Genomic DNA, 57,671 nt, shown 5'->3' with positions numbered 1-57,671 from the left:
AATGACGAAGATTTTCTTCGGCAGTTCCCTCGTAGTTTTAAATATGCTTTTCACATATTTACTAGCATTACTATGTTGGGGGCTTCGCTATGGGTAAGCTTGAGCATTGCATACGGTTTATACAATGTAGCTATTATCCCTGCGGGCTTTATGGTAACTACATTGCTTAGCATGTGGTACTTGTACGCTTCGCAAAACTTTAAGATAGTACGTTTTATTCAAATCCTTACCAGCATGACGCTGCCTTTTGTGTACCAGTGGACATTGGGTGGGTACATGGCTACAGGTGCGGTGATGTTGTGGTCGTTTATACCACTGTTTGGGCTTTTATCATTTACTCATATAGAGCGCGCCAATTACTGGATCGTCTGGTTTATACTATTACTGGTAGCCAGTGCTTTTATTGATCATCAGGTACAGGTACGCACCCCACAAATATTACAGAGCAACATCAACCAGAAATTTTTCTTTACGATCAATGCAGGTATTATAGGAGTCATTACTTTTTTTATGATCCGTGCCTACATTGTAGTAAATATCAAACGCCGAAAGGTCAACCGCTTGTTGAAAAACCAAAGATCAGAGTTGATTGCCAAGAATCATGAGATTAAGCAAAAAAACGAAGCCATACGCTTACAGCAAGCAGAACTTTCTGACCTGAGCCATTTCAAAGACAAGTTGTTGTCTATCATTTCGCACGACCTCAAAAGTCCACTCAACACACTACAAGGCACGCTTACCTTATTGGGAGCTGGCGCCATTACTCCTGAAGAACTTCAGGTGCTTACTCTGGAATTACGCGATAAAATGCAAGCCACCCGCTACCTCATGGAAAACATTTTGCAATGGGCTATGATGCAAATGGAAAAGGTAAAGTTTACTCCCGAATTACTTAATTTACACGATATAACCGCAGATACCCTTAAGGTACTGACTGCTACACAAAATAAAAATATTGAATTGTATAACGATGTTCCTGCCGAAACAAAGGTGTTTGCTGATGCACACATGGTAGCATTGGTGATCAGAAACCTGAGTGCTAATGCTATTAAGTTTACCCAACAAGATGGTGAGGTGAGGGTAACTGCTCAAGCAATGGATAAAGGCTATGTTGAGGTGGCCATTCAAGACAATGGTGTAGGTATACCACCTGATGTATTGCCCTATTTGTTTGACAGTACCCATACTTATACTACTGAGGGCACTGACGACGAAAAAGGTACAGGGTTGGGGTTGTTGCTTTGCCAGGAGTTTGTAGAGAAGAACCAGGGGAAAATATGGGCAGAAAGTACTCAAGGCGAAGGCACTACTTTTAAATTTACCCTGCCACGCAAAGCACCTGTTTTGGAGAGTCAAAAATAGGCTTCAGTTTGGAGGTGACCTTTCCATCATTTATTCCTGAGAAGCTGAAAAAGACGATTTAAATAATAAATGATCCCTCACCCATGTTCCCCCTTTAAACACCCGCTACTTGCCTCAGGTTATACAAATCATAAGTTGTAGTTTTAACAACATAACAAGTATAACAGACTTATTATAAACAATGTAATTTTACTTGTAGTCTTGGGTATGCATTGACATACCAGTACTTATGACTACTTATACACCAAACCTTTTACATATATAACATGAGAAAATTTTACCTAGTAGCTTGCTTCCTGTGGGGGTTAGCCAGTGTTATTCAGGCACAAACTCAACCTATATTTGCTACTCAGCCCGCCATTAGTCCGGACGGCAATCAAGTAGCGTTTTCGTTTCAGGGAGATATATGGGTAATGGCTGCTAATGGTGGAGTTGCCCGCCGCCTCACGATTCACCAGGGGTACGATGCCAACCCTATATGGAGCTCCGATGGCAAACACATTGCTTTTAGTAGCAACCGGGCGAGCAATTACGATGTTTTTACCATTCCAGCCAACGGAGGAGCGACCAAACGCCTTACTTACCACAGCAGTGGCGACCAAGCCACTTGCTGGACAGCTCAAAACGAGGTTTTGTTTACTTCACGGGTTAGGGCTTATCGCCAAATTGCTTATGAACGTGAAATACACAAAGTAAGTGCTGAGGGGGGGACTCCGCAAAGAATGCTGGATGCCCAAGGGTACATGCCTACCCAATCGCCCAATGGCAAACTCATTGCCTTTGTACGTGGCACTTGTGGCGTCGTACGTGAAGCCTACCAGGGTCCTGCCAACAGAAATATATGGATATATAATAACGAGACGAAACAGTATACCCAACTGACCAACGACCCATCGAATGAGTTTCAACCGATTTGGAGCGATGATAATGCTTTGTATTATATAAGCGCCAAAAGTGGTAAGTATAATATTTATCAACAAAAACTCAACACAGATGGCACTGCTAACGGCAATGCACGCCAAATTACCCGGTATACCGACGATGGCATACGCTATTTTGGCGTAAGCCGTAACAATCAATTGGTATTTGAGCGCCAGATAAGCTTGTATACAATGAACGCCAACGAAGGAAAGGCTAAAAAACTGACCATACAGGCAACCAATGACTATCGGTTTGACCAGGTGACCCACCAAACTTACCGCAATGGGGTGGCTGATTATAAGGTAGCACCCAATGGCAAATATGTGGCAGTAGAGATTAGAGGTGAAATATTTATAAAACCTATAGCCAAAGACAAGCGCAAAGCGATGAACTTGTCTGACCATGCTTTTCGTGATGAATCACCTGAATGGCTCAATGACTCTACCCTTGTTTTTATTTCTGACCGTAATGGGCAGCGCGACTTATACCTGGTGCGATCAATAGACAAAAAACAAAGTAACCTGTATAAAACACTTAAAACCAAAGTGATACAACTTACCCAAACCAAGGCAGAGGAGTTTGCACCTACACTATCGCCCAATGGCAAAAAAATAGCTTATCGACGAGGCAGAGGCGAGCTGGTGGTAGCTAGTATATCGGCAACAGGCAAGCTTAGCAATGAAAAAGTATTGGTAAAAGGTTGGGCAACTCCAGGAGGAGTCGCCTGGAGCCCTGATAGTCGTTGGCTGTCTTACTCACTTACTAACCTTAACTTTAACCGAGAAGTATACATTCAGGCTGCCAACAACAGCCAGCCAGGGGTAAATGTAAGCATGCATCCTCGTGGCGATTACGGTGCAGTATGGAGTCCGGATGGGTCGAAACTGGCATTTATGTCTAACCGTATCAATGACTACGACGTATGGTTTGTGTGGTTGAACCGGGCAGATTGGGAAAAATCAAAATCAGACCACGAAGAAGGTGGGTACTATGATGACCCTGACAAGAAAAAGAGTAAGCCCAAAAAGAATGCGCTGGTAAACATAGATTTTGAAAATATCCATCATCGGGTAGCCAGGGTTACTTCGCTGCCTGGCAATGAAGGTGGCTTGGCTATTGGCAATAAAGGGCAAACTTTTTATTTTACAGCTACCAATCCCACCGCCCGTCACCATCGATATGATTTGTATCAGGTAAAATGGGATGGCTCCCAAACAAAAATGCTTACCAAAAGGGGCAAAAACCCCCGAAGATTATTGCTATCGCCGAAAGGCAAAAAACTGCACTTTTTGGCAAGTGGTGTATTGCAACAAATGTTGCTCAAGGCAAAAAAAACAACTCCTCTCCCTCATGAAGCCAAAATGGTGATTGACCATCACCAAGAAAGAATACAAATGTTTGAAGAAGGTTGGCGTGCGCTCCAGGCAGGTTTTTATGACCCTAATTTTCACGGGCAAAACTTTGTTGCTTTGCGCAAAAAATACAAACCTTGGGCTTTGGCAGCTTCTACTACGCAAGACTTTCGGATGATATATAACCGTATGCTGGGACAGCTCAACGCCAGCCACATGGGGTTGTATGGCCCTAACCCTGAAACCATTCAGCGAGAACAGACTGGTTTGTTAGGTGCAGAGGTGGTGCCAGTAACCACAGGAGTAAAAATAGTGCACGTGATCAGGCATGCCCCTGCTGACAGAACCCGCAGCAAACTCAATGAAGGTGATGTCATTACCAAAGTAAACGGGCAGGAAGTCAATGACAAGGTTAACTTTTACTCATTACTCACCAACACCCACAATGAACGGGTGATGTTGACAGTACAAGGTAAAGGTGGGACTCGTGAGGTCATTATTCGTCCAATAAAAAGCTTGTCTAACCTTTTATATGAAGAGTGGATAAGTGACCAGAAAGCTTTGGTAAAAAAGTACTCTGGAGGACGCTTAGGCTATATCCACATCCGGGGAATGAATATGCCAAGTTTTGAGCGGTTTGAACGCGAACTGATGGCAAGTGGTTATGGCAAAGAAGGCATTGTGATTGATGTACGTTTTAATGGGGGAGGTTGGACTACCGACTATTTAATGGCAGTGCTCAACGTACGTCAACACGCCTATACCATTCCACGTGGGGCAGTAAAAAGCCTACAAAAAGAACATAAAAAGTACCGTAACTATTACCCGTTTAGCGAGCGCTTGCCTTTGTCGTCCTGGGTAAAGCCTTCGGTAGCCTTGTGCAACGAAAACAGCTACTCAAACGCTGAGATATTTTCACATGCTTACAAACATCTGGGCATAGGCAAGCTGGTGGGTAAGCCTACTTTTGGGGCGGTAATTTCTACTGGTAGCCGTCGTTTGATAGATGGCTCGCGAGTGCGCATGCCATTTAGAGCCTGGTATGTAAAAGCTACCGAAAAAAACATGGAGCTGGGGCCTGCCGTGCCTGACTTTGTGTTAGACAATGTACCAGATAACCGGGCTAAAAAAGAAGATGCTCAGCTGAAAAAAGCGGTAGAGGTATTGCTCAAGCAAATAGACACAAAAAAATAAAGTGTGCAAAACCGCTCAGATTAAGAACTTGGGCGGTTTTTATTTTGTTCACTGCTTTGAGATATTCAACCCATCCGAAACTTGGGCGTTCTTTGATGTATCGATGTGGGCTGTTTTGTGCTTTGCCTCTGGCAAATGGGTGGAGTGTGAGTGGATATCGAAAAATATATACCCAATGACTAATAACACCACGATAAAATTGGCAATGACTGCCACGTTTTGTTGTGTTTGGTGCTGTACACCTGCCCAAAAACCCATAGTTGGGGCGGTGGTGCGGTGGTAGTATACTTTCTTTATTTTTTTGCGTTGTTTTTGGTTTCTTCGCCTAAAAAACTCTTGCAAAGTAATGGGCGCGTGATGAGTACACTCTGATGGGTGGGTTTTGTGCTGGTTACATAACCCAGCGTACCAGATCAAATCATTGTTTTTTGGGTTCAGGGCTCTGATCTCTTTCTTGCTTTTTACCTTTACCCAGTCATCATAGTTGTTGGCTGTTTTCATTAGGTCAAGTCTTAATAATTACCTCAAATGTTGATTTATTGGGCACAAAAACTTTGCCTTGGCTACCAAAAATAATTCTAAGTTTTCGGGCAATTGTTCAAATAATTGTAATCACTGGCTTTGGATGGTTATTTAGAAAAAATAAAAGTAATGCCTAATACAACCAGAAGTTGTATAGGCTTTGGCAAATGGATAACTTAGCTTGAGTAAAAGCTTTGTACAAACTCTACATAACACCTCAATACCTATATGTACTTATTCGAATTTGGTGCCTGGCACGATTTACCTTTTGACTCCAAAAAAATCACCCGGCTTAAGGCGTATTTAAATACTGTATGGCAAAACCGCCACTTATTTTACAATGCCTCTTTGCCCAATACAGTCCAACAGCGTATGTTTGATTTTGACGGGCACCAGATCAAGGCACGCAACTATGTGGGTTTTGTAAGGTTTGAAGGTCACGATATATATGTCTTGCCCAAGGTTTTCAACTGTTTGACGCCTCCCCCACCTAAGGTATGTTTTGACCACGTGTTGTATTATTTAAGCTACAGCCAACGAGTACGTTTTCCTTTTGCGCTGGCACGTACCCACACCAGTCCGTCATTATTTTTACCCGAAATATGCATCTTTCTGTTTGCTTCTTATGCCGAACAATTGCTCATCGAACAACCATTGCATTTGTACCAGGAACGCACTGAAGAGTTAGATTTCCTGAAAGGACAGCTTGACATTGACCAATACCTCAAAGAAAATATAGCCACTGGCAACTGGCAAAAACTACATAGCCGCCACACACCTTTGCTTTACAATAACCGGTTTAACCAGTTGGTAAAGTACACTGCACGCCAGTTGCTTCTCATGACCCAATACGCACCTTCGCTGGAACACCTGCAGCACATGATTGCACTCTTGCAAAATGTAAGCGATGTACCCATGACTTATAAAGATTGCATGAAAATACGCCTGCCAGAGCAACAAATAGCCCTACAGACAGTGGTAGATATGTGTGCTATGTTTTTGGGCAACGAAATGATCAATTATGAGGTGGGGCAAAAGTACAACTTTGCATTTTTGTTGCCAATGGAGTTGGTGTATGAGGACTTCATTGGCCAATTTGTACAAACTCACTTTGCCCAATGGCAACCCCGACTGCAACCCAAGAAATACCTTGGTCGGAACCCAACAGGTAAGCCTGTCTTTAGTGTCCAACCGGATATGTTGCTGGGGAGCCCTCAGGTAATTGCCGATACTAAATATAAAATAAGAGAAGTACCTTTGCGACATAGCCAAACTGCTATAGAAGAAAGTGATATTTATCAAATGATTGCGTATGCCCTGGGGTATCGCTGCTCTGAAATGGTACTGTTGTACCCGGCAAGTTACAGGCAGCCCAAAACGCTGAGTTTCTCTGAGTCTTTCAACATACAAAGCGATTTATTGACCACCCCTTTGCGCATAAGGGCAGAGAGTCTTGACATTACCACTACTGCCCAAACAAAGTTTGCTGAAGCGCTTGAGCAAAAGTTAAAAAAACAACTGCAACGTATTTTTGAGTCTCATTAGAAAACCCTTTTTTGAGTGTATTACTTGGTCAATTCCACCCTATATTCCAATGTTTGTGACCTATATGTACCTTTTCTGCCTGTGTTGTAATTGTTGCTTTGTGAATTTTTATTATATTTAAGATACCTCTAGGTAAAACCTCCGTAGATTATAGCGAATATGTTTTTTTAGAACCCATGAATAAAGCACTTCATTGTGTCCTTTTAGTTTTACTCATCATTGATACTGTACAGGGGCAGACAACCCGAACCAAAGCAGGCAAGCCTTTAATAGAGGTATACAATACTAAAACCTATGGTGGAGACCGCCAGGTATGGGCAATAGCTCAAGACAAGAGAGGGGTGATGTATTTTGGGCACAACAAGGGTTTGATTGAGTATGATGGGGTATCGTGGAGAAAAATAGCTACTCCTCATAACAAAAGAGTACGATCGCTTGCTGTAGACAAACAAGGTACTGTATATGTGGCTTCAGTAGGAGACTTTGGTTACCTCAAACCCGACTCAAGAGGTTTTTTACAATATCAGTCGTTGCTGCCTGAACTCCCCAAAAACAGTCGTGACTTTGGCGATGTATGGCGAGTGAGTATTGTAAAAAATAAGGTCAACTTTATTACTTTTCCACATTTGTATTGTTTCCAAAACAAAAAATTACTGCGCATATACCACTCGCCCAAACCCTACCGCTTTCATTATAGCTTTAATATTGCTGGTATGCTTTACCAACCTCGCCAAGCCAATGGTATAACCACCTATGACGCTGACTCGCTTAAAACCATTGCTGGGGCTGCTAACATAGGAGAATCACGTGTATTTGCTATGTTACCCTATCCGGGGCAAAAAATATTACTTTGCGAAGCCACTACCAAGTTTTGGTTGTATGACACAAATACACAGCAAGCAAAACGTTTTCGTTCTGACTTAGACAACACTTGGGAAAAACAAGCCATTTACTGCGGAGTGAATCTACCCAATGGTTTATTTGCATTTGGCTCCAGATTGCGAGGGGTGATCATTATGAACAGACAAGGTAAAGTAATAGACTTGATTGATAAAACTAAAGGTTTGCCCGACAATACCGTGTGGAGTCTCTATTATGAACCAAACACCCAAAACCTATGGGTGGGCACCGACCAAGGCATTGCCCGAATAGACGTAAGCTCACCTCTGGAACAGTTTGATGATATACATGGGCTTGAGGGTTCTATAGATGATATACTTCGTTTTAAGAATACTTTGTATGTATCGAGCGGTGTGGGAGTATTTCGCCTCAAAAACAATCGTTTTCAACGTATAAAAGGCATCAAACGACAAACTTGGGGGCTTTGGTCATACCAAGCCCCTAATGTGAAAGAGGAACATTTAATGATAAGCAACAACCTAGGCATATATACACTAAAAGACACTATTGCTCAATTGATTTTACCCGAAAAAAGCGTGTTCCGGACGCATACCGACCATACTAACCCACGCCGAATGTACATAGGTTTTATAGACGGATTGGGGTCAGTTGTCTATAAAAATCGCCAATGGCAGATCGAAGTAGAACGCTACGAAGGGCTCACTGAGCCGGTTCGGCAGGTGTTGCAAGACAAGCAAAACCGGGTTTGGGTAAGCACACGCTACAAGGGGGTAGGCTTGTTGGAAGGCAAAAAAATCACTATGTTTGATTCTACTGCTGGGTTACCACCTGGCAGAGTAAACATAGTGTTTCAAGGTGGCCAACTCTATCATCTTACCCAAAAAGGGGAATATGTTTTTGATGAGGCTAAAAGACGCTTTCATAAATCACATGTTTTAAGTAAACCACTGGGTGATACACCCCTCAGTTTTTTATCGTTTGACTCTACCCAAGCTTATTGTATTGCTAAACAGCTTCCTAAAAAACAGTATGTACCTTATGTCAAACGAGGACAGCACTACCGGGCAGATACATCAGTGTTTAAACCCATTTATGACAAAATGCTTGATCGGGTAGAGGTAGAAACTAATGGAATATTTTGGTTGTCGTCTGACGAAGGTTTTTTCAGGTATGATGCCAAAGCACCTTTTCTGTTGCAAAAGAAATTCACCACACTTATTCGTCGGGTGCAAGCCCACCCCGACTCGCTTCTATATGCAGGCTACCAACCCCCCCCCTCTCCTACCCTATCCTATAGTCATAACTCACTTACTTTTGCCTACGCTGCCTTATATTTTGGCTTTGCCCACAAAAACCAATACAGTTACCAATTGGTAGGCTATGACAAAGAGTGGTCGGAATGGAGTAGTGACAATAAAAAAGGGTATACCAACCTCAATGAGGGCAAATATACTTTTCGGGTAAAATCCCGCAACCTTTACGGTATCGAGAGCAACATTGCCACCTATAGCTTTATTATACTTCCCCCCTGGTATCGCACCTGGTGGGCGTTTGTAGTATATGTATTGCTATTGCTCGTGATCATAGCAGGCAGTATTCGCTGGTACACGGCGCGTTTGCAACGACAAAAAGTAATGCTAGAGAAAAAGGTACAAAGACGTACAAGGGAGATTTTAAAGCAAAAAGAAGAAATTCAGGCACAAAACGAGGAGTTATGGCAACAAAGCGAAGAAATTGCCAGTCAACGAGATGCTATAGAAGAAGCCCGTGATGCCTTGAACCTAAAAAATCTACATATGAAGCAGAGCATCAAATCAGCCGAAACCATTCAGTCGGCCATATTGCCTCTGATAGAAGACCTGCAACAGGCCCTACACGAACACTTTGTTATTTTTATGCCTCGCGATATTGTATCAGGTGACTTTTACTATTTAGAAACCGTAGGCAACAAAACCATTGTGGCTGCCATTGACTGTACCGGGCACGGGGTACCAGGGGCATTTATGAGCCTGATTGGGTATACCTTGCTCAATGATATTGTGAATGTACAGCAAAAAACCAATCCTGGCAACATATTGGAGACCCTCAGAGTAGAACTAAAAGTAGCATTAAAACAAGAAAAAACGGGCAGGCATAATGGCATGGATGTAGCTATGGTGACCTTGGAACACCTCCCTGAAGCGCAAGTAAAAGTACTTTTTGCCGGAGCACGGCGTCCCCTTTGGTATATTGAACCCAACCACCCAGAGGTACAACAAATAAGTGGAAGTAAAATATCGGTCGGGTTTAACTATGAGCACAAGCGTACTATTGCCACACATGAGCTATTGCTCGCCACAGGAACAAAACTTTACCTGGGATCAGACGGCTTTGCTGACCAAAATAATGACTGTAGGCAAAAGTTTGGCTCAGTCCAACTCATAAAGCTACTCGCGAGCACCAGTCATTTACCACTTACCAAACAAAGGCATTGCCTTGAGAAAGTATTGAAAGAGTTTATGGCAGGTACCGAACAACGTGACGATATTTTGCTGATGGGCATAAAATTATAACCAATCGGGTTTTGCCTGATGCTTGTCCAATAAAATTTATTATATTTAATACTTCATAAATAAGTATTAGTACAATAGGCAATCAACTATAGGCAGGGTTCCGGGCTAATGATGCTTACTTATCAGTTGAATTTAATTACGAACGTACCTGAAATATAATGGAAGTTCAGGGTTTACAGGAATGGTTGATCAAACAAAATACATTTTTAATTCACTGTCACAGTGCTTGACCTGAGGGTCTGTAGTTACGAATTTTTCAATTACTTACTTTCTGCCACAACTCACAAACCTACTATACCTTATCAGCTGTCTTTAATTTATTACCCTACTCAATAATTCTATGTAAAATAAAAAAAATAAAGTAATCTAAAGGAAAGTAGTACCTGTTTTTTGAAGAAAGACAAAGACTAGAGACGAAGTTCAGTAGATGAGCTACACAATGCTTGAACTCCGTTTTGTGGTTAGGTAAGTTTTGTAGATTTACTATAGGGATTTTTTGAGGGAGTATTTTATGCTGAGAACTATGAAAAAAGCATTGACTTACACATGGTGGTTATTATTCATCGCAGGTTTTGCACAAGGGCAAATCACTCCTCAAAAGCAAGGAAAACTTTTGCTAGACAACTACCCACCCAAAATATACAAAGGCGACCGACAAGTATGGGCAATAGCACAGGACCAAAGGGGAGTGATGTACTTTGGACACGACAAAGGGCTGGTACAATATGATGGGGTAAACTGGCGCCACTCACTTATGCCTAAAAACACAAGGGTAAGGTCGATGGGGTTGACCAAAGATGGGACACTATACATTGGTTCGGCGGGTGATTTTGGCTACCTGGCTCCCAACTCGAAAGGCTTTTTAAAGTTTGTATCTCTGCTGCCTACTGTTCCCAAAAACCAACGAAACTTTAGCGATGTATGGAAAACAATCATTGCCCAAGACAAAGTGTACTTTGTAACCTTGACCCAAATATTTTGTTATCAAAACAACCAACTATATAAGATATACAAAACCAGCCCCAAACATTTTTTTCACTTGAGCTTTGGGGTATACGATCAACTTTGGCAACCCCAAAGCCAACAAGGAATTGCTCGATTAAAAGCAGACTCTCTACAGGTGATTAAGGGGACCTTGAAAGCCAACAGGGGTCATGTATATACCATGATGCCTTACCCTGGCAACAAAATATTGATAGTAGATGCTTTAGCGGAGTTTTGGTTGTATGACCTCAAATCTGGTCAGGTAGCTCCATTTGCCCGCCACTTAAGCAAAATATTTAGTCGCGACGAAGTATACAGTGGTACTGCTTTGCCCAACGGACAGTTTGCCTTGGGCACCCGTACTAAAGGTTTAGTCATTATTGACCAACAGGGGCAGGTCGTGAGTATAATTGATCAGTCGCAAGGGTTAATCGACAATACTGTTTGGGAAGTATACTACCAAACAGGCACTCAAAACTTATGGGTAGGCACTGATAAAGGCCTTACCAGAATAACTATAGGCTTGCCCTGGGAACTGTACGATGCTAGTCACGGACTAGAGGGGTCGGTAGAGGATGTACACCATTTTAAAGGTAAAACCTATGTAGCTACCAGTGTGGGGGCTTTTCTGTTAGACAAAGGTCAGTTTAAACAAGTGAAAGGCTTGAGTAGTCAAACCTGGGATTTTTTCACCTACCAAGTACCTAACTCCACCGAACAACGCTTGTTGGTTGCCAATAGCCGAGGAATATACACCCTACAGGACTCTGTATTTAAACAAGTGATACCAGAACAAAGCGCTTATAGTTTTTGTGTAGATAAAAATAACCCCAAGCGATTGTATGTAGGTTTTTTAAATGGTCTGGGCACTTGGTTATATCAGAATGGACGATGGGAAACAGAAAAACGTCGATTAAAAGGAGTGGTAGACCCTCCCTGGCAAATCATGCAGAGCGCCCAAGGGAAAATCTGGCTTGCTACTCGTTATAAGGGAGTAGGCTTATTAGAGCACAACCAGGTCACCTTGTTTGATTCGCTGGCGGGGCTTCCGCCCAAAATGGTAAACATGCTCATGTACCAAAACAAGTTGTATTATTGTGCCCAGGATGGCATATACACTTTTGATGAGGCAAGCCGTCGTTTTAAGCCAGACCTCACCTTTGATAAACTACTGAACAACCCTAAAACTACACAAGTAGAGTGCGATACTACCCAAACTTATTGGATCGCCCAAAATGCCCGCTCCAAACGCTGGGTGCCTTATTATAAAACAACCAAAGGCTATAACCCTGACAGCCTGATACTGAAGCCGATATACAGCAAAAAAATCAACACGATTGACATTGACCCCAATGGGGTGTATTGGATTTCTACCAACGAAGGGCTGGTAAAGTACAATGCACGTAACACACTCAATATTCAACAGCAATTTAAAGTACTGCTGCGTAAGGTGCAAATCGGGCAAGACTCGGTGCTCTTTGCGGGAAATAAAATCACTGAACCACCTACACTCCTCTATACCAACAACTCGCTTACCTTTGACTATGCTGCTTTGTATTTTAACTCTACTGATAAAAATGAATATAGCTATCAATTGGTAGGCTATGACAAACATTGGGCAAAATGGACTAGTAAAACCCAAAAAGAGTACACCAACCTAGACGAAGGTACTTACACATTTAAGATAAAAGCACGTAATCTCTATGGCATAGAAAGTCACGTAGCTACTTATCAGTTTACAATACTTCCCCCTTGGCACCGTACCTGGTGGGCGTATGTATTGTTTGCAGTATTGTTTGCCTTGAGCTTATTTGGTGGGGTAAAACTATATACCAACCGCTTGCACAAGCAAAAGGTGGTACTGGAGCACAAAGTAAGCCTGCGTACTCAGGAAGTGGTGAAGCAAAAAGAAGAGATTTACGAACAAAACAAGGAGCTTTTACAGCAAAGCGAAGAACTACAGCAACAAAGTGAAGAAATTATGGCGCAACGTGACGCCATAGAAGAGTCTCATAAAACGCTCAATGAACGTAATTACCAGATTACCCAAAGTATTAAATCGGCAGAGACTATTCAGGCGGCTATCTTGCCATTTGCCGATCGGCTACAGGCTTTGATCGGAGAGCACTTTGTGATTTTTCGTCCGCGAGATGTAGTATCGGGTGATTTTTATTATATAGAACAGGTAGGCAATGTTACTATAGCGGCAGCCATTGACTGTACTGGGCACGGCGTGCCAGGAGCTTTTATGAGTCTAATTGGTTATGCACTGCTCAATGACATTATTTATGCCCAACAAAAAACCAACCCCGCCCAAATATTAGAAACCCTGCGTCAAGAACTACGCAATGCGCTCAAACAAGAACAAACCGGCAAACAACACGGCATGGATGTGGCAATGGTTACTATAGAACCCCAAAACAACACCAGTATACAAGTACATTTTGCCGGAGCCAAACGCCCACTTTGGTATACTACCCCTGAAGACGATAAAATACAGGTAATAAAAGGCAGTAATGTATCTATAGGGATTGACTACGTGGAAGGCAGAGCAATTACCAGCCAGCAACTATTGTTAGAAAAAGGTTCGATACTGTACCTAAGTTCTGACGGCTTTGCTGACCAAAACAATCAAGACCGAAAAAAGTTTGGGACAAGGTCGCTTAAAACACTGTTAGCCCAAAACAAATCACTTGCCTTACCTCAGCAACAATCGTTACTTGAACAAGCCTTAGATGAGTTTATGCAAGGCACCGAACAAAGAGACGATATTTTGTTGATAGGCATAAAACTATAATACATAAGCAAGACCGTTAAAAAACCGTTAAATAATAAGCATAAACACCAAACAACAAAATAATATTTCACGTTGCATCATTATTGCTAATCAGTTACAGTTAAGTATCTGTTGATAGTTGTTTTTTTGCCAACTATATAGTGTTTCTTTCCTCAACCGCTAAGTTATTACTTCCTTTCCTATACGCCTTATTAAGTAAGCTCTAGTTACCCTCCAACAATATGATTGATTGGGTATATTATTACATACCTGTTTCAATGATTTGACAGATGAACTATGATAAAAAAACAAAACGTTATGCTGCTATGGTGGATATGTATAGGCCACTTGTCCACGGCTCAGGTAAACACCCAACAACAAGGCAAACCTGTAATACAAAACTACAGCGCTAAAGAGTACAACAGTCACCAACAGATTTGGTCTATGGTGCAAGACAAGCGAGGTTTTATGTATTTTGGAACCGATGAAGGTTTGGTTGAGTATGATGGGGTAACCTGGCGACAAATTGCTACCCCCAGCAATAAAAGGGTGAGGTCGCTTGCAGCAGATAAAAATGGGGGGGTGTACCTTGGGTTACCTGGCGACTTTGGCTACTTGGCTCCTAACAAACAAGGGTACTTGGCCTATCAATCTTTACTACCTGCTTTGCCCAAAGACAAACGCCGTTTTAGTGATGTATGGACCACAGTGGCTGCTCAAGGCTGGGTACATTTTATTACTATGACCAAAGTGTACTCTTACCAGAATAACAAATTTGTAAAAAGACATGAGTTTCCTGAAAAAACCACGCTTTTTCCAGGATTTAACATAAACGGTACTTGGTACCAGCCACATACGAATGTGGGTATTGATGTGTTAAAAGGGGAAGTTCTAAACACTATCAGAGGGTCTGAAAAAATAGGGAAAGGGCAGGTATTTTCTATGTTGCCTTACCCAGGGCAAAAGGTGTTGATTCAAGAGGCAAATACGGGCTTTTGGTTGTATGACAAGCGCTCTGCTACATTTACCAAGTTTGACTCAGAGATCAACCACAAAAAGTACCTTATTTACTGTAGCACCGCGTTGCCCAATGGTTGGTTTGCGTTTGGTACCCGAACCCATGGAGTGTTACTGATGGATAAAGCGGGAAAGTTACTAAGTGTGATTAACCGAGATAGAGGTTTGTGTAACAATACCATCTGGAGCATTTACCACCAAAAGGGTACTCAAAACCTATGGGTGGGCACTGACAATGGCATTGCCAAGGTGATGTATGATGTTCCAATGTTACAATTTGACGCATCTACTGGATTGGAAGGAGCCGTTATTGCTTCATGTCGATTTCAGCAAAAGCTGTATGTGTCTACTACAGTAGGGGTTTTTCGGTTAGACCCAGAGGGTTTTACCAGGATCAAGGGAATCAAAGGGCAAAGCATTAATTTTACAATTCATCATCATCCCAACACTGGACAACAACAATTGTTGGTGGGGAGTTCACAAGGCTTGTTTGCCATCAAAGGCAATATAGCTCAGCTATTATTTGAAGAACAAGTGGTCGTTAAGTTTTTGCCTGACCGACAACAACCTACCAAGGCTTATTTAGCTCTATTGAACGGGATAGGTACCAGGGTATACAAGCAAGGTAAGTGGCAAGTAGAACAGGCACTCATGGAAGGTTTGAAAGATCCACCATTGCAGATGAGGCAAGATAAAAAACAGCAGCTTTGGTTTGTTACCCACTACAAAGGTGCAGGGTTGGTAGAGGGTAATAAGGTAACCCTGTTTGACTCAACGGCTGGCCTGCCCACTCAAAAGCTAAATATCGTCTCTTATAATGGAGATTTGTACTATACTACCCCAAAAGGCATTTACTCGTTTGATGCCAACAAGCGTTGTTTTGTACGCGATTATGGCATCAACCAACACTTGGGCTACCACAAAAAACAAGCGGTTGCGTTTGCCGAAAACGATTCTACCCAAACCTATTGGTTGGCACAGGACGCGCAATCAAAAACTAACTTGGTTTGTAAGAAAAAAGGCAGTGTCTTTATACGAGATACCCTGACGCTAAAAGCATTGTACGAAAAAGAGGTGACAGGGGTAAATATAGAACCTAATGGTATTTTTTGGATTTCGACTGATGAGGGTTTAGTACGCTATGATGGAAACCGTCGGTCAAACATACAACAAAGTTTTAAAGTAAATATACGCAAGGTAGTTACCAATAACGATTCGGTATTGTATGCGGGCTATCAAACTGCTACTGCCCCCACATTGCCTTATACCCACAACTCACTCACCTTTGACTATGCTGCCTTGTATTTTAGTTTTACCGACAAAACCCAGTATAGTTATCAATTGGCAGGCTATAAAAGCGATTGGTCTAAGTGGACCAGTAAAACCCAGAAAGAATATACCAACTTACCGGAAGGCAATTATGTATTTAGGGTAAAATCACGCAATATTTATGGCGTAGAAAGCGTAGTGGCCACTTATAGTTTTAAAGTATTGCCGCCTTGGTACCGTACCTGGTGGGCAAGGGTATTATATGTAGCAGCAGCCTTGCTTGTGTTATATGGGGGAATCAAAATATATACGATGCGTTTGCGCCAACAAAAAACAATGCTGGAGCAAAAAGTAGTCGAGCGTACCCAAGAGGTAGTAAAACAAAAAGAAAAGATAGAAGCACAACACGAAGTGTTACAACAAAAAAGTGAAGAAATCACTGCTCAAAATGAAGCCTTACAGCAAAAGAGTAATGAAATCACCGCTCAAAATGAAGAACTGTTTCAACAAAGTGAAGAAATTATGGCGCAACGTGATGCCATAGAGATGTCAAATAAGGCACTTAATAAACAAAACTACCATATTACCCAAAGTATTAAATCAGCTGAAACTATTCAGGCAGCGATTTTGCCTTTTGCCGATCGTCTACAGGCGTTAATTGGAGAGCACTTTGTGCTTTTCCGTCCACGAGATGTGGTATCGGGTGATTTTTATTATATCGAGCAGGTGGGCAATGTTACTATAGCAGCTGCCATTGACTGTACTGGGCACGGAGTACCAGGAGCATTTATGAGTTTGATTGGCTATGCATTGCTCAATGACATTATTTATGCCCAACAAAAAACCAACCCTGTCCAAATATTGGAAACCCTGCGCCAAGAACTACGCAACGCGCTCAAACAAGAACAAACCGGCAAACAACACGGCATGGATGTGGCAATGATAAATATCACGCCCTCTAACAACCACCAAGTAACTGTACACTTTGCTGGAGCCAAGCGCCCACTATGGTATGCTCCCCCCGAAAATGACCAGCTCCAGGTTGTCAAGGGTAGCAATGTCTCTATAGGCATTGATTATGTAGAAGGCAGAACCATTACCAGTCAACAATTATTACTGGACAAAGGAACCGTGTTATACCTTAGCTCTGATGGTTTTGCTGACCAAAATAATGCGCAACGCAAAAAGTTTAGTGGCAGACGTTTGCGACAACTACTTGCCCAAAATAGTACCCTTCCCTTGGTTGAACAACAACAATTGCTTGAGCAAGCATTGGATGAGTTTATGGTAGATACTGAACAACGTGACGATATTTTACTCATGGGCATCAAGTTGTAATTTGTACTTGAAAGTTTGACAATACAGGGCTGTACTGTCAGGGAGTTTGATACCTGCCAGGTTCTGAAAATCTGGCAGGTAAGGTGGCTTAGGCCTTTCAAACTTTATCAAGTAGCATTCGTTTTTTCGCTCTTCACTACTACATCGTGAGCGCCACCTTCTATAATGCTGGTAGACGATACCAACGTGATTTTGGCGTTGCGTTTCATTTCGTCCAGATTGGCACAACCACAGCTACACATGGTAGACTTGATTTTGGCAATGGTGCGATCCATATTATCTTTTAGTTTTCCGGCATAAGGCACGTAGCTGTCTACCCCCTCCTCAAACTTGAGTGAACTATTGCCCCCCGAATCGTAACGTTGCCAGTTACGCGCCCGGTTAGAGCCTTCTCCCCAATACTCTTTGAAGTAATTGCCTTCAATTTTCACCTTTTTGGTAGGGCTTTCGTCAAAACGAGCAAAGTATCTTCCCATCATAATAAAATCGGCACCCATAGCCATTGCCAATACCATGTGGTAGTCTTGCACGGTGCCCCCATCGGTACAAATAGGAATATATATGCCCGTTTTTTCAAAATATTCATCGCGTGCCTTCGCTACTTCAATCACTGATGTAGCCTGCCCACGTCCAATCCCTTTTTGCTCACGGGTAATACAAATAGACCCTCCGCCAATGCCCACCTTGATAAAGTCGGCTCCGGCATCTGCCAGGTAGTTAAACCCTTCTTTGTCTACAATATTTCCAGCACCTATTTTTACTGAGTCGCCAAAAGTATCTTTTACATAGCGAATGGTGTCATATTGCCATTCAGAGTACCCATCCGACGAGTCGATACACAATACATCGGCTCCAGCTTCGAGCAACTTAGGTACTCTTTCTTTGTAGTCTCTGGTATTGATACCAGCACCTACCAAAAACTTCTTATGGTCATCGAGCAACTCATAAGGGTGCAACTTGTGTGAGTCATAGTCTTTGCGAAACACAAAACTGTCCAGGTTGCCTTCTTTGTCGATAATAGGTAAGCTGTTCAGTTTTTTGTCCCAAATAATTTCGTTGGCTTCGGTAAGCGATACGCCCACTTGCCCCACAATCAATTTGTCAATAGGAGTCATGTAGTCGGCTATTTTGCCCTCACGTGGGGTTCTTTCCGGATGAAAGTCACGTCCAGTCACTACTCCCAACAGTTTGCCGTTAGAGCTTCCATCGATAGTGACACCAAAGGTTGAAAAACCGCTTTTTTCTTTCAAATCTACGGCATCCTGAATGGTAGAGTCAGGGGTAAGGTTGGCGCGGCTCTTAACAAAACCAGCTTTGTGTGATTTTACCCTTGAAATCATAGCAGCTTGCAACTCTATAGGCTGTGAACCAAATATAAACGATAAGCCCCCGTTTTTTGCCAAGGCTATGGCCAGGTTATCGTCTGATACCGCTTGCATAATAGCTGATACAAAAGGTATGTTGAGCTTAAGCGCGCTTTCTTCTCCTTTTTTAAATTTTACCAAAGGAGTAGACAAGTCGATATTGTCGGGAGTATGCTCTTTTTTTGTGAGTCCTGGAATGAGCAGGAACTCGTTGAATGTTCTTGAAATGTCGTTGATTATCGCCATATTTTAAATATTTTTCTTTGCCTAAGCGCTTTTTGTCGCCCACCCAAACATAATTTTGGGGGCAAAAACATGCTTTAAGATTGCATGTCACGATTTAACATGTACAAAGGTATAACTTTTTTGAATAACCTTAGGTATTTTTAAATTACGAGTGAGTGAATTACGAATTACAAATTGGCGCAAAGCAAGCCATTGACCGAACAAAGGCAAACGAAATAGAGCTAATATATACGAATGTACCGTTTGGCAAGCCAGGCAAGCCCAATGCCTCTGGTTGCCATAAACAAAGTAAAAGCAAACCACAAACCGTGGTTTTGCCACCAATATTGGGTGCTACAGTACACTGGCAAAAAGACCACAAAGGTAGCAATGATAGTAGTATTACGCATGGCCTTAGAAGCAGTAGCTCCTATATAAATACCATCCCAGATAAAACAAAAAGCATTGACCAAAGGCGCCAACACTACCCAAGGCATAAATTCACCTGCCAGCGCAATCACTTGGGTTTTGTCTGTCATTATTGCTAGTACAGCCTCACCTGCCACCCAATAAGTGAGCGAAAATACTCCTGCCAACCCAATGCCCCAGCGAAAAATATATCGGATACTCTTGTGTAACAGGGAACCATCTTTGGCTCCTATAGCTTTACCCACCAACGATTCTGCGGCAAAGGCAAATCCATCTACTCCATAAGCCATCAATGATAAAAACTGCATCAAAAGCGAATTAACCGCCAGCATTTGATCGCCGTACTTAGCCGACTCGGCATAAAAGAATGAAAAGGTAGAAATAAGTGCCAGTGTGCGTATAAAAATATCGTTGTTGACCTTAAAAAATATCCATAAGTCGGTTTTTTGAAAGGCCTTTTTCAGCACAATATATTTAAATAGTTTGCGGTAGCGCCAGGAAAAAATACCTATGGCTGCCAAAAAGCCCATGTACTGAGCAATGACAGTACCTAAGGCCACCCCTTCGGCTTTCATTCCCCAACGTACTACCAGTAAATAGTTGAGTCCAATATTGGCCACATTTACCAGTACGCTGATAAACAAAGGTGCTTTGGCGTTTTGCATACCCAAAAACCAACCATTGAAGGCGTACAAACCTAATGCGGCTGGAGCAGCATAAATGCGAATATAAAAGTAAGAGCGGGCAATGTGTTCTACTTCGTTGCTGCCTTGAATAAGCATAAAACTTACATGAGCAAGAGGTGCCTGCAACAACAAAATGATCAATGCTGCCAACATAGCTACCGCCAAGGCGCGTACCAGGGTCATGACGGATTCGTCAAGCCTGCGATTGCCCAAGGCCTGGGCGGTAAACCCAGTAGTACCCATACGCAAAAAACCTAACCCCCAGAATATGAAATTGAAGATCATACCACCCAAAGCTACAGCCCCAATATAAGCTTCAGACTCCAGGTGTCCCATCAGCATCAGGTCTACCATACTTAACAGTGGCACCGATACATTACTGATAATGTTGGGAATGGCAAGGTTGAGTATTTTTTTGTTCATTACTTTTTACTTTTTTTCACTTGTATGAAGGCTACCTGAAACAGGGCTAAATTTAGAACTTATATAGTTTATTGGTTAGGCACCTGATCATTCGAAACGATGAGGTTTTAAGCGACTTTGCTGATTAAAAACTTATCAAATCTTGACACTTACTGTAAACCTCATGACAAACCAAAAGCCCGACCCAGACATTGTCTGAATCGAGCTTTTTTAGATGAAAGTATTTAACAAAGTATTTAAGCTTTACTAGCCAAATGATTGGAAATAGTTTCAGTAATGCCTTTAATATCACCTAAACCATTGATGTTCAATACATTTACTTTACTTTTCAAATACTCAATGGCGGGCTTGGTTGACTCTTCAAAAACCTTGATACGTTTGAGATGAGTTTGCTCGTTTTTGTCGTCTTCCCGGTCAGAAGTCGCTGCCCGCTTTTTTGCTCGTTTGAGCAGTTCTTCAGTAGGTACTTCTATATTGAGCACATGGGTAATAGGCGTATTTTTTTCGCTTGCCAACTCCAGCAAGGTATCTACTTGTGGTTTAGTGCGGGGGTAACCGTCCAATATGATTCCGGCTTTGTTTAAGTTTTCATCTATAACATTGCCAAAAAGATTTTTCATTACCTCATCGGGCACCAATTCGCCCCGGTCGGCATACTCGCTCATAAGCTTGCCTACTTCAGTTTTATTTTCCTTTTCTTCTCTTATTCGGTCTCCTGTTGACACGTGAGCAAGGTTGAAGGTATCTTTCAAAAACTGACACTGGGTACCTTTGCCTGAATAGGGAGGACCGGTAATAATGATAATATCCATAGTTGTGTGATATGTGATTCAAATGAATGGGTTAAAACTAATAATGCTATCACCCGAATGATGAATTAGCCTGCCCAAAAATACATAGGCTTATCAGGGGCAAAGTTAAATGAACAAATTTATTGTAACAATTGTTTTAATACCTTGAGAGACTTGACCTTAGATTTTTTGCTCAAGTCAAAAACATATTTTTTATTCTTTATTATTTGTTGTACAGGTATCTTACTGAAGTCTTTGCGACCAAGTGTAGCCACCCGATCGTCGGGTAAGATAGCCAAAATCTGGTTACGTTCGCCAGGATTAAACCTGAAGTTACGCCACTCATATTTACCAAACTTAGTGACTACCTTATCATTTTTGCCGCTTATAAGATAAATAGTGGCATTGTTCAACTTTTTGCCATCTACTTTAAACTGAGCTCTCATTGTAATCGTGTTTTTATCACGTATGGGACGGGCAAAGCTATAATAACCACACCTATTTACTTTAATGGTTTTGCCTGTTACAACCACCTCCTCAGTGCTTTTTTGTATAGGGGTAGTCACAACATCAGTATTGCTGGTGTCACCTCTTTCTACACTGGCGGTTTCCTGAGTGGTAGCAGGTAAGATCTTAATGGTGGTTTGAAAAACCTTTTGGTTATTCGACAATTCCAGTTGATAAGGCGTGTTAGCCGCCAGATCGGGTTTAGTCCACAGTTTGGCAGTATTATCTTTCGACGCTGTAAGAATGTAGCGTCCATTAGGTGAAAAAACTGCATAAGAAAAAGGACTGTTTTCACTCTTTAGGGTAGATACTTTAGTACCTTGTACATCCCAAAGTTTGGCAGTGTTATCTTCTGACGCTGTCAGAATATATTGTCCATTAGGCGAAAATGTAGCCGCATATACCGCCTTGCGATGTCCTTTCAGGCGGTGTAATTGCCTGCCTGTAAATGACCAAATACGTGCTGTACGATCTGCTGACGCTGTTACTATTTTAGAGCCATTGGGTGAAAACCTTGCTGAAAAAATAGCCCGGCGATGACGTTTGAGGTCACGAATGATCTTACCATCCAAGGACCACACCTTGGCTGTTTTATCTGCTGAGGCAGTCAATACATACTTGCCATTGGGCGAAAACTCAGTAGAATATACTGCTTTGCGGTGTCCTGTCAGGGTTTTGAGCAACTTTCCATCAAATGACCATATTTTCGCGGTACCATCTTCCGACCCCGTAATGACTTTTTTCCCATCGGGCGAAAAGCTTGCTGAATAAACACTGTTTGTGTGTCCACTCAGGGTATGTAGTAACTGTCCACGGGTAGACCATATTTTGGCTGTATTGTCGCCCGAAGCCGTCACAATGTATTGGTTGTTCTTAGAAAAAACTGCAGTTCTGATAAAATCTTTGTGTCCACGTAATGTGGCAATCAAACGACCAGTAACCGACCAAACCTTCGCTGTTTTATCGCTTGATGCTGTTACCAGATAACTGCCATTGGGCGAAAAAACTGCCGTAGCTACTGCCTTTTGGTGACCTTTGAGCACTACATTGGGAGCAAATAAGGCTTGTACCAACTCCATTCTGTCCCAGGTTTCATTCAATACCCATTGATTAGCCTCAGTAGTAGGGTTTTGTGCCTCGTTTTTTCCGGCAAATGCCCAGCGGGTGTTTCTATACTTTGCCAATTCGGGCGAAGCTGACAGGTTAAGCTTTAACTTAAAACTTTCTTTTTTGCGGATATTTGTTGTAGGGGTAGTATCGGTACGATTAGCCGGGGGGGTTCCTCCAGGGCTGGCAACGCCTTGATGTACCAACACCCAACGGCGTTTGTCATTTTCTGATTGGGCGTATGCCTGCGATATAAAAGGGTTATGCAACAGCGAACTACTTTTGCCACCGCCTTCTTCCAAATAATACAGGTTTTGCCCAGCAGCTACTTCTTTGGGTAGCTTTACTTCTATGGTTTTATTTTTTGCCAAATATACTTGTTTACCATTACTTTTGGCTCGTACTTCTATCACTCCTTCAGTTTCAAACTGTTGTTTTTTATCATTGGCATAGTTGGTAGGAATACCACTTGCAACAATCTCAGAGGCATTTTTTAATTCACGGTACTCGATATTTACCTTTCCTTTTACAGTAGCACCACTGGCGTCTACAAAAGCATTGACTGGTACTTTGATATTAGTGCCGTTTTTAAACGATACGTTTTCTTCTTTCGAAACATCTACTCCAGCGGAAGCATAGCTTACATCAAAGCTTTTAAAAGTTGCTTTGCTGGGTGCCTGACTGCTTTGGGTGGTACATACTTGTATAAAAAACACGAGTATATTTATTATTACCACTTTTTTTAACATTTTCATCATTCAAGTTCAATTAAGTGAGAGATTGTTAGTATATGGCACCAGTGCTTTGGGTATTAATTCTTTTTTATACAATGCTCTAGCACATTGTTTCAAAGTTTTTATTCATTGTTACCTAAGGTCTACTCAAACAATACCTTCAACCTGCGCTTATGCTACAAACATAGGGTAGGTAAGCCTATTTTTGTCTGTAGATAAACAAATATAAAAAAATACCAGAGCAAGCTTCAATATTTTCAGGTATTCCTTCTTATTCTTCCTACGTGAAAACAGCACATAAAAAATATATCGTAAGTACTTTTGTCTGAGTAATTGGCAATACAAGGGATAATAAAAACAAAGGAGGGTGCCTTGTTTCTTGGAAATGTCTCATTGGCAAGTATATATTGCCAATAGCCTGACCTGATACAAATGAAGAAAATAAATTTTAATCTATTATGTACATTTTTTAGATAAATTAATGTTTCTAAATTTGCGTTTTGTTTTTCTATACAAAAATATTTAGATGCGAGGATTAAAAAATATAGTTTGGAAGTTGCTGAATTTTATTGGCGTTGGTGGGGCTATCAATTTACACTTACAAAGTGGTTTGAAAGACGATGGTTGGTTTGTAAGTTACCACAAAAAACAATCTGTAGACAAAAACTCCAAGCCTATTCCTTGGCTAAATTATCCTTTCATTAAATTTCTTGAGACCAGACTTAACAAAGATATGGACATATTTGAGTTTGGTTGTGGGAACTCTACAATATGGTATGCCCAGCGGGTAAAAAGGGTTACATCGGTAGAACATCATGAAGGTTGGTTTAATCAAATTAAAGCACAAATACCTCAAAATGCTCAACTAATGCTCAAGAAACTGGAAGATGACGACAGCTACGAAAAAAGCGTCAGGACATCTGGCGATAAGTACCAGGTAATTATTGTAGATGGTCGCAAAAGAAATGAGTCCATCAAAGAATCGCTTCACTCTATTGCCGATAATGGGATAATCATACTTGACAACTCTGAAAGAGATAATTATACATCTGGAAAAATGACTTTAACAGCCAATGGTTTTAAGGAAATTGCTTTTTGGGGCATAGCTCCCTCTGCTGCGCATAACACTTGTACTTCTCTGTTTTATAGACCAAACAACTGTTTCAATATTTAACTCTACTCAATATAATGGCTCATACAACTGCACCTATTGTAGTTGTTGCTTATTTATTAAAGGCTAATTTGGCTGCTAAATGCAATCTTCATATTTTTTCTGATAGCAAAAGGCATAAGTCCCAAATTTGATTCAGGGAAGCGAAAACAGTGCTTTACTTATGTAGTATCCAGAGTGCTATTTATCAAGCTAAATCCAGCAGTATCAACATAAGAATATTGTCTCAATACAAGCAAAACATGTTTGAAACACCCTCTGTTTTAAATTTAAATATTACTCACCTGGCTATGCTTATACAAATTGACCGCAATAGTGTAATCTACAGTCTTTGTTTATATATTTGCGCATTCTTAACCACAATACTCCACAGTTTTTTCAACAAGGTAGTCATTCAAACCAAATTCTATCTTGAACTGATGTATTGAGACCCACTACACGGGATTTATAAATATGGCAACTATAAGCCAAAGCTCTGTAAAACAGAGCCTTAAGACTTTTGGGTTTGCCAGTGCTGTAGACTAATCATTGTGGATTATTGTGATAACTTTTCAGGATCTTTTTTAATGAAAGTATTATTTATTTTTGGAACACGACCTGAGGCAATCAAAATGGCTCCTCTGATTCATGAGTTTAAAAAGCATACTGCCATCAACACTAAGATATGCATTACTGCCCAGCACCGGGAAATGTTGGATCAGGTACTTGAGTTTTTTAATATTACACCTGACTACGACCTCAACCTGATGTCACCCAATCAAACACTATTTGATATTACTGCCAAAGCCCTCAAAGGACTGGAAGGTGTGTTAGACACCGAAAAACCAGATTTAGTGTTTGTACAAGGCGATACTACCACTTGTTTTGTTGGAGCCCTGGCAGCTTTTTATAAAAAAATAAAAGTTGCCCACATAGAAGCTGGGCTTCGAAGCTTTAACAAATACTCTCCCTTTCCGGAAGAAATAAATCGGGGGCTTACCGGCAAAATAGCTGATTATCACTTTGCACCTACTGCCAAAGCAAAAAATAACTTGGAGACAGAAGGGTATAAAGACAATATTTTTGTGGTAGGCAATACCGTAACGGACGCTTTGTTTCTGGGTTTGGATATTTTAAAAAATACCCCCTCACCCCAGCATTCCGCACTTTTTTCGCACATTAATTTCGATAAAAGGGTTATACTGGTAACCGGACACCGACGCGAAAGTTTTGGCAAGCCTTTTCAGAACTTAACCAATGCCATACTGGAAATTGCCCAGGGGCATCCTGACGTAGAAATAGTATACCCAGTACACCTCAACCCCAACGTGAGAAGTGTAGTAAATCAAACACTTTCTGGAGTTAAAAATATTCACCTGACCGAACCCCTCAACTACGCCGATTTGATATGGCTCTTGAACCAGTCGTACATGGTGCTGACCGATTCAGGGGGTATTCAGGAAGAAGCTCCTGCCTTGGGCAAGCCAGTGCTGGTGATGCGCGACGTAACCGAAAGGGTAGAAGGTATAGAAGCAGGTACCGCCAAACTGGTAGGCACCAATCGCGAGGTAATTGTGACAGAAACTCAAAAACTTTTGTCAGATGCAAGTCATTATCAGACAATGTCTCAGGCAGTAAATCCTTATGGAGACGGCACAACCAGCAAACAAGTGCTCGACATTTTATTAACAGTAGAAGAGAATATTAATGGATAAAAGCGTACAAGTAACCATGATGGGGCTGGGCTATATTGGTTTGCCTACTGCCGCACTTATTGCCAGCCGAAAAATACAGGTAACAGGTGTCGACATTAACGCACAGGTAATAGAAACAGTAAACAAAGGTGAAATACATATTATAGAACCCGACTTAGAGGGTTTAGTAAAGTATACAGTAGAAAAGGGCTACCTGAAAGCCAGCACTAAAGCCACCCCGGCAGATGTTTACCTTATTGCAGTGCCTACTCCTTTTAAGGACAATCATGTGCCCGATTTGTCTTATATAAAAGCAGTGATCGAAAATATCACTCCTTTGCTCAAAGAAGGTGATCTTGTAATTATAGAATCAACCAGCCCAGTAGGTACTACCGAAAAAATGTTTGAATTTATTAAGGCAAAACGCCCTGAACTTGCCAGTAAAATCTATTTTGCCTATTGCCCAGAAAGGGTACTGCCAGGTAAAATCATTTATGAACTGGAAAGAAACGACCGAGTAATTGGGGGAATAAATGAAGAATCAACCCTCAAGGCCTGCAAGTTTTACCAGTTGTTTGTAAAAGGTACTCTGCACAGAACAAATGCCCGTACCGCCGAAATGTGCAAACTGGTAGAAAACTCTTCGCGTGATGTAAATATTGCTTTCGCCAATGAGTTATCAATGATTTGCGAACAAGCTCAAATTAATGTTTGGGAGCTTATAGAGCTTGCAAATCGCCACCCAAGGGTTAACATTTTGCAGCCTGGTCCGGGTGTGGGTGGGCATTGTATTGCGGTTGACCCTTGGTTTATTGTAAACGCTTACCCCAAAGAGGCCCAAATAATTGCTCAGGCACGAAACATTAATAATTATAAGACCGAATGGGTCATCGAAAAAATAAAAAATACAGCTTTGCAGTTCGAGCTTGATAATAAACATAAGCCTGTAATTGCCTGCATGGGTCTTGCTTTTAAGCCCAATATCGACGATTTGAGAGAATCGCCTGCCAAATACATTGCTGAAATGTTGCAGAACACCGAACCAGATATTCTGTTAGTAGAACCCAATATAGAAACCTTGGCAAAGGGCAAAACGCTTACCTCGACAAGCACTGCTATGCAAAAAGCCGATATTATTGTGTTTTTAGTAGCTCACCAAAAGTTTAATTTTTTAAAAGAACAGTTGTCTGAATCAAAGGCTTTGGTACTGGATTTTTGTGGGTTTCTTCATAACTAATCCCCTTGCAGGACTCATTATCCATATATATAATGAAAGCCATAAAATATTTTGTCTGGATGTGCTGTGTTTCTATGGTAGTACATAACAGTTGCTCAACCATCTTTTATTGCCTTGGCAACTGTCTAGTCCATTAGGAATTAAATAAGTTGCCTATTAATTTGGATGAATTAACTACGTTGAGCTCGCGAAAAGCTTGGTTTTGTTTTCTGACGAGTCGTGAAAATGGCGGATAGTTCGCTTTTTGAATTCCGATGCATATCGGAACCTTAGCTATCTAACTTTTTTACGAGGAAGTCAGGGGCAAAAGCTCACAGTCCCCCGAGAACAAGCTCGGAGCTGTGAGCCGAACTTGATTCGGGGACGCCAAATAATATGTGAGTAACTTAGTGCCTAATGCACTAGGTACATAAATTAATTTTAATCTTTTTATGAAAGTATTATTCCTGTTTGGAGGGCTGCCTCATTATTACAATAAAATACTAAACAAGCTCAACGATATACCTGAACTGGAAATATCTGTAATAGTCCCCAAAAAAGACGGGCAAAGCTTGGGCAAAGGAGTATATGAAACTAACAAAGGCATCAACTTTAAAGTCATTCGTCTGAAAGAATACAAAGCTTTTTACAAGAAACCGTTTTTTAAAGACATCAAGCAAACTATTAAAGAAGAACAGCCCCAAGCTATAGTGATTGGCTGGCCTTACTTTTTGGGCTTTTTGTTCAGTCCTGCTTTGCGAAAGCTGCTCAAAAAACAAAATATAAAGCTTATTCATAAGGACATTCCTTATAAAATGCCTAAATACCAGGATACCATCAAGTATTATGCATCAGGCAAGGGCTTTGTAGACGAAAACCTGGAAGATGATCAGAAAAAAACCTCCGGGCTGTTGTTTTATATCAAGTTTAAGTTTTTGGCATACTTACGCAAAAAATATTTCAACTGGGTAGATGCTCATGTAGATTATATAGAAGAAGCTTACGAAATATTCGAAAGCTACGGGGTACCAAAAGAACGTATCCATATTATTTACAATTCGCCCGATACCGACTATATTCTGAACGTAAGAGAACAGTTGCTCAAAGAACCTCCGTTGCTTGCTCCTAACCCTTACCGTCTTATTCATGTAGGGCGCTTGGTTAAATGGAAAAAGGTACACTTGCTTGTGGAAGCAGTAAGGCGTTTAAAACCTGAGTTTTCTGAAATAGAACTGGTAATAGTGGGAGGTGGTCCCGAAGAAGACAACCTAAAAGCTCAGGTAAAAGAAGCCGGGCTTGAGGCAAATACTACCTTTACGGGACCTATTCATGAAACCAAAGAGCTAGGCAGGTACCTGCTCGACTCCAGTGTATATGTGCTGGCGGGGGTGGGTGGCTTAAGTATCAACGATGCCATGTGTTTTGATAAGGCAGTGATTTGCTCAGAATGCGATGGTACCGAGAAAAAGCTTTTAAGAGAAGACTACAATGGTAGATTTTTCGAAAACGACAATGTAGATGACCTTACCCAGCAAATCCGGATATTGCTTTCCGACCCAGACAAAATTAAGGTGATGGGGCAAAACTCGCTGGGCATTATACAAAATGAAATTAATGTACACACGGTAATTAAGGGCTATGTTGATGCTTTTAAGTTTGTAAACAAAGGCACACTGATTACAGAAGGCTAACCCATTGTAAATTAAAGATGTTTACTTTTTTATTGGGAGTAAATAAAGCTGAGCTTATATTCCAACATAACCGGGATTTAATTGCAGGGTGCACCGTCTTATTTGGGCTTCGCTCTGCACAATTTTGCTTTACCTTAGCCACAGTAAAAGAAGCTAAAAGTATTTGGCAAACTTAATTGATGGTATAGTGAGTGCATTGGGTCAAGTATATATTAAAAAAGGGTGTATCACAAATTTGTGATACACCCTTTTTATATGAGTATTAGCTCTACTCTGGCTTCGATTCAGTCTTTTGTTTCTTAAAATACAAACCAATTGCCCCTGCTATGCCCAGTAGCAGCAATATAGATGAAATTAAAGCAATGCTTTCGCTTATGGCAAGAGTTTTAGAAATAAAACGAAACTCTATTGTATGCTTACCTGCTGGTACTACCAACGCCCTGAGCACATAGTTTACCCTAAGGTGTGACACAGGCTTGCCATCGATATAGGCGACCCAACGCGCTCCATTGTCATAAAAAATCTCAGAAAAAACCGCCAACTGTTTGCTGCCCACATTGGCTTCATATTTCATTACATCAGGGGCATAAGACAAAAGTTTGATGGTAGCATTATTATCAGGTTTGATGGTAAGCCCTTGTACTTCTTTAGCATATTTAGGATTGATAAAAGCTATTTTCTTAGGGTCAAACTTGGTAAGCAAAGCCAATTCTTCATCTGAACTATTGACTACTTTGTAGCTATCTACAAACCAGGCATGCCCCATTGCATTGGTGTTTTCAAACACTTTGCCCCCATTGTCTACCAAAAACCTCATATTTAACATGCTCAATATTGACACGTTGTTGCTATCGTTGGGGTTGTGTTGCCTTAACTTACCTTGGGTCGTTCTCAACATATAAGTAGAAGTCATGTTGCGGGTAAAGTGGGCGTCAGCAAGCTCTTGGTAGCGGCGCAATTTGGCACCATGATATCCCCCAATAGACTTGTGATGGAAAGAAGTGGTAGCATCATTCATTGGGCTTTTGGCAGTATTTAGCACTCGGTAATGTGGATCTTTTTGCGCTTTTTGCAAAATTTCAAGGTCGTAAGGCTGAGGCTTTTTGGCAGCTTCTGCATTGCGTGGTTTTTTAAAACTTTTAGTGTTCAAATAACGCTTGTTTACCCCCCATAAGTCAACCAATATAAGCAAAGTAACCGCTACCAAAGCATATTCTTTTTTAATTTTCTCGGTAAAAAATGCCCACAAGACTCCTGCGGCTAATAAAATAAATATCAATGAGCGCAACGCATCGGCTTTTAGCAAACTAGCACGGTCGGCTTGCAGCGCACTAAGCAAATCCATAGCAAACCCTTTGCTTCCGGTCATTTTTTCAAGTTGTTCCAGGTATTTTTGATCTCCAGCAGCCTCAAAGCTGAATAAGCCACCACCTAACAACGCAAAAACAGCTGCCAGCCCTCCTACAATAGCTACACTATAACCCAATGGCTTGATCAGGTCTTTGCCCTTGAATTCTCCGTTGAATATGTCTTTTAACCCCAAAGCAATGCCCCACACCATAAAAATATTGATCAAAGAGAAGAGCATATTTACTGCCCTGAACTTATTATAAAGCGGCACATTATAAAAGAAGAAGTCATTAAACCAGGTCAAGTTGCGCCCCCATGATAGAAGCAATAAAAACACAACAATGCCTAATAACCACCACTTAAAGCTGTTTTTGGCAACAATAAGACTAAAAACAAATAAGAAACAGATAATGGCACCATAATAGGCAGGCCCTGAAGTAAATGGCATGTCGCCCCAGTACAAGGGTTGTTGTTTTACAAACTGCTCTGCCTGTCTGCCTTGTACCCCTCTTCGGGTGAGGGTTTCATACATATTAGATTTTTTGCTCAGTTCTCCGCCCGATGCTCCACCATAAAAGTTGGGCACCAACACAGTAAAACTTTCCATTTTGCCATAGCTCCACTGAAAGGCGTATTTTATATCAAGTCCCCCTCCCTTGGTTTGGTCGTTAGTGGTCAGTTCTGACGGACCACGAATGGTTTGCTTGGAGTACTCGTAATTGGGCACTAGCAAAGAAGCATTAGAACCAAAGGCAATGCCTCCGGCAATTAATAATACCAACGCGCCTATCATAAATTCTTTGACCTGCTTGGCTTGAAAGGCTCTTATGAACTCATACAGACTTATAATAAGCAAAATAATGAATATATAGTAGGTAATTTGCACGTGGTTACTGTATAGCTCCAACCCAGCAAACAACGCGGTCAATACCCCTCCTAACAAGTACTTACCCCTAAAGGTGATGATCACTGAGGCAATCAATGGAAAACCATACGATTGAGCCACAAGTTTGGACACGTGCCCAGCGTCTATATTAATAAAGTTATAAGAAGCAAACACAATTCCTATGGCCCCTAACACGCCTATCCATCGATCGAAGCCCAAGATGAGAAATGCCAAAAAAGAGGTGACCAATAACATAAACACTGTATTGATAGTGAAAGGCATTAAACTATAGTGCAGTGCACGCCCCAACCAAAGAGGTAAGCTATTAGGACGCTCAGAGTATACCATATTTGCAGGCATTCCACTAAACATGCTATTTGTCCAAAGCCCCACTTTACCCGTTTTTGTTTTGTAGTCTCTCAGTTCTTTAGATGCTCCCTGAGCTTGCAGCACATCATTTTGAGGCAGCTTTTCTCCTGATAACTCCGGATAATTATAAATGGCACTTAGGATAAAAAAGAAAAAGATAATGGCTAAGTCTGGTAATATTTTTTTGATGCTCATCGGAGACTATGCTATGTTTGTTGAATTAGAATACAAAGGTAAAACCACATTATGCATTTTCTGTTGCAACTCTATGGTAAACAAACCTATACCCGCTTTATGCTAAACCAAAGGGGAGCAAGGTTCAGAACTCACTCATTTTGTTTGCCATTAGGCAAAACAAAAACTAGAGATGAGCCCTTAAACGCAGCAAAAGTAGAAGGTTTACTGGCAAAAACAAAATCCCAACAAGCTCTTATAAGCATAGAGACTCACAAAACTGGTGATTCTGATTTCGCTGGGCATTTGCCTTATAAAACACGGAAATAGCCACTTTAAAACAAGCGTGTTTATTTAATAGAAAGGAGATAAACTCAAACATATCAAAATTAAATTGATCAAAAAGATTTAAACTTATTACTTTTGCACAATTCTCTTGCTTATACTGATGTATAAGACAATTAAAGAGATCGTATGAGGTACACAGTTTCCTTTTATTTTCATTCACTACCCAGGCTAACGTAGCCTTCATATTTTCAAGAAAAACACCTTAAGATGAATAGCTTCAAAAAAGCACTTTTGCCGGTTACAAATTACTTATTAGAGAATTATATCCTTTTTAAAATTTTACCATTCAAAGAAAGAAAAAAATACTTTGATAAGACGGGGAATGATGACATCCAATTACACATTAAAACCTTAGATAATGAAGGAGTGACTATACGTAGTAATAATGCTATAGACCGAAGTGTAATAAAATATGTGTTTTATCACCAGTACCACCTCCCTCCTGTTGAATTACCTGCTGATGCTGTGATATTAGACCTAGGCGCCAACATTGGGCTCACCATACGTCACTTTAAACACCTGTACCCCCAGAGCAAGGTTTTTGGATTTGAAATGGATGAGCAAAACTTTGAAACCTGCAAAAAAAATTGTGCTGACCTACCTGGGGTAATCATTACCAATAAGGCCGTATGGACAAACACTGGCACTATACAGTATGCAGACAATGCAGATACTGATGCGTATGCCATTACCGAAAATACTCAAATTGCTACCAAAGAAATGCCTTCTATCAGCCTGAGCGACATCTTGGCCACCCACTCGCTAGATAAGGTAGACTATATGAAGATGGATATTGAAGGTGCCGAAAAAAATATACTGGAAAGTGATGACCTAAGCTGGATGCAAAAAGTACAGGCAATGAATATAGAATTGCACGAAGACGAATTTGTACAAAAAGCTATAGACATAGTAAGTCAAGAAGGGTTTAAATGCTGGAAAGATACCAAGCATTGGGCGTCTATTATGGCAGTAAAAAAATAATGAGGTGGGATACAATGGAACAGAGGGCAATAAAAATAGCAATTGTTAACACTTTTCAGGATTTTGGCGGAGCGGCAGTAGCCGCACAACGCCTCCATAAGGCACTACAAGACCAACCTTTGGTAGAGCCTCAACTACTGGTACAAGTACAAAGCCAAAAACAGCAACACCTACAGGCAGTAGCTAACACCTGGTGGGGCAAGAAAAGAGCTTTCCTTAGATTTACTGTAGATCGCCTGCTTTTTTGGCGACAAGCCAAGTCAAAAGCCACCCGTTATGCTATTTCGCCGGCCTATATTGGTACCAACATTAGCCAACACCCATTGATAAAACAAGCCGATATTATTCATTTACACTGGATTGTCTTTGGTTTTTTATCTCTCAAATCGCTCAAAACACTCTTTGCGCTTGGTAAACCCATTGTATGGACAATGCACGATATGTGGGCTTTTACTGGTGGTTGCCATCACGCCCGCAACTGTGACCATTACCAACAAGAGTGTGGCAATTGTGTTTTTTTAAAACACCCCCACCCAAAAGACCTGTCTTACCGGATTTTCCAGAAAAAACTTACCATTTATGAAAACAAATCACTGCATTTGGTAGGCTGTAGCCAATGGATTGCCAATGAAGCAACCAAAAGTGGTCTAATGAGTGCTGAGGTATCTACCAAAAGTAGTATTCAAAGTATTCCTAATCCTATAGATACTACAGTTTACACCCCTTTGGATAAAAAGCTACTTCGCCAACAAAGGTCACTGGCTGTAGATAAAAAGTACTTATTGTTTGGGTCAGTCAAAATCAGTGACAAGAGAAAAGGAATCGACTACTTTCTGGAGGCTTTGCAAATACTTAAGGAGCTATACCCTGCCACCTTGCAAGAAGTTGAATTATTGGTTTTTGGTGGTGCAGGAGAGCAAGTAAAAGCACTATCTCCTTACACTGTTCATTTACAAGGATTGCTCTCAGGGGATGAAACTTTGAGACAAAATTATAACCTGGGAGATGCATTGGTGATGCCTTCGTTGGAAGAAAACCTCCCTAACACTATTATGGAGTCAATGGCTTGTGGTACCCCAGCAATTGCCTTTGATGTAGGCGGAGTAAGTGATTTGATTGACCACCAACAAAATGGTTATCTGGCGTCGTACAAGTCTGCTGAAGACCTCGCCAAGGGTATTTACTGGGTATTGTACCAGGCAGATAATCAAACACTTACGCAAAATGCCCGACGAAAAGTATTGAATAACTTTACCGAAGAGGTAGTGAGTAATCAGTATGTACAGTTATATAAAAAGATACTTGATCAAAAATAGTCTATGAATCAACCTCTACCCAAAATATCAATCATTACGGTGTGTTTCAACGCCGAAAAATACCTGGAACGTACCATTCAAAGCATTATAGCCCAAACATATCCCAACATAGAGTACTTGATTATAGACGGGCAGTCGAAAGATGGTACACTGGATATTATAAAAAAGTATGAAGCCAATATTGATCAATGGATTAGCGAACCAGATAAAGGTTTGTACGATGCAATGAACAAAGGAATGGAGCTTGCTACAGGCGATTTTGTGTGGTTTATGAATGCTGGAGATGAAATAAGAACTCCTGAAGTGCTGACAGATATGTTTGCCAAAGATACTGATGGTGATGTTTACTATGGCGAGACTGAGTTTCTCGATCTTGAACGTAATCCACTGGGTATCAGAAGTAAAGCTACTCCTCACAAGCTACCAGAGCAACTTCACTGGGAAGACATGCAACAAGGCATGGTTGTTTGTCATCAATCTATTTTGGTACGCAAAAGCATTGCTGAACCTTATGACTATGAACAACACCCTTACAGTGCTGATATTGACTGGGTAATTAAGGTGTTGAAACGCTCAAAAAAAACGATCAATGCCCACCAAGTTCTGGCAATATATTTACAAGGGGGGTTTTCTCGCAAACATTTGAAAGCCTCGCTCAAAGATCGCTACCAAATACTCAAGAAGCATTATGGGTTGTTGACTACGCTTAAAAATCACGTGTTGATTGTACTACGCAGTGTTTGGTTTATCCTCAAACGTGGCAAGGGGTATTAACTATTGATCATAGGAAGCCAATTTTAATCGAAAAATAAATGCCAAGCTTTTTAGCTTGGCATTGTTGTTGTTTTCCTAACAACTATCTTATTAATGATGTAAACGTCATTTTTATAACGGGCGATTCATCTAAAAGATGAAGCATTGTATTCAACATTGAATTATAATCAATAAACGATGCAAACTAGCAAAAATTTTCTACAAAGGTAGAAGATGCTATTAAAAAGCCAGTTTGGCATTGTTGTTGTACTTATATAATTGCTATTAATTTTGGTGTCATTTTTGTAACGGGCATTCGGTTTGATTTTCAAACTGCAATGCCTTTTTTTTTGAATACGGGACAAGATAGGTAAAATTATACTGCTCTCCAAATAATAACCTTTTCAGGGCACATTTATTGCTAATGAAGCCGCCATATTTTTTCTATTCTTTTACTCCAAATGCAGTACGTTGATTCTTAGTGGGTTGACTTATGCTTTTATATTACGGGTTGGTTGCGCCTCTTTTACCAAACAATATATTTCTCTCCACTTCTGCTACCCCTCTTTCTATTTCAAATTAATTTTTACATTCTTAGATTCATGCTACATATTTGCAAAAACACTTATACAGCATGAATACTCTCAGGTTTGCTCACTTGTCTGACTTGCATTTGTACAAGTACAAGGATTTTATGTATCATGAACATCACCCTTATCAAAGTTTTTGCAATGTAGTAGATTTGCTGAAGCAAGAAGACACATTAGACTTTATATTGATCACAGGAGACATTGCAGCCAAACAGGAAAAAGAAAGTTATTTTCATGTAGACGAGTTGCTGGCACCTTTGGGTACTCCTTATTATTGGCTACCGGGCAACCATGACAGTGCTGTGCTTATGAAGCGAATCGCTCCTAAAGTACAAGTACAAAATACCAATGTGTTTGAAACTAAAGGAACTCGTTTTATATTGTTAGACAGCACTGATAGGCAAGAAAAGGCGGTGGCGGGCTTTTTGCCTGACGATGAACTTCGTTTTTTAGAAAAATCATTGGCAGAAGCCACTAATACTTCTACCATCATTGCATTACACCATCAGCTTTTGGCAACCCCTGGCTCCTGGACAAACAATTTAGGGGTGACTAATAAAAATGATTTTTATAAAATAATTGACGCGTGCCCTCAGGTACAAGCAGTTATTTGTGGACACATACACCACGCCCACGCCTGGCAACGCAAGGGAGTGCAGTATTTTTCAGCACCAGCTACCTCTTACCAATTTAACCCTTATGCACCCGAGTTTGCCCTGGATGAGCTGGCACCTGGGTATCAGGTATTGAGTATACACCCCAAAACACGAAGGGTACATTGTGAAGTAAAAAGAATATAATCACCCATAAAAAAGTCCCATGCACGACGAGTTTTACATGCAACAAGCTTATAAGGAAGCAGTAATAGCTTATAACAAAGGAGAAATACCTGTAGGAGCAGTAGTAGTAGTACAAGACAAAATCATAGCTAGAGCTCATAACCAAACCGAGCAGTTGTTGGATGTAACCGCTCATGCCGAAATACTTGCAGTAACGGGGGCAGCCAACTATTTGGGGGCAAAGTACCTCAACCAATGTACCATGTATGTAACCTTAGAACCTTGCGTGATGTGTGCTGGTGCTATAGCCTGGTCTCAATTAGGTAGGCTGGTGTTTGGTGCCTATGATGTTAAAAGGGGGTTCTCTCGCATTGAGTCTGCTACTGAAGGTACCAACAACAAAGTGACAAAATTGTTGCACCCAAAAACTTTACAAGTGGGTGGAGTGCTCGAAAATGAGTGCGCAGAACTTTTACAGCGATTCTTTCAAAAATTGCGAAACTAATTTATATTTGTTTTGTTATACATACGATGGTAAGACAATGAGGCACTCAAAAGAATGAGGCTGATCTTACCATTTACAACTGTCTTTTAAACATTTTACAACTTTAAAAAGCACGAAATTATGGCATTCGAACAGAAAGCTTTACCTTATGCTTACAACGCACTAGAGCCACACTTTGATGCGCAAACAATGGAAATTCACTATGGTAAACACCACGCTGGATATACATCAAAGTTAAATGCTGCTATTGAAGGAACCGACTTGGCCAACCATTCTATAGAAGATATATTAAAAAATGTTGGAAGCCACAGCACTGGTGTTCGCAACAATGGAGGTGGTTTTTATAACCATAGTCTTTTTTGGGAAATTTTGAGTCCTGAAGGTGGCGTTCCAAGTGGAGACCTTGAAGCAGCTATCAAAGAAGCTTTTGGCTCTTTGAATGGTTTGAAGGAGAAGTTTAACGCTGCTGCTGCTACTCGTTTTGGCTCCGGATGGGCTTGGTTGATTGTAGGTGAGGATGGCAAATTGCATGTCACTTCTACACCTAACCAAGACAATCCTTTGATGGATGTAGCCGAAGTAAAAGGTACCCCTATTCTTGGTTTGGACGTATGGGAGCATGCTTACTACCTAAAGTATCAAAATCGTCGTCCTGATTATATTTCTGCATTTTGGAATATCATCAACTGGGAAAAAGTAGCTGAAAAGTACAAAGCAGCCGAAAAATACGCTGCTGCCAAGTAATAACTCACTTACTCACTGTAAACTTGCACTAAAACTGGGCAAGTTTTCACAATAAAAAAACCTTTTGGTGCCTGTTTGTATCAAAAGGTTTTTTTGGTTTCGAATCAAAAGGTAACATACGCTTTGCTGCACCATTCCTTGATCTTGGCCTTTTCATCTTTAGGCAGTTGGTTATTGCGTAGGTACAACGCCTGCAACTTGCGTAACTGGCCTATTTCCTGGGGTAGCGAGGTAAGCATATTATCGCTTAGACTTAGGTGTTTCAAGCTCTGAATACTACCAATAGAGGTAGGTAGCTCTGTTATTTTATTCTCTTCCAGATACAATATTTGCAGGTTTTGGAGTTTGCCTATTTCAGCGTTAAGTGAGGTAAGCTGATTGTTGTTGAGCCAAAGTTTTTGCAAATTGGTAAGTTTGGTAATAGCAGCAGGTACTTCTGAAAAATTATTTTTTTGCAGATCTAAAATCTGTAATTTATCTAGTTTTGCCAACTGAGGAGGCAATTGCTGTAATTGGTTGCCTACCAGATAGAGTTTCTTAAGGTTTTGTAAGGTGAGTATTTCCTGAGGTAGCTCTTTTAAGCGGTTGTTTGCTAAATAAAAAGTATGCAAGTTTTTTAACTGTCCTATTTCGTGGGGCAATTGATTGACTCGGTTATTATTTAAAATCAACGACTGAAGATTATTTAGTTTCCCTATAGAAGCAGGCAATTGGGTTAGCTGGTTGTGCTCTAGAAACAAACGTTTTAACTGAGCAAGTTGTCCTATTTCTGGCGGCAGAGTAATGAGCTTATTATTGGGTATATATAAGTATTGAAGGCTTTGGAGTTTACCAATTTCTGGGGGCAAGGTAGTTAAACGGTTGGCACTTACTCGCAACTCCAAAAGGTGGGTTAGTTTGCCTATTTCCGGAGGTAGCTTTTCTAATTGATTATTGCTCAAAATTAATTTTTGAAGCTTGGTTAGGTCACCTATTTCTGGGGGTAGCTCTGTGAGCTTATTTTGTTGTAAGTTTAATACCTGAAGGTTTTTAAAACGAGCTATTTTTTTAGAAAGCACCAGCATATCTTTGTTTGCCAGTTTCATCATATATACATCATTGGGTTGCTCCAAAGCAACTTCTAACGATGTATAGATTGGCTTTTTATCCAACTCTATATCGCTCAATAATCCCGGTGAATTCAAAAAAGGTTCTTCTTTCCCTCCACAGCCTGTCAACACCAAAGATAAAATGCTTGCATAAATTAATTTGACTACCTTCACCCTTTGTATATTTATCATTTTTTGGTCATTTACGTGTAATGTTATGCCAGTTGCCTGGTTGCCAAATCTTTAAACAACCCCTCCTGATGAATCAAATCTTCGTAGCTTCCTGTTTGAGCTATTTTACCCTGGTCAAACACAAAAACTTTGTCTACATTACGAATAGTACTTAGTCGGTGCGCAATCACAATACGGGTTGCCTGTAGTTTATTCAGGCTTTCTGTAATTACAGCTTGTGTTCGATTATCTAAGGCGCTGGTGGCTTCATCAAACATGACAATGCGCGGCTTATGTACTAAAGTTCTGGCAATAAGCAAACGTTGTTTTTGTCCTCCCGAAAGGGTAGAACCACCCTCACTAATAATCGTGTGCATTCCCATAGGCATTTGTTTGATGTCTTCATCAAATGCAGCCATTTTTGCGGCGTTCCAGGCATCATCCATAGTCAATTGTGGCGAAGATCCCACGATGTTAGAAAATATATCGCCTGGTGTAAGTTGACCATCTTGCAATACTACACCAATTTGTCGCCTTACCAGCCTTAGATCTAACTTATTTAAATCTTGATTGTCATAAAAAATGCTTCCAACTTCGGGTTTCTCAAAACCCAACAACAACCTGATTAGTGTAGACTTACCCGAACCAGATGCTCCTACAAAAGCTACGTACTCTCCTGACCTTAATTGCAAAGATATATTATTTAATACTAACGGGGCATCTTTGTTATATCTAAAATTTACTTTAGATACTTCAATATTTCCTTTCAATCTCCCTGGGTTCGACTTTCGGTCATCGTTTTCGGGTAAAGTTTCTAATATTGGGCGTGTACGCTCGTATATAGGAAAAACCTGAAATATGGTCAATGAAGCGGCACTCATTGCCAGTATCGACGATAAAAAAGCACCATAGGCAGCATTAAAAGCTAAAAATTGTCCGGTAGACAGTTTCCCCCATTCACTAGAGGAAAAAAAAGTCCAGTAAATAATACCGCTGGCAAGCAAAGGCATAATCGAATTAATGACTGTTTGAATGTTTTCTACCCTTGCTGCTTCAAAAGAAAATTGTTTGGACTTGGTAAAAAGTTTCAGCCAATGATTAAAAGCCCTTATTTCGGTACCTGTTACTCTAAATTTACTTATTCCGTTTAACAACTGTAAAACAATGCCTTGAGTTTTTCCATCATAATTTAAGGCCTGCTTTTCTTTAGAAATTTGCCACCTACCAATCCAATACATAATCAGCACCTCTACCAAAGAAATGCCCAAAGCTACTAAGGCTAGTTTTACACTATAATAAAATAATAACAAAAAATTAAGCAATGAAAAAACGCTGCTTAAAATGGTGGTAATTACTACACCTGACAATAATTTACGTATTTCATTGATTCCCATTGCCCGATCTGCCAGGTCGCCTGTAGTAAACTTTCTGAAAAATGAGGCGGGCAAATCCAACAACCTATCCCAAACTGCTGCCTGTAAACTATGGTCCATTTTGGTTTCTATCCGCAACAGCGCAAACCCTTCGGTTAATTCAAACAAAATGTAACCAATTAACGCCATAAACAAGGCAAAACCTACGTGCATTACCTGAGATTTGCCCGCGTTAGGTATTACGGTGTCAAACAACACTCCTGTAAGAATAGGTGTAATGAGCCCTAAACCTGTTCCGGCAAGCCCCATAATAATCAAGATATAAAAATCTCTTTTTTCTTTAAACAGGCCAAATTTGAGGAGGTCTATCAGGGTGATTTTCTTCTGAGGAAATGGTTTATAAAATGTATAAGCTACTTTATCTATTAAGTGTTGATTCTTTTCGGTAATTCTGAAGGCTTCTTTGGTTACAGGGTTGTAGGCTTCATAACGATTGCCTTTGACGGGCATCAAAGCTATAGGTGTATCGCCTTCTTTCAAAAAGCTTAGCAATGCTCCAGAGTCTTGCTGCCACCATTTGCTGTCCAGCAGTACCTCACGATACCTTACCTTCGATGCTCTTGCAATATCTCCAATAGGATCATACCCCTCTTTTGTATTTTCAAGCGGAGGCACTAGGCGTATTTTGGCAGGATCGGCCACTACTTGACAAGCGTTAAACAGCACATCGTCGGTTTGAACTCTTAGGCCTTTGGCGTATTTGTCGGCAGCCTCACGGTTGAGAATAGCCTCAGCATCTTTAAGGGTTTGAATGGTTTTAATGTACTGATTTTGGTATTTGGACTTGAGGCGAATTTGTTCATTACGCGCCACAAAATCAATGGCATTTTTTTCAAGCGCAAACAAAGTGTTATCCAGCGCCTCTAAACCTTGCCAGGCGGCTTCTTGCTGAATGGCTTCAGTAGTACCTATAAATTTTAGTCCCAGGTTTCCGTTTGACTCCCAAAATGACTCTCGACACAAAGGTAATAAAAGTTCTTTGGTGGGTTGATCAAGCTTTCCTGAGCCGTTGATGAGTAAGGTATTGGCTTTGCGAGGTTTAATGACTGCCCAAACTACCTTTTTTTGAGCCGATATGCTGTCACCTTCTCTCAAAATAACTCGCTCCCCCTTTTTAATTAGTACATTTGCCGCTTTATTAGGGTGATTTTCATTTTCTGAAATACCAAAAAACAAATTGGTTACCCAATCACTGATCAAGCCAGCTATTATAGGCGAGTAGTTCGACGTGAGTGCCAATTCTTTCAGGCGAGCCAGGTCAAATTCATACACCAATGTATCTTTGGTGGCATCTGCCGAAAAACCAATGTGATGCACAGAATTGGCAGAATCAAGCCCTAATAAAAGTTGTTGTTGCTCGGCAGTAAAGAAATAAAAGCGTTGTCCTTCTGGTTTTCCATCTTTCAATTGAACAGTATATACATTGATTTGTCCTTGATCAATAAACCATACTTTTCCAGGTGTATCCATCAAAAACGGTGTATTCACCGTCATTTGTATTGGCTTTGCTTCTTGTCTGATAATCTCTAAAAATGCCTCCACAGAAATCTTTTTAAATTGTGTCTGGTAAATTTATAAAGATTTCATGAACCACGCCAGAAGATGTAAAACACAAATGATTTTTATGCCACTTCTTTTACTTTGTCTGGTGTTTGCTTGTACTGTTTATATGCGCCATACAATACCAAGCCAAAAGGAACAAGCCATACCAGGTCATTGGTAATATTATGCAATCCAAATACCCAAGGCAAAGAACCTTGCACTACGTGTTGCAAAAAACCAATAGGTCCAAACACTTTGCCCAAAAAACCTACCAATACAATACCCCAATGTTTATAAGGATTGTAAGAGGCCACCCAATAAGCTATTCCATAGCAGCCTACAATCATTCCTACTGCCTGCCAGATAGCCGCGTAATTGGGGCGGGGCAAATGTACTAAATCAAAAAAGTGAAAAGGAAATAAGGTGACCCAGGCTCCCCATAGTATGTTGTAAATAGCTGCCATACGCAGCATAGTAGTCATCCATTTCGGAAACGATCGTTCTTGCATGTGTATACTTCTTTGATTTGTTGTATCATCACAACTTTGATATACACCTGTTTGTTTGTACTCAGCTATAAAAAAAGCCCTCTAAACATTTAAAAATGTTTAGAGGGCTCATCATATTTTCGGTTTCATTAGATAACTACAAGCTAAAAGCTGCCTTTACCTTATCTACGTAGTCTAACTTTTCCCAGGTAAACAAATCAACTTCTACAGTCTTTTCATTTGATTTTCCTGCATTGAAAGTTTTGGTTATGGTTTCAGACTCACGCCCCATGTGGCCGTAAGCAGCTGTTTCCTGATACATCGGATTACGCAACTTCAACCTTTGCTCAATGTAATAAGGACGCATGTCAAACACTTCTGCTACTTTTTGTCCTATTACTGAATCGGTCATATCTACCTTAGCACTCCCATAAGTGTCTACCATAATACTTGTAGGCTGGGCAACACCAATAGCATAAGAAACTTGTACTAAAATTTCGTCAGCTACTCCGGCAGCTACCAAATTTTTGGCAATGTGACGAGAAGCATACGCTGCACTTCTATCTACTTTTGAAGGGTCTTTTCCAGAAAAAGCACCTCCACCATGGGCTCCCTTGCCACCGTAAGTGTCAACAATAATTTTTCTACCTGTCAACCCAGTATCTCCGTGAGGGCCACCAATTACAAACTTGCCAGTAGGGTTGATATGGTACGTAATATCATCGTTGAATAATGCTTGAATGTGTTCAGGAAGTTGGGCTTTCACACGAGGGATCAAGAAACTGATAATATCCTCACGAATTTTTGCCTGCATAGCTTCCTCCGTATCAAAATCGTCATGTTGTGTAGATACTACAATAGTGTCTATACGAACAGGTTTATTATCATCACTATATTCAATAGTTACTTGAGATTTTGCATCAGGTCTAAGATATTTAATATCAGTTGCTTCGCGTCTCATATCCGCAAGCTCTTTTAGAATTTTGTGCGATAAATCTAAGGCTAGTGGCATATAGTTAGCAGTTTCGTTGGTTGCATAACCAAACATCATTCCCTGATCACCAGCACCTTGTTCTTCTGGCTTTTGTCTATCTACGCCTTGGTTAATATCAGGAGATTGTTCGTGGATAGCAGACAAAACACCGCAAGAAGTTGCCTCAAACATGTATTCTGACTTGGTATAACCAATTTTCTTGATTACTTCTCTTGCTATTTCCTGTACATCAAGGTAAGCATCAGACTTCACTTCACCTGCCAAAACGACTTGCCCAGTAGTTACAAGAGTTTCACAAGCCACTTTTGAGCTAGGGTCATAAGCTAAAAAATAATCGATAAGTGCATCAGAAATCTGATCAGATACCTTATCAGGGTGTCCTTCCGAAACTGATTCAGACGTAAACAAATATGCCATTGAGTCTATTTAATATTGTTTCCTAATTAATTTAAAAAGCAGCCAAAGTTAAAAGAATTTTATCGAAAAAAGAAAGTCACCACCGGGATTCATGCCAGCCTATGCAGAAAGTTATAAAATTCCAAACAGAAATAACCTTTTAAAATAAAGAAGGATAGAGTATATTCAACAAAATAAAATACTGCTTTTTTTGTCTTAATGGATAAGCCCCAAATTATATTAAAGCAAACATGCCTATCGCCATATTTTTCACTCTAATACAAATAAAAAAGGAGAACCTAATAACTCATAGGCTCTCCTTTTCTAATAATTTATATTCTTCTATTTTTTCTTTTCAGTTTTTACCAACTTAAATTTTACCCTTCGGTTCCTTATTTTACCAAATTCGGTTTTGTTAGACGCTACTGGTCTCTTAGAACCATACCCTACGGTTTTCAGTCGGTTCTCATCTATTCCTTTGTTTACCAGGTATTTTTTCACTGCACTTGCCCTTCTTTCCGAAAGATTCTGATTGGCGTCTTCGGTTTCCCCTATGTTACAGGTATGCCCCTCGAGCTCCAGATAAATGTCAGGGTGTTTTTTAAGAATTACAACAATGTCGTTTAACAATGATTCTGTGGCTTTATTAATATCATCGTTGGTATAATAGAAATACGCCGTAGACTTGAGTATCTCAAGGTCACGGGTAGTTAAGTTCTTTGGAGGCACATTGTCAACCTTTATAGGATCAGTAGCAATAGTATCACGACCTATTATTCTACGATTACGCTTGGTAACTACTACTGTGTAAATAAACTTATCGTCTTTTGGTCGTATTGTATCTTGTTTGATCTCATCAGGTTTTGGCTTACGTTTTACTTCTTTTTTACCTATCCTAAACCCTACTTTTAGCTCAAAAGCACTTAACCTTTTTGCCTGACGATCCATACTTAAATCATAACTAAAAGCTACCGAGTATTTGGGTTGGTTCATTTCTACAGACACAATGGCGGCTCCGTTTAACTCATACCAAAGCCCCACCCCTACATTTCCAGGTTTGATAAATCCACTAAATGGTGCATAATTATACCAAAACATAGAACCAATATTCACCTGTCGGTTGCCCCCATCTTGCTGTATCCAACGTATATTAGGCATAATCTTAAGTTTTTCACTCTGGTAAGCAGTAAATCCTCCAGTAAAAACAAGACTAATGGGTATTCGCTCTTCTTTAGCACTTAACGAAACATTTGGTTGATTGAGGTTTTGTCCCGAAATACCCAGAAAAGCCCTGGTATTAGAGGTAGAGTCTGAATCGGTAAAGTACCAATATAGCCCAGCATTCATGGTTGGGTAGCTAATGGCTGTAATATCAAAAACTTCATTGCTTGCCGCTGTATTCAAAAACTCCCCGTTAATCCATTGACTCCCGGTTGTCAAGCGGTCAATATTGATACTCTGCCAGAAATAACCACCTTGTACACCTAAACTAATGTATTGTGCCCGACCTATTTGATGGTTATAAGCTGCACCAGCACTTAAACCTGTAATCTGTAATGCTCCGTCTGCTCCTAACCTATCATTTACGGCTGAAAAACCAAAACCTGCTATTCTCCCCCTGGTTTTTGTAATCAGTGGATGAGTGATTGAAAACATAGGGGTTTCAAACGCTGCCCCTACTCCTCCACCTACATTCATTCTACGGTAACTCATAATCGCTTGTGGCTGATTATAAGATGCTATCATTCCAGGGTTTGTTTGCATAGGAGAAAGGTGAAACTGGGAGTAAGAAACCGATTGTGCCGACAACCTGACACTGGTTATCAACACAATGATTAAAACTCCTAGTAATACTTTTCTTGCTTTATGGTGGTTCATTTTCAACTTCATACAATTCTTTATATACATTATCGTACCAACAGCACGTTGCCCGATTTTTTAATTTCTACGCCATTTTTAAATTTTCCTGTCAAATACCATACATAATTTCCTTTAGGCAACGGTTTTTCTTCAAAGGTTCCATCCCAACCTTTGTTTTGAGTCTCACTTGTTTTTATTCCAAATTCGTCGCTTCCCAAAAACTCCGCCTTATCATTGCTTTCATATACCAATTTGCCTTCCCGATTATACACTTTTATGCCCAATGTTTCTACTTGGTTGCCAAAGACCTGAAACAAATCATTTTTCTGATCATTGTTAGGGGTAAACATAGTAGGTACAAATACCTGAAAACTTAGCACCCTTACTACAACTGATACTGTAGTATCACATCCTTTACTATTGGTCAGTAATACTGAATAACGCGTCGTTTGCTTAGGAGTCATTGTAGGTGCTCCTAACGTAGCATCCGAAATATTTGCCACATCGGCATCGGTATCTGCCGTCCAGGCAAAAGTAGCCGCATCGGTAGCAGTAGCAGCCAGTATAACTGACTCGCCCACTGTAATGGTAGCAGTATCTCCTACTGAGTTTACCAGCAAGCTTCCAGAACTTGTAGGGGTGATCTTAGCATCAGTTACATATTGACGTCTATCTTCTATAAGGAAAGAAATAATGTTAGAAGTACACCCTCCTGCATCGGTCACCTGTACATTATAAGTCCCTGGAGTCAAATCTGTAATGTCTTTTGTAGTAGCATTATAAGCAGCATCACCTGTCTTAGTCCAAAGATAGGTATAAGGTGCTCCACCAAAACCTCCCGAAACTGTGGTAAGTGCTACTGCTCCACCACCAGCACCATTAGCTGTACAGTTTTGAGCATTGGTAGTATCACCCACAATCGTAAAATTAGTAGGATCGTTTACTACCACATCAAATACTACTGGAATACGGGCATTGTCCCCAGCAGAATCATCAGCTCCTTTAGCTCCAGACGCTGTGACAGGAGTGACATAGTAAATAAAATTGCCTAAATTATTTTGCGTAATTCGTAAGGTATCAGATGGCAATCCGCTATTGGTAGATTCTCCCAGTTTGGTACCACCTGTTGAGGCATCGTACCACTCAAACTTCGCAGCGTTGGCATCAACACCTTTGAGCCTTACTTGCCCACCCTCACAAATTTGGGGAGACAAAGCACTTGCGGTAATACTATAAGGAAAAATGCTTACCCTGGCTGTATCTGAGAAGTTTTCACAATTGGTATTGGTTACTATCTCTTTGGCGTATACTTCGCCTGTACCAGCAGTAGCCGCCCACTTTACAGTAATTTGGTTGGTACCAGCGCCCGATTGAATCGTTCCTCCTGTTACTGTCCAAGCATAAGTACTCCCTGTATTATTGGTGGTAAGCGCATAGGTTCTTACATTATTCACATATACAGAGTCGGTATTATCAGTTAATTGAGGTTTTATTGGTGTACGTTTTACAGTAACTGTTTGCTCGTTAAAATCTCCACTACAGTTCGTACTTTTGATTTTAGCCAATACTCTAAATTTCGCGTCAGCTACATCTAACCCACTAAACGGTAAATTATTACTCCACCTGATTTTTACCTCAGTAGAATCAGCCGTGTTGGTAGACACTATCTGCCCATCACTGGCATTTACTATGCTCCAAGAGTATATGTAGTTAGCATCTGGCGAAGTAATAGTATAAGTAGCTTCATAACTGGTACCAGCAGTAAACGCACAGATATTCATATCACCAGTAACAGTTGGGGCTGTAGGTTTGGTAAAAATAGACACATTGAATGTTGCAGTGGTAGTGGCACAAGCCAGTGGGTCAGTTTCAGTCAATGTAAGGGTTCCGGCTGTAGCATCAGTCCAGGTCACTGAAATCTGATGGGTACCTGCCCCATTGTCTATAGTTCCGCCTGTAATCATCCAATTGTACGTATTGCCAGCATTGTTGGGGGTAGAGTAAATGGTTCCAGCTACGTTCTGGCAAGCAGTAGTAGCTCCTGTAATCACAGGGGTTGGGTTTACATTGGCGCTTGCTGTTACTTTACAAGCTCCATTATCCTCTTCTACGCTTATCGATTTAGCTCCCGAAGTACCCCAGGTTACGGTAATAGAATTAGTGCCTTGCCCTGAAGCTACTGTACCTCCGTTGACTGTCCAGGTGTAAGTGTTCCCTGGTACCGATGCTGTAGAATAAGTAGTTTGTTCTGCAATACAGTTTCCTACAATTCCTACTAAAGCAGGAGTCGGCACAGGTTTGATGCTGATATTTTTCACAATTTGCGCGGTACATCCTCCAATACTCTCATCCAGGGTAATAGAGCCAACAGTACCTACGCCCCAGTCTACAGTAATAGATGCAGTACCGGCTCCTGATTGAATCGTTCCCCCACTAACATTCCAAACATAAGTGTTGCCCGTGCTTCCGGCGTTGTAAGTAACTGTGGTTCCAGTACAGGCAAGGTTAGTTCCTGAAATTGTCGGAGTGGGGTTGGCATTGATCGTTGCTACTACCGATACACGGTCGGTTTCACAAGTACCATTAAACAAACTTACATAGTAAGTGGTAGTAGCAGTAAGACTTGGGGTAGTAAAGCCTGAATTTTGTCCAAGGTCTGTCGTACTAGTGGGACTATCGTACCAACGGTATTGCCCGTCCACTCCTCCAGTAGCAGATAGTGTTACTGTTCCAGGCCCACAATTTGCGCCAGCAGTTGCTACCGGGTCAGCCACACCTGCACTTACAGTTGCATCTACCTGAGTAAGTGTGCTTTCTGCATTTCCGCAACTTGCATCCAATATACTTACATAAAAACTTTTAGTAGCACCAACAGAAGGCGTAGTAAATGTTGTATCTAAATGGTCTGTACTGGTTTTAAGCAAGGTGGTCTGGTCGGCATCGTACCATTTGTAGACCTGCCCTCCAGTGGCTCCAGAAGCATCCAGCAAAAACGTGCCTGCACCACAGCGTGCAGCAGGAATAGCCACTACTGTAGGGGCAGTTGGTGAAGTACCCGCACTATTGATAACAGCCGTTACCTTAGAGCGGCTACCTTCACAAGAGCCATCAGCTTTGGCAATTGCCACGTAAAAATCACGGGTGGCAGCAAGACTTGGGGTGGTATAGGTATTGTCGTTTTCGTCAGCCGATAATTTCAAATGCGAGGTAGTGGAAGCATCTAAATACCATTTGTAGACTTGCCCTGCACCTGCGCCATTGGCAGTGAGGGTTACAGTACCAGCTTCACACCTTGAAGCATCAACAACGGCAGGCGTAGGCAACTGTTCTATAGTGGCAGTCACCTCTACCCTGTCGGTTTCACAACTTCCATTATAAAAGCTTACATAATAGCTACTAGTGGTTGATAGGTTTGTAATAGTAAAAGAACCTGTGTTGCTTTCCAGTAAAGTTCCTGCGGTTGCTGCATCATACCATCTAAATTCTTCTCCAGCGGTGGGGGCAGTAGCATCTGCTTTTGCTGCTGTCAAAACAATGTCACCTGTACCACAGCGAGACTGATTGGTTACGTTAGGAGGCGTTCCACCTGAACTTGTAACAGTCACGGTTACGGGTACCCGATTACTTTCGCCTCCACAAGCATTGTTATTAATGCTTACATAATAAGTAGTAGTAGCAGTTACCCCAATTGAAAAGTTTGGAGAAGCATCATCTTGTAGAAAGTTTCCGCCAGTAGATGCATCATACCAACGGTAAGTTTCTCCGCTGGCTGCCAAACCTGAGGCAGTAAAATCGGCATTTCCAGCACCACAGCGAGCGTCAGGTGTAGCAGCAGCTGTAGGGTCAGCGGGTGTCCCCGGAAAAATAGTTGCAATGACCTCTACCCTATCGCTTTCACATGTACCATTGATAATACTTACAAAATAGCTTGTTGTAGCAGAAATAGAAGGTGTTGTAAAGTTAGGATCAGCAGCATTGGCTGATTCTTTCAACATATTACCACCTGTAGCAGCATCATACCAGCGATATTTCATTGGTCCAGTAGCTCCACTCGCACTTAGGTTTACAGTACCTGTACCACAGTTTGATCCATTGGTTGCTGTAGGCTCAGCAGATGAGCCATTGATAGTAACAGCATAGTCAGCCGTCGTAACAACACAACCCTCTGGGGTGGTTTCAGTTACCTTTACGGTGGAGGCTCCGGGTGTTCCCCATTCTACCGTAACTGAGGCAGTCCCCTGACCTGCGGTAATGGTACCATTGGTTATTTCCCAATTATAGGTGTTTCCGGCATTGTTGGTAGTAGTATAAGTCTCTGTTTGGGCGGGGCAAGCGGTGGTAGCTCCTGCTACTGCTGGAGTAGGGTCTGCATTTACAGTCACATTTATCGGAACACGGGCGCTCTCGCAGGTAGCTCCAGCTATAGCTACATAAAAAGTATGATTGCCTGCAGCAAGGCTTGGTGTAGTAAAAGTAGCATTAGCCCCCTGTGAAGTACCACCTGTAGACGCTAAATACCAACGGTAATTACCATCGCTTGAACCAGTGGCCGTTAAATCAACCGTACCTGTACCACACCTGGACTGATCTCCTCCTGAAGTTGGAGCACTAGGTCCTCCTATTAACAACACGGCATAGTTAGAAGCTTCAGCAGCACAAGCTCCGTTTTGCACAAAAGCCCTGAAAAAAGTATTGGCAGTCAAATTTGAGAAAGGTAAAGTAGTGAGTCCTGCCGAGCTTGGTACTTCTGTCCAAGTGGCTCCATCGGTAGACGATTCCCACTTTGTAACTGTACCAGTGGCGTCTTGTAAGGTAAGGTTTCCGGCAACACTTGCACAGACTGCTCGTCCAGTAGTCACAAACCCGCTTGGGTTACTGATATAGTATCGTCGAACTAGCTGATTTACCTTATCACCTACATAAATATTTTGTTCTAAATCGGCATAAACACTGCCTGGGTAGTTAAATTTAGCCGCCTGAGCAGTTCCATTGGTTAACCCTCTGTCGTTGGCTATGCCAGCAATAGTAGTTACTTGCCCTTCACTAATCTTACGAATCACTTGGTTTCGGGTATCAGCTACATATACGTCTCCTACCATATCTACTGTAATGCCCGTGGGGTGATTGAAACGCGCGGAAGCTGCCGCACCATCTACGTACAAGGCATTTGTTTGAGAAATGTCACCAGCATAGGTAGAAGTAGCTCCACTAGAGGTGGCTACTTGGCGAATGAGGTTATTGTGACGGTCTGCCACAAAAAGGTTACCTGAACGGTCAAGGGCAATGCTGGTGGGAAAGAAAAAACGGGCAATACTGGCAGTTCCATCAGTAGCACCTGCCGGAAAGACTGTGCCTACTGCTGGTCCTGACAAAATAGACACTGTATTGGTGTTTAAATCAACTTTCTTGATTTTGTGATTGTTCTTATCAGCCACATATAAATTGCCTGAAAAATCTACTGCTACATCAGAAGGCTCACGAAAACGAGCTGAGGTGGAGGCGCCTATCGCATCACCACTGGTACCATCACCAGCTACTGTAGTGACTGTAGCTGCTCCATCAGGATTAGCTATAGCACGAATGACGTGGTTGTCTTTATCTGCTACATACAGTATCCCAGCATCGTCAATAGCTAAGCCAGAAGGGTGATTAAAGCGGGCGTTTGTACCTACCGGGTCATTCACCAAACCACTGGCACCTACGCTTCCAGCAACAATTGACACGGTACTATCAGATACACGAATTTTTTTAATTACATGATTTTTTTCATCTGATACATATAAAAATACGCCATCAGGAGATTTCACCATACCAGCAGGCGCATCAGAAGTGGTTTCGTTACCATTACTGGAATTGCTTTGATCAACGTTGAAATTGAAGCCTGTGGCAAACGAACTTACCTGAAGGCTCGAACTACTTCCTCCATCTACTACAGTAATTGTATATTTGGCCTCAATGTCACAAATCCCTTTGGTTACTTTGTATGTAATAGTGTAGGCTCCTGATGCCACCCCTGCATTGGGGCAAAGCTCTCCGGTAGAGGCATCAATAGGTAAACCAGCAGGGTTAATTGTATAAGTACCTCCAGAAACATCCTCTCCATCTTCACCTGTAAGGGTAGGCGAAGCACAACCTGCATTTTTACATATCGAGAGGGTACCATAAGTAAGGGATGCTGTGGGACAAGGCTTGGCATACCAAAGCTCAGTACCTATATTTTGATCGTTGTCAAAACCAGCAAAGAAAAGTCCATCTTTGTCAGGCTTTACTCGTACTGCTGTCAATCCAGTAATTTTAGCTGCTCCTGAGGCAGTCAATGGATTAACATCTTTTACTAATACTGTTCCAGCATCTGTGCCATCACTTTTAAAAAGCTCTCTTCCTGTATCTCCCCTAAAGGCAGTAAAATATAGTACAGATTTAGTGGCTCCATTTACCAACCCTCGTACAGCGGTGAGGTCTTGTGGAGCTGAGGGGAAAGAACCTGGTTGGATGTCTTTCACTAAAACAGTACCTGGAGCGGTGCCATTACTTTTCCACAGCTCAGCACCTGTAGTTTCACCTGCTGCTGAGAAGTAACATATACCTCCAACATCTACAAAGCCGGTAGGGTTAGAGCTACTTGTTCCAGGGAAAATATCTTTCAAGCGTCCTACTGTAGTACCATCTGGACTGATCCAAAGCTCTGTACCATCGGTAGCATCGCTTGCCGCAAAGAATAAGATATTGTTAGAGTTTACCAAGCCTGCGTTGGCATCTACTGTGGTACCTGACGGAAAGGTGATTTTTGAGGTATTTCCGGGAGTTCCGTCACTTTTCCAAAGGGCGGTACCAGCACCATCATCTGCTAAAAAATAGCAAAGTCCATCTTTCTCTACCAAATTACTGGGATTAGAACTACCACCAGGGTTAATATCTAACACCATCATCGTACCTGCATCTGTTCCATCACTTACCCACAACTCACGGTTTATTGAGGAGCCTCCCCCATCAAAATCAGCGTCAGCTGTAAAAAATAATGTACCATTAATATTGGTGAGATTTTCGGGGTTTGAAGGAATGGTAGCGTCTAATGGACCACCAACTCCGCCGCCAACTTTTGTGTTGTTAATATCTTTTACTAATGAGGCTCCACCTACTGTTCCATCACTTTTAAACAATTCTTGTCGTTTTAAAGGATGCTGTCCTGCAAAAAACAGTGTACCATTCACATTGACTAAAAACTCCCCATTACCTGCTCCCTGGTTTGGACTGGGGCTTCCTGTGGGGTTTACATTCTCTACAAACTCTGTGGTGCCGGTTGCCATATTGGTTCGATACAAAGCACCAGAGTTGGTGCCATCGTTGGCAAAATAGTAGGCATAGGTTTGTCCTCCAATACTAAACTCAGTAAAATAACTTGCACTAGAACTGTTAGAACTGGCAAAAATATCTGACAAAATATTGGTATTAGGCACCGTACCATCACTAATGTGTGGCTCTTTTCCTACTCCTGAACCAGTAGCATTAAAAATTAGTTTATCACCAATTGCGGTGAGTTCACTGGGGTTACTGGAATTATTGAAACCAGGAAAAACATCTATTACTATGGGTTCTTGATGTTGTGCCTGCAGGCTGGAAAAAATAAGGAATTGGCACAGTAAAAAGAAGCTAAACTTTGAAAAGCCCTTCAATGGCTTTGATAAACTTATCATTGTAAGATTTGTGGGTTTAAGTTTAAAAAACAGTGACTCAAAGACACTTGTTTAACTGTAAAAAAAACAGAAAAAACAATATTTCTTTAAACATTTAATTACTAGTCAGTACGAAACTGAGTAATTGATGTTGTTTGAATGCCCCTCAAAATTGGATTTAACTAATTTATTTAAAAACAAAAATGATGAGGCACGGGTTTGCAGACAGGTAATGTACCAAACAAACTATGCCAATTCCTAAGCAGTAAATTAATCTAATACTTCCCAGGTATGGTCGGCTAACAACCTTACTGAAGCAACGAACCTTTCATAGGGCATATTATCCCGCCATTCGTTGGGTGCTATAATTGAAAGTAAGTATTGTTGGTTTTTTCGCTGATATAGGTGATATAATCTACCAATCAATGGCGTAAAACTCATCTCAGCATTGTAGATGGTTCTTGATATATCTACCCTTTCTTGAATTTTTTTTGCTTGAACAGCCAGTAATTCTACTTGCTTTTGTATTTGCGCCAATTGCATATCAGTTTGTTCTTCCATAGCTGCAATTGCCTGCCCTTTGATTTGCCCTTTTTTAGTAGGCTCTATTTTAAAACCTCCTACTGTGTGTGCATAAGGCAAAGTACTTGGGTTTTCGGTAATTTTATCTTTGTCAATGGGGTTTACAAAAACTTTCTTCTCTTCCATATTGGTTTTATAGTAAAACTTTAATCTTTTCTTTTAAATTTAAATATATACACTACCTCATAGCAGTATCACTTATCACCAGTACCTTTTACTATATATTGCGAAAAGGTATCAAAGGGTAAACACTTCCTGCCAAAAAGTTTTGCTGATTTTCGGATAATTCTAAAAATGCATTGCACTCCAAAAGGTTGGCAAAGTCGCCTGAACCGTGTCCAGGCACTGGATTCGCCCATAATTCACCCTCTTTGTTAATTACATTTACAGATAAGAAATAAGTTAAATTTCTATCAAACTTAAAGTCTTGTCCTAACTTGGCGTACCTGACAGGGCTGGTTGTCCTCCCTTCTATTTTATCTAAATAAGGGATTACATATTTAAATAAACCCACTAAAGTTGATACAGGGTTGCCCGGTAGCCCAAACAATACCTTGTTGCCTTTTTTGCCAAACCACATTGGCTTGCCAGGGCGTTGTTTTACTCGATGAAACAGTTTCTCTACATTGAGTTGTTTCATCACAGTAGGTACATAGTCTTTTTTTCCTTTAGACACTCCCCCACTGGTGATAATTATATCAAACTCATGAAAAATTGACGTCAACTGTTCTTCTATCAATGTTTGATCGTCGGGTAGGTGCCAAAGTTGCGCCTGGATGCCTCTATTGGCAAGTGCAGCAGACAATGCATAACTATTAGAACGCCTAATCTGATAAGGAGCCGGAGTTTCATGGGTATCTACCAATTCATTGCCAGTAGATACAATCGCCACTTTGGGCTGACAAGTCACTTTTAGCTCCGTTTTCCCTACAGTTACTGCTACTGCTATTTCGGCATGGTCTATAGTTGTATTGGCTGGTACTAATACATCTCCTGCCTTACGATCTTTGCCCTGCTGGTGTATGTTTTGATTGAGTGTTAAGACTTCAGCAGTAATGGTAGCATATCGTTGCCCGTCTTGTGCTTCTTCAAACACTACTTCTTCCACTGGAACCACAGCACTTGCTCCTTCAGGACGCATAGCTCCAGTCATAATCTCCAGAGCTACATTGGCAACTGCAATCTCAAGAGGTGGACTCCCCGCAGTTTGTACTCCTGTTACCAAAAACTTTGTTTGCCCTTTTTTCCAGTCTTCATAGTTGATGGCTATGCCATCCATAGTTACCCGGTCAAAAGGAGGGAAATCTCTGTCTGCTTTTATTTCTTCTCTCAATGTTCTCCCCAAAGCCTTTGAGGTGGAGCAGGTTTCTACTTCTAAATCTATAGGGTGATCTAATATTACACGTGTTGCTTCGTCTACTGATTTCATGATTGTTTTAAAAAAAAGCTTATTTTTTATCTTTATTTGTTTCGTTGTAAAAAATCATTTTAGGGTCATTGGTCTGTTGGCGTATGTAAGTTGGCTGGCACGCTCTTTTTTGCCATAAATGAATATTTTTGGCAGTACGAAGCAATGGGTAACTCAACCACAACACTAGTAGTATGTTCATTAGCCACTGTTTTGTAGAAGAAAAAGATTGACTTAGAGTGTAATACACCTGAAAAAACACTCCCCATAACAACGGGAAGACCACCGCAACATAACGTTCTGTTTCATGAAAACTGATGCGTTCGGTTAACTGTAGGAAAACAATGTATACTCCAGCAACAACCAATAATACCGGGGTAAAGTTTTCTAACTTCAATTGACGTTTTTTCATCCACCACATCACTACAAATATACCTGCAATAAATACACTCCCTCTTACCCACAAAGGAACCGTGACAGGGATAAACCAAGCACTTACCGCGTTGAGGTAATGATCAAGGTTTTGTTTAACTAAAATGTTCCCAAAAATGTTGTAAGCCGCAGGATGCAGCCCCCCCTTGGCAGTTTGCATCCCTACCAAAGTCCATATAACCCAACCCGACACTGCCAACACACCATATAAAACAGCCCGCCAAAAACCTGCTTTTGTAAAAAGCCAAAGAGATAAGGCAATGCCTGTTACTAAAAAAACACCAGGATTGCGTTGTAAACACATAATGAAACTTATCACTATTATTGCCCGGTAGTATCCCACCTGGGGGCGGCACTGGTATTTATACAATAACACCACTAGCCAGCCTATTAAAGCCACAAATAGGGGTTCTGACCAAATAAAATGATGAATAAGCTGCAGAGGAGTAGCTATAGCCAGGCTCAACGCAAAGAGTATTTTACTGGCGTAATTAGGCAGGGTTTGACGACACAGGTAAATAAAACTCCATAAAATACTTACCAGACAAATGGTATTCAAATATTTTGACAATTGCAAACGATGTTCACCCAGTAAAGATAAAATTAAGGAATAAAGAGGAACATGATCTATATGGGAGGTGCCATCAGCATGGAGTAGGGTATAATTCTTGGCAAAACTTTTAGCAGAGGCAAGGTATTGGTTAGAATCGTAGGTAATGCCAGGCGCACATTGGGTACTGTATAGTTGTAGCGCTACAGCTATGATAACAGCCACTAATAAGTACCAATGAGCTTTGATCAATTTCATAAAATGCACTTCTTAAACCATATTTACCCTCTATTTTGTGCTCACAAAAATACAATGGATTTTGTGAATCGCTATTTTTTTAACTTTTATAGTTCTTACATTCATCATAAAAAAAAACACCTGTTTGAATGCCCATAGAACATTCAAACAGGTGTGTATATATTATTGACTATGATTTGTTTTATGAAAACTTCATCACAGCTTCGGTTTCCGCTTTAAAGTTCTGGATAAACTCTTCTAGTGTAATGCTTCCCAGGTTGCCTTCGCCTTGCTTACGAATAGACACTTTGC

General features: G+C 41.0%; 31 protein-coding genes (1 of these 31 running past the window's edge). 16 read left to right on the top strand and 15 right to left on the bottom strand.

The genetic code is table 11. The features are described 5' to 3' along the window. Both M23134_RS26610 and M23134_RS26605 read left to right on the top strand, forming a co-directional pair. Positions 1-1,362, top strand: partial view of a sensor histidine kinase gene (locus M23134_RS26610; protein ID WP_002701538.1) — the 3' portion only. Its footprint begins 30 nt before the window's first position; 1,362 of the gene's 1,392 nt are visible here — the last part of the coding sequence; its start codon lies off the left edge, out of view; the stop codon is at positions 1,360-1,362. A gap of 266 nt (positions 1,363-1,628) precedes the next feature. Continuing rightward, positions 1,629-4,829 (top strand): S41 family peptidase, encoded by a 3,201-nt coding sequence (locus M23134_RS26605; RefSeq protein ID WP_002701536.1) that lies wholly within the window; start codon positions 1,629-1,631, stop codon positions 4,827-4,829. 48 nt (positions 4,830-4,877) lie between these two features. Here the strand turns inward: M23134_RS26605 and M23134_RS26600 are convergent, their stop codons facing one another. Continuing rightward, positions 4,878-5,330, bottom strand: a complete 453-nt coding sequence (locus tag M23134_RS26600; RefSeq protein WP_002701534.1) for a hypothetical protein — start codon at positions 5,328-5,330, stop codon at positions 4,878-4,880. Positions 5,331-5,579: 249 nt separating this feature from the next. Here M23134_RS26600 and M23134_RS26595 point away from each other — a divergent pair, with 249 nt between their 5' ends. The 4 genes from M23134_RS26595 to M23134_RS26580 all read left to right on the top strand — a co-directional run bounded on the left by M23134_RS26595 (position 5,580) and on the right by M23134_RS26580 (position 17,693). Next, entirely contained in the window at positions 5,580-6,896 is a 1,317-nt protein-coding gene (locus tag M23134_RS26595) for an McrC family protein (RefSeq protein ID WP_002701530.1), read from the top strand. 176 nt (positions 6,897-7,072) lie between these two features. Next, positions 7,073-10,309 (top strand): SpoIIE family protein phosphatase, encoded by a 3,237-nt coding sequence (locus M23134_RS26590; protein ID WP_002701528.1) that lies wholly within the window; start codon positions 7,073-7,075, stop codon positions 10,307-10,309. 523 nt (positions 10,310-10,832) lie between these two features. Next, positions 10,833-14,090 (top strand): SpoIIE family protein phosphatase, encoded by a 3,258-nt coding sequence (locus M23134_RS26585; protein WP_157558662.1) that lies wholly within the window; start codon positions 10,833-10,835, stop codon positions 14,088-14,090. A 276-nt stretch (positions 14,091-14,366) separates the two neighbouring features. Continuing rightward, a complete protein-coding gene (locus M23134_RS26580; RefSeq protein WP_002701526.1) occupies positions 14,367-17,693 on the top strand; it encodes a SpoIIE family protein phosphatase in 3,327 nt (1,108 codons plus the stop codon). 107 nt (positions 17,694-17,800) lie between these two features. On the opposite strand, the gene M23134_RS26575 is transcribed toward M23134_RS26580, so the two are convergent. From M23134_RS26575 to M23134_RS38945, 4 genes are all read right to left on the bottom strand, one after another. Then, complete coding sequence (locus M23134_RS26575) at positions 17,801-19,303, bottom strand: IMP dehydrogenase (protein WP_002701523.1); 1,503 nt, start codon at positions 19,301-19,303, stop codon at positions 17,801-17,803. Positions 19,304-19,524: 221 nt separating this feature from the next. Next, entirely contained in the window at positions 19,525-20,820 is a 1,296-nt protein-coding gene (locus tag M23134_RS26570; protein ID WP_002701521.1) for an MATE family efflux transporter, read from the bottom strand. 236 nt (positions 20,821-21,056) lie between these two features. Next, a complete protein-coding gene (locus M23134_RS26565; protein WP_002701519.1) occupies positions 21,057-21,632 on the bottom strand; it encodes an adenylate kinase family protein in 576 nt (191 codons plus the stop codon). 119 nt (positions 21,633-21,751) lie between these two features. Beyond that, a complete protein-coding gene (locus M23134_RS38945; RefSeq protein ID WP_198145097.1) occupies positions 21,752-23,941 on the bottom strand; it encodes a WD40 repeat domain-containing protein in 2,190 nt (729 codons plus the stop codon). A gap of 544 nt (positions 23,942-24,485) precedes the next feature. Between M23134_RS38945 and M23134_RS26555 the strand changes: the two genes are divergently transcribed. The 4 genes from M23134_RS26555 to M23134_RS26540 all read left to right on the top strand — a co-directional run bounded on the left by M23134_RS26555 (position 24,486) and on the right by M23134_RS26540 (position 29,710). Continuing rightward, the gene (locus M23134_RS26555) at positions 24,486-25,133 is read left to right on the top strand and encodes a class I SAM-dependent methyltransferase (RefSeq protein WP_002701512.1); all 648 of its coding nucleotides are present in this window, start codon (positions 24,486-24,488) and stop codon (positions 25,131-25,133) included. Between the two features lie 563 nt (positions 25,134-25,696). Next, positions 25,697-26,824: a non-hydrolyzing UDP-N-acetylglucosamine 2-epimerase gene (wecB, locus tag M23134_RS26550; RefSeq protein WP_002701511.1), complete on the top strand. Its 1,128-nt coding sequence runs from the start codon at positions 25,697-25,699 to the stop codon at positions 26,822-26,824. Continuing rightward, positions 26,817-28,040: a UDP-N-acetyl-D-mannosamine dehydrogenase gene (wecC, locus tag M23134_RS26545; protein ID WP_002701509.1), complete on the top strand. Its 1,224-nt coding sequence runs from the start codon at positions 26,817-26,819 to the stop codon at positions 28,038-28,040. The genes wecB and wecC overlap by 8 nt, the downstream gene beginning before the upstream one ends. 431 nt (positions 28,041-28,471) lie before the next feature. After that, positions 28,472-29,710 carry a glycosyltransferase gene (locus M23134_RS26540; protein WP_002701507.1) on the top strand — a complete coding sequence of 413 codons (1,239 nt, stop codon included), beginning with the start codon at positions 28,472-28,474 and terminating at the stop codon, positions 29,708-29,710. Positions 29,711-29,978: 268 nt separating this feature from the next. On the opposite strand, the gene M23134_RS26535 is transcribed toward M23134_RS26540, so the two are convergent. Beyond that, positions 29,979-32,510: a hypothetical protein gene (locus M23134_RS26535; RefSeq protein ID WP_002701505.1), complete on the bottom strand. Its 2,532-nt coding sequence runs from the start codon at positions 32,508-32,510 to the stop codon at positions 29,979-29,981. A gap of 534 nt (positions 32,511-33,044) precedes the next feature. Here M23134_RS26535 and M23134_RS38940 point away from each other — a divergent pair. From M23134_RS38940 to M23134_RS26505, 6 genes are all read left to right on the top strand, one after another. After that, positions 33,045-33,818, top strand: coding sequence for an FkbM family methyltransferase (locus tag M23134_RS38940; RefSeq protein ID WP_002701499.1), 774 nt, complete (start codon positions 33,045-33,047; stop codon positions 33,816-33,818). Positions 33,819-33,832: 14 nt separating this feature from the next. Beyond that, positions 33,833-35,134: a glycosyltransferase family 4 protein gene (locus M23134_RS26525; RefSeq protein WP_002701498.1), complete on the top strand. Its 1,302-nt coding sequence runs from the start codon at positions 33,833-33,835 to the stop codon at positions 35,132-35,134. Positions 35,135-35,137: 3 nt separating this feature from the next. Continuing rightward, positions 35,138-35,908, top strand: a complete 771-nt coding sequence (locus M23134_RS26520) for a glycosyltransferase family 2 protein (protein WP_002701495.1) — start codon at positions 35,138-35,140, stop codon at positions 35,906-35,908. A gap of 613 nt (positions 35,909-36,521) precedes the next feature. Continuing rightward, positions 36,522-37,277: a metallophosphoesterase gene (locus M23134_RS26515; RefSeq protein ID WP_002701493.1), complete on the top strand. Its 756-nt coding sequence runs from the start codon at positions 36,522-36,524 to the stop codon at positions 37,275-37,277. 19 nt (positions 37,278-37,296) lie between these two features. Next, positions 37,297-37,761, top strand: a complete 465-nt coding sequence (locus M23134_RS26510) for a nucleoside deaminase (RefSeq protein WP_002701491.1) — start codon at positions 37,297-37,299, stop codon at positions 37,759-37,761. A gap of 120 nt (positions 37,762-37,881) precedes the next feature. Then, positions 37,882-38,505: a superoxide dismutase gene (locus M23134_RS26505; protein WP_002701489.1), complete on the top strand. Its 624-nt coding sequence runs from the start codon at positions 37,882-37,884 to the stop codon at positions 38,503-38,505. Between the two features lie 104 nt (positions 38,506-38,609). On the opposite strand, the gene M23134_RS26500 is transcribed toward M23134_RS26505, so the two are convergent. The 9 genes from M23134_RS26500 to M23134_RS26460 form a co-directional block, all read right to left on the bottom strand. After that, positions 38,610-39,785 carry a leucine-rich repeat domain-containing protein gene (locus M23134_RS26500; protein WP_002701487.1) on the bottom strand — a complete coding sequence of 392 codons (1,176 nt, stop codon included), beginning with the start codon at positions 39,783-39,785 and terminating at the stop codon, positions 38,610-38,612. 23 nt (positions 39,786-39,808) lie between these two features. Continuing rightward, on the bottom strand, positions 39,809-42,739 hold the full coding sequence (locus M23134_RS26495) for an NHLP bacteriocin export ABC transporter permease/ATPase subunit (protein WP_002701484.1): 2,931 nt from the start codon (positions 42,737-42,739) through the stop codon (positions 39,809-39,811). 80 nt (positions 42,740-42,819) lie between these two features. Further along, positions 42,820-43,248, bottom strand: coding sequence for a hypothetical protein (locus M23134_RS26490; protein ID WP_002701483.1), 429 nt, complete (start codon positions 43,246-43,248; stop codon positions 42,820-42,822). Positions 43,249-43,384: 136 nt separating this feature from the next. After that, entirely contained in the window at positions 43,385-44,638 is a 1,254-nt protein-coding gene (gene metK, locus M23134_RS26485; protein ID WP_002701482.1) for a methionine adenosyltransferase, read from the bottom strand. A 321-nt stretch (positions 44,639-44,959) separates the two neighbouring features. Then, a complete protein-coding gene (locus M23134_RS38935) occupies positions 44,960-46,495 on the bottom strand; it encodes a PorP/SprF family type IX secretion system membrane protein (protein WP_198145096.1) in 1,536 nt (511 codons plus the stop codon). Positions 46,496-46,524: 29 nt separating this feature from the next. After that, on the bottom strand, positions 46,525-54,171 hold the full coding sequence (locus M23134_RS26475; RefSeq protein ID WP_002701480.1) for an Ig-like domain-containing protein: 7,647 nt from the start codon (positions 54,169-54,171) through the stop codon (positions 46,525-46,527). A gap of 249 nt (positions 54,172-54,420) precedes the next feature. After that, a complete protein-coding gene (locus tag M23134_RS26470; RefSeq protein ID WP_002701479.1) occupies positions 54,421-54,858 on the bottom strand; it encodes a DUF2452 domain-containing protein in 438 nt (145 codons plus the stop codon). A 91-nt stretch (positions 54,859-54,949) separates the two neighbouring features. Further along, positions 54,950-56,161, bottom strand: a complete 1,212-nt coding sequence (locus M23134_RS26465) for a molybdopterin molybdotransferase MoeA (protein ID WP_002701478.1) — start codon at positions 56,159-56,161, stop codon at positions 54,950-54,952. 19 nt (positions 56,162-56,180) lie between these two features. Further along, complete coding sequence (locus M23134_RS26460) at positions 56,181-57,380, bottom strand: hypothetical protein (RefSeq protein ID WP_002701477.1); 1,200 nt, start codon at positions 57,378-57,380, stop codon at positions 56,181-56,183. Between the last annotated feature and the right edge of the window lie 291 nt (positions 57,381-57,671).

Source organism: Microscilla marina ATCC 23134, assembly GCF_000169175.1.
GTDB lineage: Bacteria > Bacteroidota > Bacteroidia > Cytophagales > Microscillaceae > Microscilla > Microscilla marina.
The sequence above is the reverse complement of the archived record's forward strand: the minus strand, read 5'-3'. Positions and strand labels throughout refer to the sequence as shown.

What these genes read in the sequence shown, in the direction of transcription:
- M23134_RS26470 (WP_002701479.1), bottom strand. Translation starts at nt 54,858, where the DNA reads ATGGAAGAGAAGAAAGTTTTTGTAAACCCCATTGACAAAGATAAAATT.
- M23134_RS26460 (WP_002701477.1), bottom strand. Translation starts at nt 57,380, where the DNA reads ATGAAATTGATCAAAGCTCATTGGTACTTATTAGTGGCTGTTATCATA.
- wecB (WP_002701511.1), top strand. Translation starts at nt 25,697, where the DNA reads ATGAAAGTATTATTTATTTTTGGAACACGACCTGAGGCAATCAAAATG.
- M23134_RS26520 (WP_002701495.1), top strand. Translation starts at nt 35,138, where the DNA reads ATGAATCAACCTCTACCCAAAATATCAATCATTACGGTGTGTTTCAAC.
- M23134_RS26575 (WP_002701523.1), bottom strand. Translation starts at nt 19,303, where the DNA reads ATGGCGATAATCAACGACATTTCAAGAACATTCAACGAGTTCCTGCTC.
- M23134_RS26580 (WP_002701526.1), top strand. Translation starts at nt 14,367, where the DNA reads ATGATAAAAAAACAAAACGTTATGCTGCTATGGTGGATATGTATAGGC.
- M23134_RS26590 (WP_002701528.1), top strand. Translation starts at nt 7,073, where the DNA reads ATGAATAAAGCACTTCATTGTGTCCTTTTAGTTTTACTCATCATTGAT.
- M23134_RS26585 (WP_157558662.1), top strand. Translation starts at nt 10,833, where the DNA reads ATGAAAAAAGCATTGACTTACACATGGTGGTTATTATTCATCGCAGGT.
- metK (WP_002701482.1), bottom strand. Translation starts at nt 44,638, where the DNA reads ATGGCATATTTGTTTACGTCTGAATCAGTTTCGGAAGGACACCCTGAT.
- M23134_RS26510 (WP_002701491.1), top strand. Translation starts at nt 37,297, where the DNA reads ATGCACGACGAGTTTTACATGCAACAAGCTTATAAGGAAGCAGTAATA.
- wecC (WP_002701509.1), top strand. Translation starts at nt 26,817, where the DNA reads ATGGATAAAAGCGTACAAGTAACCATGATGGGGCTGGGCTATATTGGT.
- M23134_RS38935 (WP_198145096.1), bottom strand. Translation starts at nt 46,495, where the DNA reads ATGAACCACCATAAAGCAAGAAAAGTATTACTAGGAGTTTTAATCATT.
- M23134_RS26600 (WP_002701534.1), bottom strand. Translation starts at nt 5,330, where the DNA reads ATGAAAACAGCCAACAACTATGATGACTGGGTAAAGGTAAAAAGCAAG.
- M23134_RS26505 (WP_002701489.1), top strand. Translation starts at nt 37,882, where the DNA reads ATGGCATTCGAACAGAAAGCTTTACCTTATGCTTACAACGCACTAGAG.
- M23134_RS26595 (WP_002701530.1), top strand. Translation starts at nt 5,580, where the DNA reads ATGTACTTATTCGAATTTGGTGCCTGGCACGATTTACCTTTTGACTCC.
- M23134_RS26525 (WP_002701498.1), top strand. Translation starts at nt 33,833, where the DNA reads ATGGAACAGAGGGCAATAAAAATAGCAATTGTTAACACTTTTCAGGAT.
- M23134_RS38940 (WP_002701499.1), top strand. Translation starts at nt 33,045, where the DNA reads ATGAATAGCTTCAAAAAAGCACTTTTGCCGGTTACAAATTACTTATTA.
- M23134_RS26500 (WP_002701487.1), bottom strand. Translation starts at nt 39,785, where the DNA reads ATGATAAATATACAAAGGGTGAAGGTAGTCAAATTAATTTATGCAAGC.
- M23134_RS26535 (WP_002701505.1), bottom strand. Translation starts at nt 32,510, where the DNA reads ATGAGCATCAAAAAAATATTACCAGACTTAGCCATTATCTTTTTCTTT.
- M23134_RS26465 (WP_002701478.1), bottom strand. Translation starts at nt 56,161, where the DNA reads ATGAAATCAGTAGACGAAGCAACACGTGTAATATTAGATCACCCTATA.
- M23134_RS26555 (WP_002701512.1), top strand. Translation starts at nt 24,486, where the DNA reads ATGCGAGGATTAAAAAATATAGTTTGGAAGTTGCTGAATTTTATTGGC.
- M23134_RS26570 (WP_002701521.1), bottom strand. Translation starts at nt 20,820, where the DNA reads ATGAACAAAAAAATACTCAACCTTGCCATTCCCAACATTATCAGTAAT.
- M23134_RS26605 (WP_002701536.1), top strand. Translation starts at nt 1,629, where the DNA reads ATGAGAAAATTTTACCTAGTAGCTTGCTTCCTGTGGGGGTTAGCCAGT.
- M23134_RS26475 (WP_002701480.1), bottom strand. Translation starts at nt 54,171, where the DNA reads ATGATAAGTTTATCAAAGCCATTGAAGGGCTTTTCAAAGTTTAGCTTC.
- M23134_RS26540 (WP_002701507.1), top strand. Translation starts at nt 28,472, where the DNA reads ATGAAAGTATTATTCCTGTTTGGAGGGCTGCCTCATTATTACAATAAA.
- M23134_RS26565 (WP_002701519.1), bottom strand. Translation starts at nt 21,632, where the DNA reads ATGGATATTATCATTATTACCGGTCCTCCCTATTCAGGCAAAGGTACC.
- M23134_RS26490 (WP_002701483.1), bottom strand. Translation starts at nt 43,248, where the DNA reads ATGCAAGAACGATCGTTTCCGAAATGGATGACTACTATGCTGCGTATG.
- M23134_RS26515 (WP_002701493.1), top strand. Translation starts at nt 36,522, where the DNA reads ATGAATACTCTCAGGTTTGCTCACTTGTCTGACTTGCATTTGTACAAG.